The 51,479-nt window shown below is 74.9% G+C and carries 36 protein-coding genes, 1 tRNA gene and 1 pseudogene; 20 read left to right on the forward strand and 18 right to left on the reverse strand.

Features of this window, described 5'->3' with window-relative positions:
- Window positions 1-189 precede the first annotated feature (189 nt).
- Window positions 190-2,769 (forward strand): aminopeptidase N, encoded by a 2,580-nt coding sequence (pepN, locus tag ACIRS1_RS25705; RefSeq protein ID WP_402843884.1) that lies wholly within the window; start codon window positions 190-192, stop codon window positions 2,767-2,769.
- An 88-nt stretch (window positions 2,770-2,857) separates the two neighbouring features.
- Here pepN and ACIRS1_RS25710 read toward each other — a convergent pair whose 3' ends face one another.
- Both ACIRS1_RS25710 and malQ read right to left on the reverse strand, forming a co-directional pair.
- On the reverse strand, window positions 2,858-3,031 hold the full coding sequence (locus ACIRS1_RS25710; protein ID WP_360215841.1) for a hypothetical protein: 174 nt from the start codon (window positions 3,029-3,031) through the stop codon (window positions 2,858-2,860).
- 320 nt (window positions 3,032-3,351) lie between these two features.
- Entirely contained in the window at window positions 3,352-5,436 is a 2,085-nt protein-coding gene (malQ, locus tag ACIRS1_RS25715) for a 4-alpha-glucanotransferase (protein WP_402844007.1), read from the reverse strand.
- Between the two features lie 289 nt (window positions 5,437-5,725).
- On the opposite strand from malQ, the gene ACIRS1_RS25720 reads away from it, so the two are divergent.
- Window positions 5,726-9,715 (forward strand): beta-N-acetylglucosaminidase domain-containing protein, encoded by a 3,990-nt coding sequence (locus ACIRS1_RS25720; protein ID WP_402843887.1) that lies wholly within the window; start codon window positions 5,726-5,728, stop codon window positions 9,713-9,715.
- A gap of 167 nt (window positions 9,716-9,882) precedes the next feature.
- Here ACIRS1_RS25720 and ACIRS1_RS25725 read toward each other — a convergent pair whose 3' ends face one another.
- Window positions 9,883-10,527 (reverse strand): HNH endonuclease, encoded by a 645-nt coding sequence (locus tag ACIRS1_RS25725; RefSeq protein ID WP_360215847.1) that lies wholly within the window; start codon window positions 10,525-10,527, stop codon window positions 9,883-9,885.
- Window positions 10,528-10,963: 436 nt separating this feature from the next.
- On the opposite strand from ACIRS1_RS25725, the gene ACIRS1_RS25730 reads away from it, so the two are divergent.
- The 9 genes from ACIRS1_RS25730 to ACIRS1_RS25770 all read left to right on the forward strand — a co-directional run bounded on the left by ACIRS1_RS25730 (window position 10,964) and on the right by ACIRS1_RS25770 (window position 22,000).
- Window positions 10,964-12,136, forward strand: a complete 1,173-nt coding sequence (locus ACIRS1_RS25730) for a mechanosensitive ion channel family protein (RefSeq protein WP_402843891.1) — start codon at window positions 10,964-10,966, stop codon at window positions 12,134-12,136.
- 417 nt (window positions 12,137-12,553) lie between these two features.
- The gene (locus ACIRS1_RS25735; protein WP_360215853.1) at window positions 12,554-13,744 is read left to right on the forward strand and encodes an ROK family transcriptional regulator; all 1,191 of its coding nucleotides are present in this window, start codon (window positions 12,554-12,556) and stop codon (window positions 13,742-13,744) included.
- A 154-nt stretch (window positions 13,745-13,898) separates the two neighbouring features.
- Complete coding sequence (locus ACIRS1_RS25740; RefSeq protein ID WP_360215856.1) at window positions 13,899-15,254, forward strand: ABC transporter substrate-binding protein; 1,356 nt, start codon at window positions 13,899-13,901, stop codon at window positions 15,252-15,254.
- A gap of 22 nt (window positions 15,255-15,276) precedes the next feature.
- Window positions 15,277-16,275 (forward strand): carbohydrate ABC transporter permease, encoded by a 999-nt coding sequence (locus tag ACIRS1_RS25745; protein WP_387905946.1) that lies wholly within the window; start codon window positions 15,277-15,279, stop codon window positions 16,273-16,275.
- A 71-nt stretch (window positions 16,276-16,346) separates the two neighbouring features.
- Entirely contained in the window at window positions 16,347-17,258 is a 912-nt protein-coding gene (locus ACIRS1_RS25750; RefSeq protein WP_387905948.1) for a carbohydrate ABC transporter permease, read from the forward strand.
- Window positions 17,258-18,559, forward strand: a complete 1,302-nt coding sequence (locus ACIRS1_RS25755; protein WP_402843897.1) for a 6-phospho-beta-glucosidase — start codon at window positions 17,258-17,260, stop codon at window positions 18,557-18,559. The genes ACIRS1_RS25750 and ACIRS1_RS25755 overlap by 1 nt, the downstream gene beginning before the upstream one ends.
- 141 nt (window positions 18,560-18,700) lie before the next feature.
- Window positions 18,701-19,729, forward strand: a complete 1,029-nt coding sequence (locus ACIRS1_RS25760) for an N-acetylglucosamine kinase (protein ID WP_402843900.1) — start codon at window positions 18,701-18,703, stop codon at window positions 19,727-19,729.
- Window positions 19,730-19,937: 208 nt separating this feature from the next.
- A complete protein-coding gene (locus tag ACIRS1_RS25765) occupies window positions 19,938-20,516 on the forward strand; it encodes a hypothetical protein (protein ID WP_402843903.1) in 579 nt (192 codons plus the stop codon).
- A gap of 314 nt (window positions 20,517-20,830) precedes the next feature.
- Complete coding sequence (locus ACIRS1_RS25770; RefSeq protein ID WP_402843906.1) at window positions 20,831-22,000, forward strand: MFS transporter; 1,170 nt, start codon at window positions 20,831-20,833, stop codon at window positions 21,998-22,000.
- Between the two features lie 72 nt (window positions 22,001-22,072).
- Here ACIRS1_RS25770 and ACIRS1_RS25775 read toward each other — a convergent pair whose 3' ends face one another.
- Together ACIRS1_RS25775 and ACIRS1_RS25780 are read right to left on the reverse strand one after the other, a co-directional pair.
- A complete protein-coding gene (locus ACIRS1_RS25775) occupies window positions 22,073-22,636 on the reverse strand; it encodes a DUF4291 domain-containing protein (protein ID WP_402843908.1) in 564 nt (187 codons plus the stop codon).
- A gap of 219 nt (window positions 22,637-22,855) precedes the next feature.
- Window positions 22,856-23,614, reverse strand: coding sequence for a tyrosine-protein phosphatase (locus ACIRS1_RS25780; RefSeq protein WP_402843911.1), 759 nt, complete (start codon window positions 23,612-23,614; stop codon window positions 22,856-22,858).
- Between the two features lie 172 nt (window positions 23,615-23,786).
- On the opposite strand from ACIRS1_RS25780, the gene ACIRS1_RS25785 reads away from it, so the two are divergent.
- The 8 genes from ACIRS1_RS25785 (at window position 23,787) to ACIRS1_RS25820 (ending at window position 37,577) form a co-directional block, all read left to right on the forward strand.
- Window positions 23,787-24,545: a GntR family transcriptional regulator gene (locus ACIRS1_RS25785; protein WP_360215882.1), complete on the forward strand. Its 759-nt coding sequence runs from the start codon at window positions 23,787-23,789 to the stop codon at window positions 24,543-24,545.
- Window positions 24,546-24,841: 296 nt separating this feature from the next.
- Window positions 24,842-25,957 carry a PucR family transcriptional regulator gene (locus ACIRS1_RS25790; protein ID WP_402843914.1) on the forward strand — a complete coding sequence of 372 codons (1,116 nt, stop codon included), beginning with the start codon at window positions 24,842-24,844 and terminating at the stop codon, window positions 25,955-25,957.
- Between the two features lie 254 nt (window positions 25,958-26,211).
- Window positions 26,212-27,057: a hypothetical protein gene (locus ACIRS1_RS25795; RefSeq protein ID WP_402843917.1), complete on the forward strand. Its 846-nt coding sequence runs from the start codon at window positions 26,212-26,214 to the stop codon at window positions 27,055-27,057.
- Window positions 27,058-27,285: 228 nt separating this feature from the next.
- The gene (locus ACIRS1_RS25800; protein ID WP_360215891.1) at window positions 27,286-29,304 is read left to right on the forward strand and encodes a flotillin family protein; all 2,019 of its coding nucleotides are present in this window, start codon (window positions 27,286-27,288) and stop codon (window positions 29,302-29,304) included.
- A gap of 168 nt (window positions 29,305-29,472) precedes the next feature.
- Window positions 29,473-34,440, forward strand: coding sequence for a DNA repair ATPase (locus ACIRS1_RS25805; protein WP_402843920.1), 4,968 nt, complete (start codon window positions 29,473-29,475; stop codon window positions 34,438-34,440).
- A 1,049-nt stretch (window positions 34,441-35,489) separates the two neighbouring features.
- Window positions 35,490-36,431: a methyltransferase domain-containing protein gene (locus tag ACIRS1_RS25810; RefSeq protein WP_402843923.1), complete on the forward strand. Its 942-nt coding sequence runs from the start codon at window positions 35,490-35,492 to the stop codon at window positions 36,429-36,431.
- Window positions 36,432-36,479: 48 nt separating this feature from the next.
- Window positions 36,480-36,788, forward strand: coding sequence for a Rieske 2Fe-2S domain-containing protein (locus tag ACIRS1_RS25815; protein ID WP_402843926.1), 309 nt, complete (start codon window positions 36,480-36,482; stop codon window positions 36,786-36,788).
- 36 nt (window positions 36,789-36,824) lie between these two features.
- Window positions 36,825-37,577, forward strand: coding sequence for a hypothetical protein (locus ACIRS1_RS25820; RefSeq protein WP_402844010.1), 753 nt, complete (start codon window positions 36,825-36,827; stop codon window positions 37,575-37,577).
- Window positions 37,578-37,596: 19 nt separating this feature from the next.
- Here ACIRS1_RS25820 and ACIRS1_RS25825 read toward each other — a convergent pair whose 3' ends face one another.
- The 5 genes from ACIRS1_RS25825 to ACIRS1_RS25845 all read right to left on the reverse strand — a co-directional run bounded on the left by ACIRS1_RS25825 (window position 37,597) and on the right by ACIRS1_RS25845 (window position 44,490).
- Window positions 37,597-37,785 (reverse strand): hypothetical protein, encoded by a 189-nt coding sequence (locus ACIRS1_RS25825; RefSeq protein WP_402843929.1) that lies wholly within the window; start codon window positions 37,783-37,785, stop codon window positions 37,597-37,599.
- Window positions 37,786-38,338: 553 nt separating this feature from the next.
- Window positions 38,339-40,090 (reverse strand): FAD-dependent oxidoreductase, encoded by a 1,752-nt coding sequence (locus ACIRS1_RS25830; RefSeq protein WP_402843932.1) that lies wholly within the window; start codon window positions 40,088-40,090, stop codon window positions 38,339-38,341.
- Between the two features lie 70 nt (window positions 40,091-40,160).
- Entirely contained in the window at window positions 40,161-41,162 is a 1,002-nt protein-coding gene (locus ACIRS1_RS25835; RefSeq protein ID WP_402843934.1) for a diiron oxygenase, read from the reverse strand.
- Between the two features lie 295 nt (window positions 41,163-41,457).
- Window positions 41,458-42,519 carry an alpha/beta hydrolase gene (locus ACIRS1_RS25840; protein ID WP_387905977.1) on the reverse strand — a complete coding sequence of 354 codons (1,062 nt, stop codon included), beginning with the start codon at window positions 42,517-42,519 and terminating at the stop codon, window positions 41,458-41,460.
- A 1,149-nt stretch (window positions 42,520-43,668) separates the two neighbouring features.
- The gene (locus tag ACIRS1_RS25845) at window positions 43,669-44,490 is read right to left on the reverse strand and encodes an SDR family oxidoreductase (RefSeq protein ID WP_402843937.1); all 822 of its coding nucleotides are present in this window, start codon (window positions 44,488-44,490) and stop codon (window positions 43,669-43,671) included.
- Window positions 44,491-44,587: 97 nt separating this feature from the next.
- Between ACIRS1_RS25845 and ACIRS1_RS25850 the strand changes: the two genes are divergently transcribed.
- Window positions 44,588-45,199, forward strand: a complete 612-nt coding sequence (locus ACIRS1_RS25850; RefSeq protein WP_402843940.1) for a TetR/AcrR family transcriptional regulator — start codon at window positions 44,588-44,590, stop codon at window positions 45,197-45,199.
- Window positions 45,200-45,332: 133 nt separating this feature from the next.
- On the opposite strand, the gene ACIRS1_RS25855 is transcribed toward ACIRS1_RS25850, so the two are convergent.
- The 8 genes and pseudogenes from ACIRS1_RS25855 to ACIRS1_RS25890 all read right to left on the reverse strand — a co-directional run bounded on the left by ACIRS1_RS25855 (window position 45,333) and on the right by ACIRS1_RS25890 (window position 51,274).
- Window positions 45,333-45,503, reverse strand: coding sequence for a hypothetical protein (locus tag ACIRS1_RS25855; protein WP_402844018.1), 171 nt, complete (start codon window positions 45,501-45,503; stop codon window positions 45,333-45,335).
- 9 nt (window positions 45,504-45,512) lie between these two features.
- Window positions 45,513-45,740 (reverse strand): hypothetical protein, encoded by a 228-nt coding sequence (locus ACIRS1_RS25860; protein ID WP_402844021.1) that lies wholly within the window; start codon window positions 45,738-45,740, stop codon window positions 45,513-45,515.
- Window positions 45,741-45,838: 98 nt separating this feature from the next.
- Window positions 45,839-46,030, reverse strand: a pseudogene (locus ACIRS1_RS25865) (alpha/beta fold hydrolase); the annotation flags it as partial.
- A gap of 30 nt (window positions 46,031-46,060) precedes the next feature.
- On the reverse strand, window positions 46,061-47,365 hold the full coding sequence (locus ACIRS1_RS25870; protein WP_402843943.1) for an RNA polymerase sigma factor: 1,305 nt from the start codon (window positions 47,363-47,365) through the stop codon (window positions 46,061-46,063).
- Window positions 47,362-47,724, reverse strand: a complete 363-nt coding sequence (locus ACIRS1_RS25875) for a YciI family protein (RefSeq protein WP_402843945.1) — start codon at window positions 47,722-47,724, stop codon at window positions 47,362-47,364. Before ACIRS1_RS25875 ends, ACIRS1_RS25870 begins: the two co-directional genes overlap by 4 nt.
- A 442-nt stretch (window positions 47,725-48,166) precedes the next feature.
- Window positions 48,167-48,703 (reverse strand): hypothetical protein, encoded by a 537-nt coding sequence (locus ACIRS1_RS25880; protein ID WP_402843948.1) that lies wholly within the window; start codon window positions 48,701-48,703, stop codon window positions 48,167-48,169.
- Window positions 48,704-48,875: 172 nt separating this feature from the next.
- Window positions 48,876-51,035, reverse strand: coding sequence for a serine/threonine-protein kinase (locus tag ACIRS1_RS25885; RefSeq protein WP_402843950.1), 2,160 nt, complete (start codon window positions 51,033-51,035; stop codon window positions 48,876-48,878).
- 155 nt (window positions 51,036-51,190) lie between these two features.
- Window positions 51,191-51,274, reverse strand: a tRNA-Leu gene (locus ACIRS1_RS25890).
- Window positions 51,275-51,479: the final 205 nt, after the last annotated feature.

Consider the following 51,479-nt stretch of genomic DNA (forward strand, 5'->3'; position numbering starts at 1 on the left):
GGTGTATGTTGTCACTCCTGGCCGCCCGCCGCGGGGGCGGGGTGCCCCCGGGACCGGCCCCGGGGGACCCCGGGGGGGGGGGGGCCGGGGCCGGGCCCCCGGCCCCCCCCCCGCTCGCGCTTTTTCGGGGGCCCGCCCGCCGGGCCGTGGGAGGATTCGCACCATCAGCCTGACGAAGGAGTGCAGCGAGTGCCCGGCACCAACCTGACCCGCGAGGAGGCCCGCACCCGGGCCGACCTCCTCCACGTGGACGCGTACGACATCGAGCTCGACCTGAGCTCGGCCCGCGAAGGAGGCACCTTCCGGTCCACCACCGTGGTCCGGTTCTCCGCCACGACCCCCGGCGCGGACACGTTCATCGACCTCGTCGCCCCCGGCGTCGAGGAGATCACCCTCAACGGCGCGCAGCTCGACCCGGCGAGCTTCGCCGACAGCCGGATCCCGCTGCCCGACCTGGCGGCCGAGAACGAGCTGCGCGTCGTCGCCACCTGCGCCTACACCAACACCGGCGAGGGCCTGCACCGGTTCGTCGACCCGGTCGACGGCGAGACCTACCTGTACACCCAGTTCGAGGTGCCGGACGCCCGCCGCGTCTTCGCCAACTTCGAGCAGCCCGACCTGAAGGCCGCGTTCACCTTCACCGTGACCGCCCCCGCCGGCTGGGTCGTGGTCTCCAACTCGCCCACCCCCACCCCGGCCGGCGACGGCGACACCCGGGTCTGGAGCTTCGAGCCCACCGGCCGCATCTCCAGCTACATCACCGCGCTGATCGCGGGCCCGTACGTCGGCGTCTTCGACAGCTACGAGAACGGCGACCAGAAGGTGCCGCTCGGCGTCTACTGCCGCCCGTCGCTGCGCGAGTTCCTCGACGCCGACGCCATCTTCGCGGTCACCCGCCAGGGCTTCGACTACTTCCAGGAGAAGTTCGACTTCCCCTACCCGTTCGCGAAGTACGACCAGCTCTTCGTCCCGGAGTTCAACGCCGGCGCGATGGAGAACGCGGGCGCCGTCACCTTCCGCGACCAGTACGTGTTCCGGTCCAAGGTGACCGACGCCGCGTACGAGGCCCGCGCCGCGACGATCCTGCACGAGCTCGCCCACATGTGGTTCGGCAACCTCGTCACCATGGAGTGGTGGAACGACCTCTGGCTCAACGAGTCCTTCGCCACCTACGCCGAGGCCGTCTGCCAGGCCGAGGCGCCCGGCTCCCAGTGGCCGCACTCCTGGACCACCTTCGCCAACCAGATGAAGACCTGGGCGTACCGGCAGGACCAGCTGCCGTCCACCCACCCGATCATGGCCGACATCAACGACCTGGAGGACGTCCAGGTCAACTTCGACGGCATCACCTACGCCAAGGGCGCCTCGGTGCTCAAGCAGCTGGTCGCCTACGTCGGCCAGGACGCCTTCTTCCAGGGCGTCCAGGCGTACTTCAAGCGCCACGCCTGGGGCAACACCCGCCTCCCCGACCTGCTCGGCGCCCTCGAGGAGGCCAGCGGCCGCGACCTGCGGACCTGGTCCGCGGCCTGGCTGGAGACCGCCGGCATCAACGTGCTGCGGCCCTCGATCACGCTGAACACCGACGGCGAGATCGAGTCCTTCGCCGTCCTCCAGGAGGCGCCCGCGCTGCCCGCCGGCGCCAAGGGCGAGGCCGTGCTGCGGCCGCACCGCATCGCCATCGGCCTGTACGAGCTCGCCGACGGCGCGCTGGTGCGCACCGACCGCGTCGAGCTCGACGTCGACGGCCCGCGCACCGAGGTGCCCGAGCTCGTCGGGCGGCACCGCCCGGCCGTCGTCCTGCTGAACGACGACGACCTCTCCTACGCCAAGATCCGGCTCGACGAGGACTCCCTCGCCGTCGTCACGGAGCACCTCGGCGGCTTCACCGACTCCCTGCCGCGCGCGCTGTGCTGGGCCTCCGCCTGGGACATGACCCGCGACGGCGAGCTCGCCGCCCGCGACTACCTCGCGCTCGCCCTCTCCGGCATCGGCCGGGAGAGCGACATCGGCGTCGTGCAGTCCGTGCAGCGGCAGGTCAAGCTCGCCCTCGACGCGTACGCCGACCCGCAGTGGCGCGAGGAGGGCACCGCCCGCTGGGCCGCCGCCGCCGAGGAGCACCTGCGCGCCGCCGAGCCCGGCAGCGACCACCAGCTCGCCTGGGCCCGCACCCTCGCCTCCGTCGCCCGCACCGAGGGGCAGCTCGCCCTGCTCACCGGCCTCCTGGACGGCACCGTCGAGATCAAGGGCCTGGCCGTCGACACCGAGCTGCGGTGGACCCTGCTCACCCGACTCGCCGCCACCGGGCTCGCCGACGAGGCCCGGATCGCGGAGGAGCTGGAGCGCGACAACACCGCGGCCGGCCAGGAGCACGCCGCCACCTGCCGCGCCGCCCGTCCCACCGCCGAGGCCAAGGCCGAGGCCTGGGCCGCCGTCGTCGAGTCGGACACCCTCACCAACTACGTGCAGGAGGCCGTCATCGCCGGCTTCCACCAGGCCGACCAGCGCGAACTGGTCGCCCCGTACGCGGCCAAGTACTTCGCGGCCGTCAAGGAGGTCTGGGAGACCCGCAGTCACGAGATCTCGCAGCGGATCATCGGCGGGCTCTACCCGGCGCTGCAGGTCACCCAGGACACCCTGGACGCGACCGACGCGTGGCTGGCCTCGGCCGAGCCGGCGCCCGCCCTGCGGCGCCAGGTCGTCGAGGCCCGGGCCGGGATCGAGCGCGCGCTCAAGGCGCAGGCCGTCGACACGGCGGCCGGCGGGCGCTGATCCGCGGACGCACAGGAACGCCCGAGGGGGCGCCGGACGGTGTCCGGCGCCCCCTCGGGCGTCGTGCGGTCCTGGTGGACGCGGTGGGTTACTTCTTCTTGGCCTTGCCGTACGGCATGCCGGCGAGCGCGGCGATGATCACGAAGGCGGCGATCGGGAGCAGCACGTACAGACCGATGGTCTGGCCGATGCTCAGGCCGGCACCCGGGTCGTCACCGTCGTCCCGGGTGTAGGCCATGGCGGGCGACGACAGCAGCATCATGAGCGTGACCGTTGCGGAGACCGCGCCGGCTCGCAAAGCGTTCCTCTTGTCCACGTTTCCAACTTACCCGCCGCTTATGCGCCTCCGCGCGTCGGGGTCGGCCCTCCGGGGGGTGGGGGTGCGCGGGGGCGGCTGACGGCGGGGTGGCCCTGCGGGCGGCAAGGAGGCGGGCACGGGAGAGGACCGGACCCGACGAGGTCGGCCCTCCGGGGGCGGGGGGTGCGCGGGGGCGGCTGGCGGCGGGGGTGCGTAGGGGTGACGGGCGGGGGTGGGGCCGGGCGGGTGGGGGTCCCCGGGGTGGGGCCCGGGGGCGCAGGGGGTCAGACGGTGGGGTGGGGGCTGGGCGGGGCCAGCAGGTGGGCGAGCAGGCGGGCGGCGGGGGTGGCGGCCAGCCGGTCGAGGGTGACCGGGCCGCCCTCGCCGTCCGCGACCGGCAGGCGCCAGTTCGGGTACTGGTCCCAGGTGCCGGGCAGGTTCTGCGGGCGCGGGTCGCCGACGAGGTCCGGCAGCCAGACCCCGATCAGCTCCGCCGGGGTGGCGCGCAGGAAGCGGTACAGCGCCGGCATCGACAGCGGCTCGCCCGGTGCGAGCAGCCCCCGGCCGGTCAGCACCGCGCGCCAGTCCGCCAGCTCGGCGGCCGCCTCCTGCTGTTCCTCGCCGAGCGGGCGGGCCAGCAGGCCGAGCCGGTGGCGCAGCTCGACGTGCTCGCCGGAGAGCCGGGCCGCGGTGCTCGGCAGGTCGTGGGTGGTGAGGGTGGCCAGGCAGCCGGGGCGCCAGCGGTCCGGGGCGAGGACCTCGCCGGCCGCCTGCCAGTCCCGTTCGAACCAGAGCACCGACGTGCCGAGGATCCCGCGCGCCGCGAGCTCCTCGCGCACGCCCGGCTCCACCGTGCCGAGGTCCTCGCCGATCACCGCCGTCCCGGCCCGGTGCGCCTCCAGGGCCAGCACCCCGAGCATCGCCTCCGCGTCGTAGCGGACGTAGGCGCCCTCGGTCGGCGGGTGCCCGTCCGGCACCCACCAGAGCCGGAACAGGCCCATCACGTGGTCGATCCGGATCGCCCCGGCGTGCCGGGCCGCGGCGCGCAGCAGTTCCGCGTACGGGGCGTAGCCGGCGGCGGCCAGCGCGTCCGGGCGCCAGGGCGGCAGGCCCCAGTCCTGGCCGTGGGCGTTGAAGGCGTCCGGCGGGGCGCCGACCGAGATGCCGCCGGCCAGCACGTCCTGGAGCGCCCAGGCGTCGGCGCCGTCCGGGTGGACGCCGACGGCCAGGTCGTGGATCAGGCCCACCGGCATGCCGGCCTGCCGTGCGGCCCGCTGGGCGGTGTCGAGCTGCTGGTCGACCTGCCAGGCGAGCCAGCGGTGGAACTCGACGCGCTCGGCCAGCTCCTTGGCGGCCCGCTCGACCTGCGGGCCGTCCGGGTGCCGCAGCCCCTTCGGCCAGCCGTGCCAGTCGGCGCCGTGCTCCTCGGCGAGCGCGTTCCACAGCGCGTGCCGGCGCAGCCACTCGCCCTCGCGGCGCTGGTACGCCTCGTAGGCGGCCTGGCGGCCGGCACCGCGCGGCACCTCGTGCAGCAGTTCGAGGGCCTCGCGCTTGAGCGCCCAGACGGCGTCCCGGTCGATCAGGCCGTCGTGCACCAGCACCTCGTCGCGCAGCCGGGCGGCGCGGCGGCCGAGCTCCTCCGCCTCGGCGCGCTGGCCGGCCGTCAGGTACCCGTACTCGGGGAGCGCCTCGACGCGCAGGTGCACCGGGTCGGCGAAGCGGCGGGAGGAGGGCCGGTAGGGCGAGGGGTCGGCGGGGGCGGTGGGCAGGGCCTGGTGCAGCGGGTTGATCTGGACGAAGGCGGCGCCGAGGCCGGCGCCCGCCCACTGGGCGAGTTCGGCGAGGTCGCCGAGGTCGCCCATGCCCCAGGAGCGGTCGGAGAGGACGGAGTACAGCTGGGCGAGGAAGCCCCAGCCGCGGCCGGGGAGCGCGGGCAGCCGTTCGGGGGCGACGATCAGCGCGGCCTCGGCCTCGCCCTTGCCCGTCCGGGCCTTCAGGGTGTGCCGCCCGAGCGGGAGGTCGGCGGGCAGCCAGTGCGCGTGTCCGCGCGGCAGTTCCCAGACGCCGCCGTCCTCCAGTTCGACGTGCAGCCGGGCGTCGGCGGGCACGTCCAGGGCGGTGCGCCGGCCGGCCCGCACCACGACGCACGGCGGCAGCAACCGGGCCCGCTGGGCGGTGCGGTGACGCTCCAGCGCCTCGTGGACCTGCTCCGGAGTGCCGGCCGCCACCCCCAGGGCCGCCAGCACCGCGACCAGCGTCCGCGCCCCCACGGTCAACCCGCCCGGCCCCGGGTGCCGGGTGTCCACCCCGTACGCCTGCGCCAGTGCCACCAGTTCGGCCGGTGGTGGCGGCGCGTCCTGCGCCGGCACCTTCAGCCCGTCGGCTCCGTCACGGTCGAGATAAGCGGCCACTCGCGGCTCCTGCGATGTCTCGGCAACGCCTGGTCAGGACGACCACAGTCCTACCCGCGTGACGCCCCGACCACCCTGTGCGACACGAGTGGGGAGGCGGAACGGGCGACCGGCACGAGGTGCGCGCGAGGGCTTCACCGAATTCTCCAATCAGGACAAACCCGTCATAGCCGTCGGCGACGTTGACACCGGGTTGGCCAGCTGGTGGGGTTGCGGCGACGTGGTCCAGCCTGGCGAGGAGGCTCCTGTGCAAGCCCGAGTTTCCGTTGCGGCCGGGCGGCGGCTGCGGCAGCAGTTGGAGCAGGCCCCGGCACTGCGCGAGGTGCTCCACCACCCGGCGGCCCTGGCCGCGCGGCGGGCCACGGCCCGGACGTGCCGTCAACTGGCCCCGAAGACCGCGGACCGGCTGATCGCCGACCTCAAGGGCACCGAGCCGCTGCTGGCCTCGGTGCGGGCCGAACGGGCCGGGCGCGCGGCGGGCCGGCCGGGGCGCCGGACCATGCAGATCGCGGCGGGGGTCGCGGCCGCGGCGGTGTTCGGCGGGATGCTCGCCGGGCCGGTGCCGTCGGCGGCGTACGCGGCGGTGCCGGGGCCGGACGTGGTCAGCACCGCGCCGCAGACCCCGCTGGGGAGCATGACGAACCCGCAGGTGTTCCCTCGCCCGCAGGAGCAGACGGTGGCCGGCAAGGCCGTCGCCGTCCCCGACACGGTGGCGCTGGTGACCGCGCCCAAGGCGGACCGCGGCGCCGTCGACGCCGTCCGGGAGGTGCTGGGCGTCGCCGGCGCGACGACGGTGACCTCGCAGGCCGACGCCGGCACGCCGGCCGCCGGATCGCTGGTGGTGTACGTCGGCGGCGCCGCCGAGGACGCCGACGGCGCGGTGGACGGGGTGCTGCACGACCTGGCCGCCGCGGCCGGCACCGCCGTGCCCTCGACCACCGGGATGCCCACCGGCGGCTACGTGCTGTCGGCCGGTCAGCTGCCCGCCCAGGGCGGCGGCACCTACGGCGTGGTCGTGCTCGCCGGCGCCGACGCCACCGGCACCTTCTACGCGGCGCAGAGCCTGCGCCAGCTGCTCGCCGCCGTCCCGGCCGGGCAGGGGCAGGCGGCCGGCGCCGCCGGGCTCGGCCTGCCCGGGATCACGCTGCGGGACTGGCCGACCGGTGCGCCGGTGCGCGGCACCGCGGAAGCCTTCTACGGCAGCCCGTGGACGGCCCAGCAGCGCCTCGACCAGGTCGACTTCCTCGGCCGCTCCAAGCAGAACTTCTACCTCTACGCGCCCGGCGACGACCCGTTCCGGCTCTCCCGCTGGCGCGACCCCTACCCCGCCGCCCGCGCCGACGAGCTGCGCGAACTGGGCTTCCGGGCCCGCCAGAACCACGTCACCCTCGGCTACGCCATCGACCCGGGGCAGTCGCTCTGCTTCAGCTCCGGCAAGGACGTCGACGCGCTGGTCGCCAAGCTGGACGGGCTGCGCAAGCTCGGCTTCACCGCCTTCCAGCTGCAGTTCCTGGACGTCAGCTACGACGAGTGGCACTGCGACGACGACCGCTCCGCCTACGGCACCGGGCCGGCCGCGGCCGCCAAGGCCCAGGCCGCCCTGGTGGCCAAGGTGAACGACCGGCTGATCGCGCGGAACCCGGGGCTGGCCCCGCTGTCCGTGGTGCCCACCGAGTACCACAAGCAGGGCGCCACGCCGTACCGCAAGGCGCTGGCCGCGGCCCTGCCGGGCGGCGTGCAGGTGGCGTGGAGCGGCGTCGGCGTCATCCCGGAGAAGATCACCGGCGCCCAGGCCGCCGAGACCGGCGACCTGTACGGCCACCCGCTGGTCACCATGGACAACTACCCGGTCAACGACGCCAACCCGGACCGGCTCTTCCTCGGCGCCTACACCGGCCGCGAGCCGGAGGTGGCCACCCGCTCCGCGGTGATGCTGACCGGCGCGATGCAGCAGCCCGTCGCCTCCCGGATAGCCCTCGCCACCGCCGGGGACTTCGCCTGGAACCCGACCGGGTACAAGCCGGAGGAGTCCTGGCAGGCCGCGGTGCGCTCGCTGGCCGGGCCGAACGGCACCAGCGCCACGCCCGTCGGGACGGCGCTGTCCGCCGTCACCGCGCTGGCCGGCAACAGCTCCTCCTCGCCGCTGTCCAAGCAGGAGTCCGGCTACCTGACGCCGCTGCTCGACCGGTTCTGGGCCGCCGCCGAGCCCACCTCGGGCGCCGCCCCCGACCTCGCCAAGCTGATAGAGGCCGCCGCGCCGGTGCGGGACGCCTTCACCGCGATGGCCACCGCCCAGCAGACCCTCTCCGGCACCGAGGCCACCGCCCAGCTGGCCGCCGAGGCCGCGCCCTGGCTCGCCCCGCTGCACGACTACGGGCTGGCCGGACAGGCCGCCCTGGACATGCTGCTGGCCCAGCACGGCGGCGACGGGGCCGCCGCCTGGAAGGCCCGGGTCCAGCTCAACCAGCGGCGCGAACTGCTCGCGCAGAGCCCGGCGACGATCGGTGCGGGCGTGCTCGACCCGTTCCTGGACCGGGCCGTCCGGGCCGCCGACAACTGGGCCGGCGTGGTCGGCGGCGGGGTCACCCCCACCAGCACCATGGGCACCGCGCACGACCACCTGCCCGCGCTGATGACCGACGGCGTGGCCGACACCTTCTACTGGAGCTCCGCTCCCCCGCAGCCCGGCGACGCGGTCGGCGTCGACCTCGGCGGCGGCCGCCCGGTCGGCAGCGTCACCGTGCTGATGGGCTCCTGGGGCAGCGGGCAGGACGGCCGGACCGCCGTCGACGACTACATCCGCGACGGCGTGCTGGAGTACTCCACCGGCGAGGGCGGCTGGAAGCAGCTCGCCGTCGTCCGGAACCAGAAGACCGTCAGCGCCCAGCTGCCGGCCGGCGCCGTCGTCCGGGCCGTGCGGCTGCGCGCCACCGCGGCGCAGAAGACCGCCGTCGCCGTCCGCGAGTTCACCGTCACCGCGCCCGAGGACGCGCCCACCAGCGTGACCGGCGGCCCCGCCGCGCTGCCCGGGTCCTCCGCGGCCGCCGTCCTGGACGGCAACCCGGACACCGCGTACCGCGCGGCCAAGGCACCGACCGCGCAGGACGAGCCGCTCACCGTCGAACTGGGCTCGGCCCGGCCGCTCGACCGGCTCACCGTGCTCACCGACCCGAACGTGCACGCCACCGCCACCGTCGCGGTGCGCCGCCAGGACGGCACCTGGACCGACATCGGCACCGTGCAGCCCGGCTACAACGAGCTGCAGGCCGGCGGGCAGCTCGCCGACGCGTTCCGGCTCACCTGGAAGCCGGGCGGCGACCCACCGGTCGTCAACCAGGTCATCCCCTGGTACGCCGACGTCCCGGCGGCCCGGCTCAGCCTGACCGACCCGTCCGTGGACGTGGTGACCGGCGCGGCCGCCCCCGCCCAGGCCCGGGCCACCGTCGAGGCCGGCCGGCCCGAGGGCACCAGCGGCGAGCTGCGCACCGAGGTGCCGGCCGCCGCCAAGGGCCTCACCGTGGCCCCCGCGGGCGGGGTCACCGTGCCCCGCGGCGGCCGGGTGGGCGTGCCGCTGCTGGTCAGCGCCGCCCCGGGCACGCCGTCCGGGACGTACCAGGTGCCGGTGCAGTTCGTGGCCGGCACGACCACCGTCAAGCAGGTGCTCCAGGTGCACGTGGTGCCGCCCACCGGCGGTGCCGACCTGGCGCGCGGCGCCAAGGCCACCTCCTCGGGCGACGAGACGGCGGACTTCCCGGTCGCGTCGGTCGTCGACGGCGACCCGAAGACCCGCTGGTCCTCGCCGGCCAAGGACGACGCCTGGGTGCAGCTGGAGCTGCCGCAGGCGACCAGGCTGGGCGCGGCGGTGCTGCACTGGCAGTCCGCGTACGCCTCCTCGTACAAGATCCAGGTCTCGGCGGACGGCAGCACCTGGACGGACGCGGCGACGGTGGACAACGGCAAGGGCGGCGACGAGACCGTGCGGTTCGACGCGCCCGGCGCCCGGTTCGTGCGCATGCAGGGCGTCTCGCGTGCCACCAAGTACGGCTACTCGCTGTGGGGCGTCGAGCTGTACGCCGTCACCACGCCCGGGCAGCCGCAGCCGCCGGTCACACCGCCGGTCCAGCCGGGCGGCACCCCGGCCACCCCCGCGCCGACCCCGACCCCGACGACGACCCCCAGCGCCCCGGCCGCCCCGCCGGCGGCCACCCCGAGCGGTACGACGGCGCCGAAGCCGTAGGGTCGGGCCCCGCCGCCCGGCACCGCGCCCGGCCGCCCGGCCGCCCGGCCGCCCGGCACCGCGCCCGGCCGCCCGCAACGCGGCGGGCCGCCGCGCTCCCCGGTGGGGGGCGCGGCGGCCCATGAGGCGTACCGACGGTGTGACGGGCAGGCCCTTGTGGAACGGGATCAGGCGGAGAGCGGCTCGGGCTGCTCGCCGCGGCGGACCGGGGCGGGGTGGGCAGCGTGCGCCCGGCCGAGCGGGACGGTGTGGCCGGGCTCGGTATGGTCGAGGTGTTCGTACTCGCCCCACTGCGGGGCGCGCAGTTGGTCGGCTCCGCCGTACGGCTCCAGGTAGGGCCGCCAGCGCGGGTCCTTGATGCCCGTGCCGATGATCCGCCAGGCGAGTCCGCTGGGCGGGGCGGGCTGGCGTTTCATCCGCCAGCCGAGTTCGGTGAGGTGGCGGTCGGCCTTGGTGTGGTTGCAGCGGCGGCAGGCCGCCACCACGTTGTCCCACCGGTGCTGGCCGCCCCGGCTGCGCGGGATGACGTGGTCGACGCTGGTGGCGGCGGCCCCGCAGTAGACGCAGCGGCCGTGGTCGCGGGCGAACAGCGCCCGGCGGGTGAGCGGGACGGGCCCGCAGAACGGGACCCGGACGAAACGGGTCAGACGGACGACGGACGGCGCCGGGAGGGCGCTGGTGGCGCTGTGCAGAGTGACTCCCGTGTCCTCCAGGCTGACCGCCTTGTGGTTGAGGACCAGGATGAGTGCGCGGCGCATCGATACGACGCCGAGTGGCTCGTAGGACGCGTTGAGGACCAGGACATGCGGCACGGATGCCTCCTTGGACGCCTGCGGCGCGTGGCTCGCGCCGGGACGAGCGGTTGGATCGCACAACTGGTGTGTGATCTCCCCCAGTGTCGCCTTACGCCTTCGTACGGCGCCACCACTCCTGTGTAACGGACCTGACCGGAACTGCGGGTGTGGTCTCTGTCATAGCCGGTATGCCCTGGGGAGGGTCGGGTTGCACCCGGGTGCCGCCGGGGTGCCCCCGGGAACCCTCCCGGAGGACGACTCGGCCGGTCGGAGCAGCCCCGGGCCCCGGCGGCCGGGGGAGCGCACCGGGGCGTTGACGGGGCGTCCGGGCCGTCCGGTACGCCCTCCGGCGTGTCGGGGCGGGTGCCCGGTGGCGGCTAGGCTAAGCCGGACGGTCCGCGGGCCGCGTGCCGCGGCGCGGGCCCGCCACGCCCCCTGCAGGAAGGTCCCGCACGTGTTCCGCTCCGGCGCCACCGGCCCCGCCGACGCGTCCTCGACGCTCACCACCCCGACGCCGGCCCCCAGCCCGACCGCGCCGCAGCTGCCGCAGCTGGACCTGAGAATCCCGACCAGCGCGCAGGAGGTCAGCGACACCACCAAGCAGGCCGCCAGCTGGTTCGACACGCACTGGCAGGGCTGGCTGGCCGGCGGGGTGCGGATCGTCTTCATCGTGCTGCTGGCCCTGGTGCTGCGGGCCGTGGTGCGCAAGCTGATCACCCAGTTGATAGCCAGGATGGCGCGCTCCCACGAGCACCAGGAGGAGAGCCGGCTCGGCGGGCTGCTGGCGAACACCGGGGTGGTGAACCCGGAGCGGCGCCAGCAGCGCTCGGAGGCGATCGGCTCGGTGCTGCGCAGCGTGGCCTCGTTCACGATCCTGGGCACGGCCGCGCTGATGGTGCTGTCCGCGCTGGGCGTGAACCTGGCCCCGCTGCTGGCGAGCGCCGGTGTGGCCGGTGTGGCGATCGGTTTCGGCGCGCGCAACCTGGTGACGGACTTCCTCTCCGGGGTCTTCATGATCATGGAGGACCAGTACGGCGTCGGCGACGAGATCGACACCGGGGTGGCCACCGGCACGGTCCTGGAGGTCGGCCTGCGGGTGACCAAGCTGCGCGGCGCGAACGGCGAGATCTGGTACATCCGCAACGGCGAGGTCAAGCGGATCGCCAACATGAGCCAGGGCTGGTCGACGGCCTCGGTGGACGTCCAGGTCGGGTACAAGGAGGACCTGCTGCGGGTCGAGGACCTGATCCGGGAGGCAGCCGAGTCGCTGTCCAAGGAGGCGCCGTACGACGAGCTGATCTGGGCGCCGGTGTCGATCCTCGGCCTGGAGTCGGTCGCGGCGGACTCGGTGATGGTCCGGATCGAGGCCCGCACGGCGCCGGGCAAGTCGTCGGTGGTCTCCCGGGCGCTGCGCCAGCGCCTCAAGACCGCCTTCGACCAGGCCGGGATCAAGGTCAAGGAGGAGACCCCGGCGGCCGCCGCAGCGGCCGCCGCCGCGGCGCCCCCGGCCACCGGCGTGGTGATCGCGCCGGCCTCCGAGCCGGCCCCGCCGTCGGCGCTCAGCGATCCGAACTCGGCCCGGTTCAAGGCGGCCGAGGCGATACCGATGCCGAAGTCCGGCGACTAGGGCTTGTCTGACCATTCGCGTCGCATCGGCGCGCGGCGTTGGGCGCCCGGCTGGGCGTGCCGCCGGAGCGTCCTCGTACTGGACGTACTCGGACGATTCGGCGGTGCGTCCAGGCGGGATGCACGGCGTCGTGCGCGCGGCGGGAATGGTCAGACAAGCCCCAGCGGCACGCCCCCGGCCTCCGACGGCCGGACCCGGAGCCCCGTTCCACCGCACGCGTTCCCCGGCGGTGGGGCGGGGCTTCGTGCTGTCCGGTAACGCTTCGGCATCCTCCGGCCCGCGGGCCATTGACACCCCGCTGACGGGAACCGTACGGTCCTTCCCAAGCGACTGGAAAGTTTCCTAACAGTTCGCGCGAAGCCCCCGCGGGAGCCACCCGGGAGCGCGCCCGACCAGCCGGAAGAGGAGGATTCGCGGGTGACCAAGACCACGGCCAAGGCCCCCCTCGCCGGCACCCCCAGCCTGCTGCGCGCCATCAACGACCGCGCCGCCCTCGAACTGCTGCTGGCGAACGGCCCGCTCTCCCGCACCCAGATCGGCACCCTGACCGGCCTCTCCAAGCCCACCGCCTCCCAGCTGCTGGCCCGGCTGGAGGCCGCCGGGCTGGTCCTGCCGGTCGGCACCACCGCCGGCGGCCCCGGCCCCAACGCGCAGCTGTACCAGGTGAACCCGGCCGCCGCGCACGTCGCCGGCGTCGACGTCACCAACAGCGGGATCCGGGTCGCCGTCGCCGATATCACCGGCACCACGCTCGCCGAGCACACCGTGCCCACCAAGGGCGTGCCCGCCGCCGAGACCGTCGCCACCGTGGCCGCCGCCGTCGCCGCCGCCGTCCGGGCCGCCGGGCTCCCCGAGGACTGCCTGCGCACCGCCGCGATCGGCGTCGGCGGCGCCCCCGACCCCGTCACCGGCAAGCTGCGCTACGCCTCCCACCTGCCCGGCTGGCACTCGCCGCACCTGGTCGAGGAGCTCTCCGCGGCGATCGGCGCGCCGGTGTCGATCGAGAACGACGTGAACCTCGCCGCCGTCGCCGAACAGGCCTCCGGCGCGGCCCGGGGCTCCGAGGACTTCGTCCTGCTCTGGGCCGGCGCGGGCACCGGCGCCGCGATCGTCATCGCCGGCCGGCTGCACCGCGGCTTCACCGGCGGCGCCGGGGAGGTCGGCTACATGCCGGTGCCCGGCTCACCGGTCGAGTGGGACGCGCGCCGCCGCAAGTTCGGCGGGTTCCAGGCCCTGGTCGGCGCACCCGCCGTCCGCGCCCTCGCCCGCGAGCACGGACTCGGCGCACCCACTGCCGAGGAGTCGATCGCCAAGGCCCTGGAGACCCCGGGCGCCGGCGACGCGTTCCTCACCGAGCTGGCCGGCCGGCTCGCCGTCGGGCTGACCGTCATCGTCGCCGTCGTCGACCCCCAGCTGGTGGTCCTCTCCGGCGCGGTGCCCAGCGCGGGCGGGGAACGCCTGCGCGCGCTCGTCGAGGACGAGCTCGCCCGGCTCTCCATCGCCCGGCCCGAAGTCCGCAGCAGCGCCCTGCCCGACTCGCCCGTCCTGCTCGGCGCGCTGCAACGCGCTCTGGCCGACGCCCGCGAGGCGGTCTTCACCACCCACTGACACCGCCCACCGACGCCGCCCCCGGACGCCCACCCACCGACGCCTGCGCACCCGTTGCCCCCCGAACGCCCCCCTGCACCCACCTCTCCCCAACCCCCGAACGCGGGACCAGAGGCAATGACGCCTGCCCGCGCACCCCCAGGAGGACCTCGAAGTGCACCCCACCACCTCCCGCAGAGGCCGCCGCACGCTCGCCGCCGTCACCGGCGGTGCCGTCCTGGCCCTGCTCGCCACCGCCTGCACCGGCAGCAACGACGCGGGCGGCAACGACGACTCGGCCAGCGGCAAGGACGTCACCATCACCTTCTGGCACGGCTGGAGCCAGGACAACGAGGTGAAGGCGATCAACGACAACATCGCCGCCTTCGAGAAGGCCCACCCCAACATCCACGTCAAGGCCGTCGGCAACATCGCCGACGACAAGGTCAACCAGGCCCTGCGGGCCGGCGGCGACGACGCGCCCGACGTGGTCTCCTCCTTCACCACCAACAACGTCGGCATGTTCTGTTCGACCAAGGCCTTCGCCGACCTCAAGCCCCTCCTGGCCAAGAGCGGCATCGACGCCGCCAAGACCTTCCCGGCCGCGATGCTCGACTACACGCAGTTCCAGGGCAACCAGTGCTCCCTGCCGCTGCTCGGCGACGCCTTCGGCCTCTACTACAACAAGAAGGCCTTCGCCGCCGCCGGCATCACCGCCCCGCCGAAGACCTTCAGCGAGTTCGCCGACGCGGCCGCCAAGCTGACCGTCGCCGACGGCGACGGCTACAAGCAGCTCGGGTTCATGCCGCTCTACCACGGCTACGAGTCCACCACCGAGCACTTCCTCGGCCAGTACGGCCCGACGTACTTCGACGCCGCGGGCAAGTCCACCATCGCCTCCGACCCCAAGGTCGGCGCGATGCTCACCTGGCAGAAGGGCCTGGTCGACAAGCTCGGCGGCTACGACAAGCTGGAGAAGTACCGCTCCGCCTTCGGCGAGGAGTTCAGCGCCAAGAACCCCTTCCACACCGGCCAGGTCGCGATGGCCATCGACGGCGAGTGGCGCACCGCCTCGCTCGCCGAGAACAAGCCCGACTTCGACTGGGCCACCGCGCCGTTCCCCGTCCCGGACGACCAGGCCGCCACCTACGGCCGCGGCTACCAGACCGGCACCATCATCGGCATCGCCAGTGGCAGCAAGAAGCAGGCCGCAGCCTGGGAGCTGGTCAAGTACCTGACCACCGACACCGACGCGGTCGTCAACTTCGCCAACGCCATCCACAACGTGCCGAGCACCTTCGACGCACTCAACTCGCCGAAGCTGATCAGCGACCCGAACTTCAAGACCTTCCTGGACATCGCCAAGAACCCCGGCTCGGGCACCACCCCGGCGAGCGTCAACGGCGGCGGCTACATCGTCTCCCTGCAGAACCTCGGGTACGCCCACGAGTCCGGCAAGCAGGCCGACCTCCAGGCCGGCCTGGCCGCCACCGCCAAGGAGATCGACTCGGCCATCGCCCAGGCCAAGTAGCGGCACCGCCCACGGAGCTCCCATGTCACTCGCGCTCGGCACCCGCAAGGGCACCGGCCCCACCGACCCGGCGGCGCCCTCCACGCAGCACCTGCTGCGCCGGAAGCGCCGCCGGGAGGCGGCCCGCACCCTCGCCTTCCTCTCCCCCTGGCTGATCGGCTTCGCGGTCTTCTTCCTCTACCCGCTGATCTCCACCGTCTACTTCTCCTTCACCAAGTACAACGGCTTCGGCGCCCCCACCCCGAACGGCCTGCAGAACTGGGACTACGTCTTCAACGACCTCCCGGCGTTCTGGCAGGGCCTGCGCAACACCCTGTGGCTGGTCGTCGTCATGGTGGGCCTGCGGGTCGCCTTCGGCCTCGGCATCGGACTGCTGATCACCAAGGTCAAGACCGGTGTCGGCTTCTTCCGCACCGCCTTCTACCTGCCCTACCTGGCACCGCCGGTGGCCGCCACCGTCGCCTTCGCCTTCCTGCTCAACCCCGGCACCGGCCCGGTCAACCACTTCCTCGGGGAGCTGGGGCTGCCGCAGCCCGGGTGGTTCGCCGACCCGAACTGGTCCAAGCCCGCGCTCACCATGCTCGCCATGTGGGGCATCGGCGACCTGATGGTCATCTTCATGGCCTCCCTGCTCGACGTCCCCAGGGAGCAGTACGAGGCGGCCGAACTGGACGGTGCCGGCCCCGTCCAGCGGTTCCGGTACGTCACGCTGCCGAACATCTCCCCGATCATCATGTTCGCGGTGGTCACCGGGGTCATCCAGACCATGCAGTACTACACCCAGGCGATCGTCGCCGGGAAGGTCGCCGGCGGCATCGCGGGCAACTCGGGCCAGCAGTTCGAACCCGGGTTCCCGCAGGGCTCCACCTGGACCCTGCCGCAGATGGTCTACAACCTCGGCTTCCAGCGCTTCAACTACGGCGCGGCGTGCGTCGTCGCCCTGGTGCTGTTCGCCATCTCGATGGCCGTCACCTCGGTCCTGCTCCGCCGCAACTCCGGCTTCATGGCGAGCGATGACTAGGGATCGTCAGACAAGCCCCAGCGCTCGCCGGCAGCAATCGACGGACCCGGCGGACCAGTGAGGACCCGATCATGACTCTCAGCTCCACGCTCACCCAGGCGCCCTCCCCGGCCGGCACCCCCCGCGCCCCCGGCACGGCCGCCGCCCGGGCCGCCCGGCGCCGCGCCCTGCTCAACTGGGTCGCCGTGCACTCCCTGGCCATCGCCGCCGCCCTGTTCTTCCTGCTGCCGTTCGTCTTCGCCTTCCTCACCTCGGTGATGACCGACCAGCAGGCGCTCACCACCGACTACTGGCCCACCTCCTGGGAGTGGGGCAACTACGGCAAGGTCTGGGAGACGCCCGGCTTCCTCACCTGGTGGCGCAACACCCTGCTCTACGCCGGCCTCGGCACCCTGCTGACCGTCGTCTCCAGCCTGCCGGTCGCCTACGCGCTCGCCAAGTTCCGCTTCCGCGGCCGCAACCTCGCCCTGATGGCCGTCATCGCCATGATGATGCTCCCGCCGCAGGTCACCGTCATCCCGATGTACCTGTTCTGGGCCAAGCAGCTCGGCCTCGGCGGCTCGCTCTGGCCGCTGATCATCCCGATGGCCTTCGGCGACGCCTTCTCGATCTTCCTGCTGCGCCAGTTCCTGCTGACCATCCCCAAGGAGTACATCGAGGCCGCCCGGATCGACGGCTGCGGCGACCTGCGCACCCTGCTCAGGGTCGTCCTGCCGATGGCCAGACCGGCCATCGCCGCCGTCGCACTGTTCCAGTTCTTCTACTGCTGGAACGACTACTTCGGCCCGCAGATCTACGCCAGCAACAACCACGACGCCTGGACCCTCTCCTACGGCCTGGAGTCCTTCAAGGGCGCCCACCACACCAACTGGAACCTCACCATGGCCGCCACCCTGCTGGTGATGGCGCCGGTGATCGTCCTCTTCTTCTTCGCACAGAAGGCCTTCATCGAAGGCGTGACACTGACAGGGGTCAAGGGCTGATGTCCGCACGCAAGTCCGCGCTCAAGCTGGCCATCGTCGGCGGCGGTTCGACGTACACCCCGGAGCTGATCGACGGCTTCGCCCGGCTGCGCGACACCCTCCCGATCGGCGAACTCGTCCTGATCGACCCGGCCGCCGAACGGCTGGAGCTCATCGGCGGCCTCGCCCGGCGGATCTTCGCCAAGCAGGGCCACCAGGCCACCGTCACCACCACCACCGACGTCGGGACGGGCGTCGCCGACGCCGACGCGGTGCTGCTGCAGCTGCGCGTCGGCGGCCAGGCCGCCCGCGACCGGGACGAGACCTGGCCGCTGGAGTGCGGCTGCGTCGGGCAGGAGACCACCGGCGCGGGCGGGCTCGCCAAGGCCCTGCGCACCGTCCCGGTCGTCCTGGACATCGCCGAGGAGGTCCGCCGGACCAACCCGGACGCCTGGATCGTCGACTTCACCAACCCCGTCGGCATCGTCACCCGCGCCCTGCAGGGCGCCGGCCACAAGGCCGTCGGCCTGTGCAACGTCGCCATCGGCTTCCAGCGCAAGTTCGCGGCGCACCTGGGCGTCGCCCCGGAGCTGATCCGGCTGGACCACGTCGGGCTCAACCACCTGACCTGGGAGCGCGGAGTCACCCTGCTCGACGCGCCGGGCGCGGCCGGCGGGCGCGAGGTGCTGCCCGAACTGCTCCGCGGCTTCGGCAAGGAGATCGCCGCGGACCTCCACCTGCCGCAGCCCCTGGTCGAACGCCTCGGCGTCGTCCCCTCGTACTACCTGCGGTACTTCTACCAGCACGACGCGGTCGTCGAGGAACTGCGGGCCCAGGGCTCGCGGGCCGCCCAGGTCGCCGAGATCGAGCGCCGGCTGCTGGAGATGTACGCCGACCCGGCCCTCGACACCAAGCCCGAGCTGCTCGGCCAACGCGGCGGCGCCTTCTACTCCGAGGCCGCCGTCCAGCTCATCGCCGCCCTGCTGGGCACCGACGGCGGGACGTCCGTCCAGGTCGTCAACACCCGCAACGACGGCGTGCTGCCGTTCCTGCCCGACGACGCCGTCGTCGAGGTGCCCGCCGAGGTCGGCCCCGACGGCGTCCGCCCGATGCCCCAGCGCCCGCTCGAACCGCTCTACGCCGGCCTCGTCGCCGCCGTCACCGCCTACGAGCACCTCGCCCTCGACGCCGCCCTGCACGGCGGCCGCGACCGGGTCTTCGACGCCCTGCTCGCCCACCCGCTGGTCGGCCAGATCGAACTCGCCGACCGGCTCACCGATCGGCTGCTCGCCCACAACCGCGAGCACCTCGCCTGGGCCTGACGCCCCGGAGCCGGCCCGGCCCGCGAGACGAGGGTGTCGCGGGCCGGGCGGTGCGAGGAGACCGACCACCCCGGCCGGTACACGGCCGGGCACCCCCGGCCGACGACCACGGCCGGGCCACGTACGAGCCGCGGGGACCTGATGACCCACCAGCCCGAACCACTCCTGCCCGGCGTCCTCGCCATCGACGCCGGCAACTCGAAGACCGACGTCGCCCTGATCGGGCTCGACGGCACCGTCCGCGGCACCGCCCGCGGCGGCGGCTTCGCACCCCAGCGGATCGGCGGCGCCGCAGCCGTCGCGGGCCTCGCCCCGCTCGTGCGGGAGGCCGCCGCCGCGGCCGGCCACCCGTCCTGGAACGGCGTCCTCACCAGCCACGTCAGCGCCTGCCTCGCCAACGCCGACCTGCCGGTCGAGGAGGAGGGCCTGCGCAGGGCGCTGGAGGCCCACCCCTGGGGCGTCAGCAACACCGTCGTCAACGACACCTTCGGTCTGCTGCGGGCCGGCACCGACGGCCCGCGCGGCGTCGCCGTGGTCTGCGGCGCCGGCATCAACTGCGTCGGCCTGCTGCCCGACGGCCGCACCGCCCGCTTCCCCGCCCTCGGCGAGCTCACCGGCGACTGGGGCGGCGGCTCCGGCCTCGCCGCCACCAGCATGTGGCACGCCGTGCGCGCCGAGGACGGGCGCGGCGGGCCCACCGCGCTCGCCCCCGCCATCGCCGCGCACTTCGGGCTGCCCAGCGCCGGCGCCGTGGCCGAGGCCGTCCACCTCGGCCAGCTGCCGCCCGACCGGCTGCACGAGATCGTCCGGGTGCTGTTCGCGGTCGCCCGGGACGGGGACGCCGTCGCGCTGGAGCTGATCGACCGGCAGGCCGACGAGATCGTCCGGCTGGCCGTGGTGGCGCTCGGGCGGCTCGACCTGCTCGACAGCCCGGCCCCGGTGGTCCTCGGCGGCGGAGTGCTCGCCTCCCGGCAGCCGCTGCTGCTGGACAACCTGACGGCCCGGCTGGCGCGGGCGGCCCCGCTGGCCCGTCCGCGGGTCGTCGTCGCACCGCCGGTGCTGGGCGCCGCGCTGCTGGGGCTCGACCACCTCGGGGCCGGGGCCGGGGCGCAGGCCCGGGTGCGCGAGGCGTACGAGGTGCCGCGGCCGGTGGCCGAGCCGGTGCGCTGAGGCCGGCCGCGGGCCGGCCCGGGGCGGTGGCCGCGTCCCCGCCTCCTGAGGCGCCCGCCTCCCGAGACCCCGCCCCCGAGACCCCCACCCCCTGAGACCCCCGCCCCCGCCGGATCCGCACGTCCGGCGGGGGCGGGAACCACAGCCCGTGGACCGGGCGTGAGACCTGGGTGACGACGTCCGCCCGCCGCTCGGAGACACTAGTGCCATGGCCGTGCACCGAACCCTCCTCGCCGCCCTGTTGACCTGTTCCGCCGCAGCCGCGACCCTCTCCGCCTGCACCCCCGCCGACTCGGCGCCCACCGTGGCCGCCGCCTCGGCCGCCGCCGTCGCGGACGGCGCGTACGACGACGAGGACGACCAGGACGGGGACCTCGGCGGCCCCGAGCCCACCATGGACACCTCCCCCGCGCCGGTCGTCGAGTGCGCCACCCCGACCCCGACCGAACGCCCGGGCCACACCGTCCTGGTGGTCGTCGCCGCCGAGGGCACGGAGGTCGTCGCCCAGCCCGCGCGCTACCTCTGCGACGAGGCCCGCTACGAGGCCTCCGGCGAACCGGCCCGCTACGGCTTCGCGTCGGCGGGGGTCGAGGCCAGCCTGGTGGACCGGCCGAACGTCGACCCGACGAAGCCGGTGCGGCTGGAGGAGGTGCTCGGCCACCTGGAGGAGTGCCTGGGCGAGCGGGACCCGGGGAGCACGGAGGGCTGCTACGGGAACGCGTACGACGTGGTGCTGGACTCGCACGGCCGGATCATGCGGATCGGGGAGATCGCGGAGCAACCGTGACGGGGCGGTATGCGGTCTTGGTACGGCAGCGGCGTGCGGTCTGCGTCGCGGTATGCGTCGCGGTATGCGTCGCGGTATGCGTCGCGGTCCTGGTGCGGCAGCCGTGACGGGGCGGTATGCGGTCGGCGTGGCGGGTCTGCGTCGCGGTCCTGGTGCGGCAGCCCGGACGGGGCGCTGTGGAGCCGCCACGGTGGCTCGCCGAGCGGTCGGCGTGACGGGCGGAGCGGGGTGGCCGCCGGCGGGCCGGTCCGCCGCCCCGTCCAACTGGTAGACACCCCTGCCGGATCGCCCGTCCCTCTGATGAGCTGCGGCGCATGGGAGACGACCAGGACGGCCAGCAGCGGTGGATCGTGCTCGCCGTCGGCATGGTCGCGATGATCTCCGGCTGCGCGTTCCAGTTCGGCCTGCCCTATCTGATCCCCGCCCTGCGCGACGAGGGCCTGTCCCTGTCGCAGGCCGGGCTGCTGGCCGCCTGCCCGACCGCCGGGCTGGTCCTGACGCTCGCCGCCTGGGGCGCGGCCGCGGACCGGTGGGGCGAGCGGTGGGTCCTGGCCTCCGGCCTCGGCCTCGGCGGGCTGGTGCTGCTGGCCGCGACGACGGTACACGGGACGGTCGCCCTCGGCGCGTGCTTCCTGCTGGCGGGCGCGGCCGGGGCCTCCGCCCACGCGTCGAGCGGGCGGCTGATCCTCGGCTGGTTCCCGGCCCGGCAGCGCGGCCTCGCGATGGGCCTGCGGCAGACCTCGCTGCCGCTGGGCGTCGCGCTGGCCGCCCTGCTGCTGCCGCCGCTGGCCGCGCACGGACGGGCCACGGCGCTCGCGGTCCTGGGGGCGCTGAGCACGGCCTCGGCGCTGCTGGTCGCGGCGGTGGTCCGCGATCCCGCGCGGCCCGGACCGGGCGCGGGCGGCCGGGCGGCCAATCCGTACCGCACCCCGGTCCTGTGGCGGCTGCACGGGGCGGCCACGCTGCTGGTGGTGCCTCAGTTCACCGTGTCGGTCTTCGCCCTGGTCTTCCTGGTCGACGAACGCGGCTGGTCGCCGTCGACGGCCGGTCCGCTGCTGGCCGGCGTCCAGGTGGCCGGGGCGGGCGCACGGCTCGCGGCCGGGCGGTGGTCCGACCTGGCCGGCAGCCGCACCGGCCCGATGCGCCGGCTGGCGCTCACCGCGGCGGCCGTCCTGGCCGCACTCGCCGCCGGGGCGCTCGCGCACTCGGCGGCCGCCACGGCGGCGCTGATGGCCGCCGGGGTGCTGACGGTCTCGACCAACGGCCTGTCCTTCACCGCCGTCGCCGAGTACGCGGGCGGCGCCTGGGCGGGCCGGGCGCTCGGGCTGCACACCACCGTGCAGAACGCCGTCGCGGCCGGGGTGGCGCCGACGGCCGGCGCGCTGATCGGGGCCGCGGGGTACGGCTGGGCGTACGCGCTGGCGGCGGTGTTCCCGCTGCTCGCGGTGGCGGTGCTGCCCGGGGGCGGTGGGCGGGGCGGCTAGGCCGGCCGGGCGGGCCGGACTGCTGACGATCGGGTGGCCGGACGTCAGCCGTCCGCCGTCCGCCGTCAGCCGTCAGCCGAGGCCGATGCGGGCGGCGAGCGCGGCGGGTGCCGGGTACGGCCGCTCGGGCGGCAGCAGGCGCTGGGCCCTCGCCGACTGCCCGGTGCGGACCAGCGCGGCGATCCGGTGCACCCGCGGCGTGAGGTCGGTGATGCCGGTGACCCACTCCTCGGCGAAGGTGCGGATCAGCGAGCGGCCGACGCCCACCTGGATGCTGTAGTGGTTGAGCGCGGCCCCGCGCAGCGTCCGCTCCGGATCCCACTGCACGTGCACCTCGGCGCCCCCGAGTCCGGCCGGGTCCGCGGTGGTCGGCACCGCCCGGGCGAGCGCCTCCTCCCAGCCCTCGCGGGTGATCCGGACGGCCAGCACCCGGGTCTGGCCCGGCTTCTGCGCCCAGTTGCTGCGGTGCATCAGCCAGCGGAACGACGGCTTGATCCAGGTCATCCGCCCGAAGGAGAACGGCGGTACGAAGCGCCCGGCAGTCAGCGCCGGTTCGGCAACGGCGGGCGCGTACGCCTGGTACAGCACGATCGTCCGGTCGTCGAAGTCGGCGCGGATCTCGCGCAGCGCGGTCATCGGTCCCTGTCCCCCTCGCCCCCGTGCGGGTGGATCGCAGGCTGCCAGCGAGGCGGGCGCCGCCGCAACGGGATTTGCCGCCGCGGCGCCGGGGCCGGCGTCGGGCGTCCCTTCGCGGCGGCGGGGTCCGGGCCGCGGACGGGGGCGTACGCCAGGGTCGGGCACAGGCCCGGGACGGGGGCATCGCCGTGCGGCGTCCCCGGCCCCGGGCCGGCGTCGTCAGACGGTCACGACGGCCGCCTTGGCCCGGAAGGCGGCGAGGGTCGCGGTGGGCACGCCGCAGGCGGGGAGGAAGGCTTCGGCGCCCCCGTGACGGGTGCGGACGCGGTCGAGGAAGACGGCCATCGCCTCGGCCGGGGCCTCCAGCAGCGGTGCGGGGATGGCGAGTTCACGGCCGGCCGAGTCGGTGACGCGGGCCTTCCGGTCGTTGAGCGCGGTGCGGTGGCGTTCGGCGAGGCCGGCGAAGATCTGCGGGAGGGCGTCGGCGGTGCGGGCGTAGTCGGCCACGATCCGCTCGGCGGGCACGCCGAGGAGGTCCAGCAGCAGGGCGGTCAGCAGGCCGGTGCGGTCCTTGCCGGCGGCGCAGTGGAGCAGGACGGCGCCCGGGCGGGCGGCGGCCTCGACGGCGGCGGCGACGGCCCCGGGCGCGGACTCGGCGAGCAGCATGTACCAGTCGCCGAGGTCGGCGGCGGTGGCCATGGTGCGCATCCGCTCGGTGAGGCCGTCGGTGGCGGGGTTCACCGGGGCGGCGACGACGGCTATCCCGGCGGCCTCAGCGGCGGCCCAGTCGGCGGGGTCGGTCTCGCGGGTGTCGCGCAGGTCGACGACGGTGCGGATGTCGCAGCCGCGCAGCTGGGCGACGGTGGCCTCGTCGGCGGCCGGGAAGGGCTGCGCGGAGCGGAACAGCACCCCGGGGCGGATCCGCCGGCCGTCGGGGTCGCTGAGGACGGCGGGGTCGCGGAAGTTGACCAGGGACATGCGCGGGCCTTTCGGGTGGATCCGGACGAAGGAAGAGCAGGACATCTAGACGTCTAGATGTCTAGCCCCTCCCCGGGGTGCCGGGCAAGCCGACGCGGACCGCGACACCCCTCCATCCCACTCCCGCCCACGAGTCCCGTCGAACGGAGGGAGGCTTCGTAGGATCGGGCGTATGGCGACGAACCCTCCCGATACCCCGCTCTACCGCCGGCTGGCCCGGCGCCTCCAGGAGCGGATCGACGCCGGCACCTACCCGGCCGGCGCCCGGCTGCCGAGCGAGCCCGAGCTGAGCACCGAGTTCGGGGTGAACCGGCTGACCGTCCGGCAGGCGGTCGCGGAGCTGGAGCGCGCCGCCGTGGTCGAGATCCGGCGGGGCGTGGGCACCTTCGTCCGCCCGCCCGCCGTCCGCGTGTCGATCGCGGTCGACCCGCGCAGCCAGCGGTTCGACCTGGGCAGCGTGCACACCGCGCTGCCCGACGCGCCGGGCGGCGACGGCGAGTTCGTGCTGGGCGCCCCGCCGGTGGCCGGCTCGGCGGAGGACGAGGAGGCGGCCCGGCAGCTGGGGCGCGGCACGGCCGAACTGTCCCGGGTGGACACCGTCATCCGCCTCGGCGGGCGGCCCCGCGCCGCGTGCAGCTACTGGGTGCCGTTCGGCCCGCTCCCGGCTGACCTGGTCCGCCCCGGCCGGCCCGGGAACCTCGTGCTGGACCTGGCCCGGGCCGCCGGGGTGAAGCTGGAGTACGACTGGCGGGCCTTCGGGGCGGTCGGCGCGGACCTCACCGACGCCGAGCTGCTGGGCGTGCCGCCGGGCACCGCCCTGCTGGTCCGCGAGGGCGTCAGCTGCACCCCGGACGGTGCCCCGGCGCTCTACGTACGGCGGCGGATCGACGGCAGCAGCGCCCGTTTCGTGCTGCACTTCCGCGAGCCCTGACGGAGGCGGTGGCGGGAGCGGTGAGGCGGGGCCCCGAGCGGGGGTCGGGGCGGCGGGGTCCGCGGGAGCGGCGGGGTCGGGGTGGCGGGGTCCGCGGGAGCGACGGGTTCGGGGCGGCGGCGGGGTCGGGAACGGCAGCGCGTCCGCTCTCCGGCACGTCCGTCGGCCCTGGCCACGACTCCGGCGGCAGCAGACCGGGAGCCCACCCCGCAACGGTTCGGGCCGTATGGATCCTGCTAGGGTTCCGCGCCGGATCATGCCGGATCATCAGGTGTCACGGGGGGCGAAGCACGGCGATGTCCGAAGGGATGGCGCACGACGTACCGGCCGAACTGGCCGAGGTGTACCTCACACTGCTGGCCGACGTCTCCCGCACCGGGAGACTGCTGCGCCGCGACGAGTTGGACCGCCTGCGCACACTGGGCGAGCACAGCGCCGAGGCCGGGTACGGGCTGCGCGAGCTGGTCTCGCACTGCCTGTCGGCCACCCGGCGGGCCTGGCAGACGCTGCCGGGCATCACCGCCGCGAGCGCCGTCGGCGAGCTGCGGCGGATGGGCGACGCCGTGCTGACCGCCGCCGACGCCGCGCTCGCCGCACTCGGCGAGGGGCACGAGCGCGCGCAGCGCATGGCGGTCCGCCAGGAGGAGGCGGCCCGGCGGGAGTTCATCGACGACCTGCTGTACGGCCGGGCCGACCTCGGCCTGCTGGCCGAGCGCGCGGAGCGGTTCGGGCTGCGGCTCGCGGGCGCCTACACGGTGGCCGTCGCGGTGGGCGACCAGCCGTTCGCCGACGTCCACCCGCTCGTCAACCGGGTGGAACGGGAACTGGTGGGGCGGTTCGGCGAACGGGACGTCCTGCTGGCCAGCAAGGACGGCCGGCTGGTGTGCATCGCCCCGGACTCCGAGCGGGCCGTGCTGGAGGCGTTCGCGGACCTGACGCTGCGCCCCGGCCCCGGCTACCGCCCGGTGCTGCGGGTGGCGACCGGGCGTCGGCACTCGGGGGCGAGCGGGGTCCTGCGCAGCTACGAGGAGGCCCTGGACGCACTGGACTACGCGAGCCGGCTGGACCTCCCGGCACGCCAACTGAAGGCCGAGGAACTGCTGGTGTTCCCCGTGCTGATGCGCGACCGGGCCGCGATGGCCGACCTGGTGCGCAGCGTGCTGGGCCCGCTGAGCGAGGCACGGGGCGGCGCCCGTCCGCTGCTGGAGACCATCGCGGTGCAGGCGGAGGCGGCGTACGTGAACGCGGAGGCGGCCCGCCGGCTGGGACTGAGCGTGCGCACGCTCGGCTACCGGCTGGAACGGATCAAGGCGCTCACCGGGTACGACCCGTCGGACGCGCTGCAGCGGTTCACCCTGGAGACGGCGGCGATGGGGGCCCGGCTGCTCAACTGGCCGGAGGAGCCGCTGTAGCGGGGGGCGGCTCGGCGGGAACGCGGGGCCGGCGAGCCTCGGGGGCGTCCGCGGCGCGGGGCGGCCGGACCGGGTCGCTGTCGCGCTTCTGCAGCCGTCCTGTTGCCGGGTCGTTCCGGTGGCGGGCGGAACGCTCGTTCCAGGGTGTCAACAGGCCGTAAAGATTGCCGGGTCCTGGCAATGTGCGGACGGCCCGTCCGCTGTCACGATCTCCGTGGCGCCGAGGTGCGGCGCCGTCGGAGAGGTGGGGGAGCGTGGCCGGGACGGGGGACTTCTTCGCGGCCGCGCTGGCCTTCCCGACGGCGCTGTTCAGCTTCGCGCTGGTGGTGGTCGTCGGCTACTGGCTGCTGATGCTGCTCGGCGGGCTGGGCTTCCACGCCCCGCACGCGGGGCACGGCAGCGGACACCTCGACGCCGGACACCACCTGGGGGCCGGTCACCACCTCGGGGCCGGTCATGGCGGGCACCTCGGCGCCGGTCATGGCGGGCACGCGGGTCACGTCGGGCACGGTGGCGGGGGGCACGCCGCCCACGGGGGGAACGGGGGGCGTGCCGCGCCCGGGGGGAGCGCGGCGCACGGGGGGAACGGGGGCTCCGGCGAGCGGGGCGGACACGACGGGGAGGGTCGCGGCGCCCATCACCACGGGGGTGTGCTGGGCGCGCTGGGCCTCGGTGGGGTACCGGTGACGGTGGCGGTCTCGCTGCTGGTCGCGCTCGCCTGGTTCGTCAGCCTCGCCGGCACCGTCCTCACCTCGGGGGCGCCGGCCCGCGGCGGCGTGTTCGCCGTGGCGCTGGTCGCCTCGTGGGCGGGCACGCGGCTGCTCGTCCGGCCGCTGTCCCGGCTGTTCCCCGAGGACCGCCCGGTGACCCGGGGGGACTTCGTCGGCCGCGTCTGCGTGGTCCGGACCGGCCGGGTGACGACCGGCTTCGGACAGGCCGAGGTGACCGCCTGGGACGGCTCCACCGCGACCGTCCAGGTCCGGACGCTCGACGACGAGCCCGGGCTGACGGCCGGCCGCACCGCGCTGATCTTCGACTACGACACCGACGGCGAGCACTTCCTGGTGGCGCCGTTCGACCCGGACCTCCCCGACGGGTAGAGCTCACGGGCTCACGGGCCCCCGGGCTCCCGGCCTGCGCGGCCCCCGGGCTCCCGGCCTGCGCGGGCGGGCAGGCGGGCCGGTGCACCGCCCCCCGGCCCGGCCGCCCCCGGACCGCCCGTGCCCCCGTGCCGTTCCGGCCGGCGCCTCCCACCACCCGCACCGCCCGACCACACCGCCCCACCGACCACCTCTCACCTTCGCACCATCTCGTCAAAGGACTCCGTGATGGACACCATCGCCGTGGGTTTCGGCGTTCTCGTCGCCGTCGTCCTGCTCATCGTGCTCGCCCTGCTGCTGTTCGTGGGCCGCCTGTTCCAGAAGGTCGAGCAGGGCAAGGCACTGATCGTCTCCCGGACCAAGAAGGTGGACGTCACGTTCACCGGCGCGATCGTCCTGCCGATCCTGCACAAGGCCGAACTGATGGACATCACCGCCAAGACGGTCGAGATCCACCGGGCCGGCCGGGACGGGCTGATCTGCCGGGACAACATCCGGGCCGACATCCGGATCTCGTTCTTCGTGCGCGTCAACAAGACCGTCGAGGACGTCGTCAAGGTCGCGCAGTCGATCGGCACCGTCCGGGCGAGCGACCCGGCCGCCATCCAGGACTTCTTCGCCGCCAAGTTCGCCGAGGCCCTGAAGACCGTCGGCAAGCAGCTGGACTTCACCGACCTCTACACCCACCGGCACGAGTTCCGGGACCAGATCATCGCGGTCATCGGCACCGACCTCAACGGCTACACCCTCGAGGACGCGGCCATCGACCACCTCGAGCAGACCCCGATGAGCCAGCTGGACGCCGACAACATCCTGGACGCCCAGGGCATCCGCAAGATCACCGAGCTGACCGCGATCGAGCACGTGCGCACCAACGAGTACCAGCGCACCGAGGAGAAGGAGATCACCCGGCAGAACGTGGACGCCCGGGAGACCGTCCTGGAACTCGAACGCCGCCAGGCCGACGCCGAGATCCGCCAGCGCCGCGAGATCGAGACGCTGCGGGCCAAGGAGGACGCGGTGATCGCCCGGGTGCAGGAGGAGGAGCGGCTGAACGCCCAGACCGCGTTCCTGCGCACCGAGGAGCTGCTCGGCGTGCAGCGGGAGAACCAGGCCCGCGAGGTCGCGGTGGCGCAGAAGAACCGCGAGCGGGTGATCGCCGTGGAGAACGAGCGGATCGAGAAGGACCGCCTGCTGGAGGTCATCGGCCGCGACCGGGAGACCGAACTCGCCTCGATGGCCAAGCAGAAGGAGGTCGAGTCCCGCCGGCGGGAGGTCGCCGACGTGGTCCGCGAGCGGGTCGCGGTGGAGCGGACCGTCGCCGAGCAGGAGGAGGCCGTCAAGACGCTGCGCGCCACCGAGGAGGCGGAGCGCGTGCGCAAGGCCGTGGTCATCCAGGCCGAGGCGGAGGCGCAGGAGCGGCTCGTCAAGGACATCAAGGCCGCCGAGGCCGCCGAGCAGGCCGCCTCGCACAAGGCCCGCGAGGCCCTGGTGATGGCCGAGGCCCGTCAGCAGGCCGCCGAACTGGACGCGACCGCCAAGATCCGGATGGCCGAGGGCATCCGGGCGGAGGCCGCCGCCGAGGGCCTGGCCCAGGTGCAGGTGCGCGAGCAGGAGGCCGCCGCGGTGGAGAAGGTCGGCCGCGCCGAGGCCGTCGTCCAGACCGAGAAGGCGAAGGCCGCCGCCCTGGAGGTCGGCGCCAGGCTGAAGGCGGAGGCCGAGGGCCTGACCGAGAAGGCCGCGGCGATGGCCAAGCTCGACGAGGCCTCGCGCGGGCACGAGGAGTACCGGCTGCGGCTCGCGGCCGAGAAGGACGTCCGGCTGGCCGGGCTCGACGCCCAGCGGCAGATCGCCGAGGCTCAGGCGGCGCTGGTCGCGGCCGGCCTCGAGAAGGCCAAGATCGACATCGTGGGCGGGGACGGGGTGTTCTTCGACCGTCTGGTGCAGTCGGTGACGGCCGCCAAGAGCGTCGACGCCTTCGTCGGCCACTCGCAGACCGCCCAGGCGCTCGCCGCCCCCTGGCTGGACGGCAGCGCCAGCTTCACCGAGGACCTGACCAGGGTGCTCTCCTCGGTCTCCACCGCGGACGTGCAGAACCTGACGGTGTCCGCGCTGCTGATGCGCATGATCGGCTCGGGCGGCGGCGAGCAGGCCGGACAGCTGCGCCAGCTGCTGTCCTCCGCTCAGAAGCTCGGCCTCGCCGAGACCCCGGTCGGGTCGCTGGCGGCGGTCAACGGCAGCAGGTGAACCACCGGTGCGGGGGGTGCGGCCGGCGACGGACGGCCGCACCGCACCCCACCCGCGCCGGCACCGCTTCGCGCGGCACCCCGCACCCCGCACCCCCGCGCGGCACCGCACACACCGCACACACCGCACACACCGCACCATCGCGACGCACGAGACCGAGGAACTGACGTGGACCCCCTCGACGCCCGGCCGGACGCCGGCACCTACGAGGTCCTGCGCGGCCGACTCGCCCGGTCCGCCGCCGAACTCGCCGACCGGGCCCAGGCGTTGAACGCCCGCCGGGTGGCGGAGTTCGGCGGCGGCCTGCTCCGGCTCACCGGCACCGGCCGCCTCACCACCGCGCGGGAGCGCCTCCCGCAGGACCTCACCGCCGCCGGCGGGCTGCTGCTGCTCGGCACCCGGCCGGGCGGCGGCTCCCCGGACCCTGCGCCCGGCTCCCCGGTGTCCGCCGGGTCCCCGGTTTCCGCCGCACCGCCGTCCGACGCGGGGAGCCTCGCGGGCACCGGGGGGCCGGGCGGCACGGCCGGCGGCCTCGACGACGTCCTCAGCCTCCACCACCCCGACCTCACCCCCGCCCGCGTCGAGGGCACCCTGCTGGACGACCCGCGCCTGCGCCAGGACCTCGCCGACCTGCGGCGCTACTTCCGCGACGCCCGGCTGGAACGGCTCCGCCCGGTCGGCGGCCGGCTGCTCGCCGTCTTCCGCACCGGCCCCGCCGCGAGCGACGTCCGGGCCCTGCGCTGGCAGCTCGCCGACCACGGCCGGCCCGTCTACCAGGACGGCCGCGGCGAACGCGACCACACCCCCGCCGACGGACAACAGCTCGCCTGGACCGCCCTCACCCGCGACGACCAGCTGCCCGGCGCCCCCGGCAGCCCGCCCCGCGCCGACCTCGGCGGCGACCTGCGGATCGGCGTCGACGGCGGCCGGCTGACCCTCGGCACCCCCGACGGCCGGGACCTGCACCACGAGCCGCTGACCGAGACCCTGCAGACCCTCGCCGACGCGCAGATCGCCCACACCCGGCTCGGCCCCCTGCTGCTGGTGCGCGTGCGCCCCTACCAGGAGCACACCGTCCGGCACCTCGTCTGCCACCTGCCCACCGGCCGGATCACCCGCATCGACGCGCTCGGCCAGGCCTGCCTGCGGCTGCCCGCCGACCAGGGCGTCGCCTTCCCCGGCGGCCACCACCTCGCCGACGGCACCGTCCGCACCTTCGACCAGCCCGTCGACGGCCTGGCCTACGAACGCACCCTCGTCTCGCCCAACGGCGAGGACGTGCTGTACGAGTTCCGCTCCCCCGCCGACGGCCGCACCCTGCTCCAGCCGTACAATAGCGTCCGCCAGGACACCGCCGCCCCCCTGCCCTGCCAGGGGTACGCACTGCTCCCCGACGGCACCCTGATCGCGCTGCGACCGGCCGAGGGCGGCCCCACCCGGCTGCACCCCGTCCAGCTGTGGCAGACCCCGTTCACCAGCGAGCAGTACGCCGCCGCCCAGCCGCCCGGCACCGGGCCGCTCGCCCGCATCGGCAACGCCGACCTCGTCCGCGGCCTCGCCGACTGCCTCTCGCTGGCCCGGCTGGCCGCCGCCGGCGCCGACACCCCCGCCGGGCACCAGGCCGTCCTCGCCGCCTGCACCCGCACCGCCGACCGGCACCACTGGCTCGGCCAGCCCGGCCTCGGCGACCTCGCCGCGCCGCTCGCCGAGATCCGCGACACCGCCCGGCAGGTCATCGCCGAGTACGAGGCCGTCGCCGAACTCACCGCGCACGCCGCCCGGCAGACCGACGAGTGCGCCGACCACGTCGAGGGCCTGCTGCGCACCGCCCGCGGCGAGACCCTCGCCGACGCCACCGAATGGGTCGACCGGCTCGCCGGGCTGCGCCGTGCCCAGGGCCGGGTCGAGGCCCTGCGCGACCGGCCCCGCACCGACCCCGACCGGATCGACGCGCTCGCCGCCCACCTCGCCGAAGGCCTGGCCGAAGCCGCCGCCCGCGCCGTCGACCGGCTCGCCGAACCCGATGCCTTCGCCCCGCACCGGCGGCGCGCCGACGAACTCGCCGACCGGTGCGCCGCCATCGCCACCGCCGCCGAGGCCGACCCGCTGGCCGCGCGGCTCACGGAACAGGGCGAGACGCTGCAGACCGTCTCGGAACTCGTCGGCACCCTCGACCTGGCCGACGCCACCACCCGCACCGCCATCCTCGACCGGCTCGCCGACGTCCTCGGCCTGCTCAACCGCGCCCGCGCCACCCTCACCGTCCGCCGCCGCGAACTGCGCACCCGCGAGGCCGCCGCCGAGTTCGCCGCCGAAACCGCCCTGCTCGCCCAGGCCACCACCGCCGCGCTCGCCGCCGCCGACACCCCCGAGGACTGCGACGACCAGCTCGGCCGGCTCCTGCTGCGGATCGAGCAGCTGGAGACCCGCTTCGCCGACGCCGACCCCGCCCTGGGCGAACAGCTCACCGAGCGACGCACCGCCGTCCACGACGCCCTCACCGCCCGCCGCCAGCACCTGCTCGACGAACGGGCCCGCCGCGCCGACCGGCTCGCCGCCTCCGCCGAGCGCGTCCTCGACACCCTGCACCGCCGGCTGTCCGCCCTGGACGCCCCCGCCGAGATCGACGCGGCCCTCGCCGCCGACCCGACCGCCGTCAAACTCCGCGACCTCGCAGCCCAGTTGACCGCGCTCGGCGACCGCGTCCGGGCCGAGGAGCTGACCGGACGGCTGCGCGCCGCCCGCAGCCGCGCCCACCGCGCGCTGCGCGACCGGGCCGAACTCGCCGGCGACGGCCCCGGCACCCTGCGGCTGGGCCGCCACCTGTTCGCCGTCACCACCCACCGGCCCGAACTCACCCTCGTCCCCTGGCGCGGCCGCCCCGCCTTCACCCTCACCGGCACCGACTACCGCTCCCCCGTCACCGACCCCGCCTTCGCCGCCACCGAGCGGTACTGGGACCGGCCGCTGCCCTCCGAGACGCCCGCGCTCTACCGGGCCGAGTACCTCGCCGCGAGCCTGCTGCTGGCGGCCGAGGCGGGTAGGGCGGGTGAGGCCGGTGGCTCGGGCGGGCTCGGCGGCCCTGGTGCGCTGGGCGCGTTGGGCGGGTCCGGCGCGTCGGGCGGGTCCGGCGGGCCGAACGGGCTGGACGCGCTCCGGGCGGAGGGCGACCTGCTGGAGGTGGTCCGCCGCGCCGTCGAACGGCGTCCCGACGAGGGCTACCAGCGCGGCGTGCACGACCATGACGCGGCGCTGCTGCTGCGCACCCTGCTGGAACTCCACGCCGAGGCGGGCCTGTTGCGCCACCCGGCGGCCGCCCGGGCAGCCGCGCAGCTGTACTGGGCGCACGGAGCCGACCAGCGGCAGCGACTGGTGTGGCACACCCGGGCCCGGTCGCTCGGCCTCGCCCGCCAGGCCTTCGGCGCCGTCCCGGCCCTGGACGCGCTCGCCGCCGAACTCGACTCCGCCGTAGCCGACTTCGCGGCCGAGGTGCTGCCCGGGGCCCGCCCCGGCGGCCAGCCCGCGGGCGGCGCCGGCGACCCAGCCGGTGCCGGCCCCTATCTGGTGGCCGAACTCGCCTCCGCAGAAACGGCGTTCGCGCTATCGCCCGGGGCGTCCGCCCTGCTCGACAAGTTCCGCGCCGCACCCGAGTCGGCCGGCCTCACCGAGGCCCTCGCCGCCCTCCCCGACGAGCCCGGGCTCCTCCCTGCCCGTCGCCAACTCGCCCGGGCCTGGCTGGATTCCGGCAGCGCCGACGCCGACCCGGCCGACCTCGCCGAGGCCACCGCCGTCCTCCTCTGCCCCGACCTGCCGCGCCGCCCCGCCGACGGCGCCGTCACCGCCCGGCCCACCGGACTCCTCGGCGACCACCCCCGCGTCACCGCCGGCTCCCTCGACCTCCGTCTCGACGAACTCCTCGCCCGGGTGGCCGAGTTCGAGCGGGACGACGTCCCCGGGTACCGCGCCTACCAACGCCTGCGCGGCGATCTGCTCGCCACCGAGCACGCCCGGCTACGGCTCGACCAGTACCGCCCGGCCCCGCTCGACGGCTTCGTCCGCAACCGGCTCATCGACGAGGTCTACCTGCCGCTGGTCGGCGACAACCTCGCCAAGCAGCTCGGCACCGCGACCGCCGGGGGCCCCGTCGACCGCAGCGGCCTGCTCCTCCTGGTCTCTCCGCCCGGCTACGGCAAGACCACCCTCGTCGAGTACCTCGCCGAACGGCTCGGCCTGCTGCTGGTCACCGTCAGCGGCCCCGCACTCGGCCACCGGGTCACCTCCCTCGACCCCGCCGAGGCCCCCGACGCCACCTCCCGGCGCGAGCTCGAGAAGCTCAACTTCGCCCTCCACGCGGGCAGCAACGTCCTGCTCTACGTCGACGACGTCCAGCACACCTCGCCCGAGTTCCTGCAGCGCTTCATCCCGCTCTGCGACGCCCAGCGCAGGATCGACGGCGTCTGGGACGGCGAGGCCCGCGAGTGGGACCTGCGCGGCAAGCGCTTCGCCGTCGTCATGGCCGCCAACCCGTACACCGAGTCCGGCCGGCTCTTCCGGCTGCCCGACATGCTCGCCAACCGCGCCGACGTCTGGAACCTCGGCGACGTCATCGCCGGGCGCGACGACCTCTTCGCCCTCAGCTTCGTCGAGAACGCCCTCCCCGCCAACCCCCACCTCGCCCCGCTCGCCACCGCCGACCGCGCCGACCTCGACACCCTGCTCGCCCGCGCGGCCGGCACCCCCGGCGCCTCCCCCGGCACCCTCACCGGCTCCTGGCCCGCCGCCGAGGTCGAACGGATGACCGCCACCCTCGCCGGCCTGCTCCACCTGCGCGCCACCGTCCTCGACGTCAACCGCGCCTACCTCGCCTCCGCCGCCCAGGACGACCGCACCCGCACCGAGCCGCCGTTCCTCCTGCAGGGCTCCTACCGCACCATGACCGGACTCGCCCAGCGCCTCGACCCGGCCCTCACCCGCCCCGAACTCGACGCCCTGCTCACCGACCACTACCGCGCCGAGGCCCAGCCCCTCGGTGCCGACGCCGAGGCCCAGCTCCTCAAACTCGCCGCCCTCCGCGGCCGGCTCACCGAACCCCAGGCGGCCCGTTGGGAGGAGCTGCGGCGCCCCTGGCAGCAGTGACGGCGACGACCGGCCCAGGACGACGTCCGCCAGCTCCAGCCGCAGGTCGAGCTCGGGTGCCGCCGACTCGAACACGTGGTCCGACCCGCGCAGCCGCTCGTAGGAGGCGACCAGCAGGTGCGCGATCCGGTCGGTCTCCGCCGGCAGCCGGTCGTGGATGGGGTCCGTCCACCCGACCGGGTGCGGTCCGGCCAGGATGCCCCGCCGCGGATCGAAGTAGCCGCCCTCCTTCCGGGACTCCTCCCGCACGACGAGGAGGCGCGGACACCGCGCGAGGTCGTCCCGGGGTACGAGGGGGTCGAGTCGATGGGCGGCTTCGTCACACGGTTCGCGGATCCGGTCGCGATCTCTCTCTCCCCCCCCGCGACGATGGCGACCCGGAGGACCGCCTGGGCCGGCACCTCCGGCGGCAGCTCGCGGGCGAGGTGGGCGATCGTGACCAGCCGCTGGAATCCGTCGATGCACTGGACTCCCGCGAGGCCGAGTCGGCCCTCGCCGCCGCGGCGGCCCGGCTCCCGGCGGAGGCTCTCCACCCCGAGGACGACGGGCGGCCCGACCACGCCGGCCTCCTCGGGCCGCAGTCGGAGTGTGGTCGCGAAGTCCCGGTTCACCGCGCTCTCCGACCGGTGGCCCCGCCGGCTCCCCGACACGACCGCCGCATCGGGCATGTCGGCGAGCGCCACCAGTTCGGTCGCCTCGATCGGCGCGACCCGGTGACCGTCGATCGCCACGACATGGCACGCCTTGGTGATGTGGCGGTCGGGAGCCGCTCGGGTGTCCGCCGCCGGCGAGAGACCCGGCCGGGCGCCGAGCGGCACGTGGTTGTCGTTCATGGCCGGTTCACGGCCGGTTCGTTGCCGGTTCGTTGCCGGTTCGTGGCGGTTCAACGCCGCGTGGCCAGGCAGGTTGCGGCACACGGCCGGTCTCACCCCGGGCCGAACCGACCAGTCTCGTGATCAGCTGGTCCTACGACCGCACTATCGCGCCCCGCGAGGCCTCCGCGCGTGGCGCGACCGGGTGGAACCGCGGCCCGCGGCTAGCTTGACCGCATGGGCGCTCAGGAACTCGATCTCACCGGGCTGCGCCGGGTCTACGGGCGCACCGGCAGCCGGCTCTTCTACACCCGGGTGGCCAGGAACGCCCGCCACTGGGGGTGGACGGAACCGGGGCAGTCGAAGTGGCGGCTGTGGCGGGCCCAGCGGCAGCTGGAGGACGTGCTCGGCCGCAAGCTGGCACTGCCGACCGGCGCCTCGGTGCTCGACGCCGGGTGCGGGGCGGGGGTGGTGGCACGGGCCATGGCGGACCGGTTCGGGCTCGCCGTGACCGGCGTCGACGTCCTCGACATCCACCTCGCCGAGGCCCGCCGGCTCAGCGCCCGGGCCGCGGGTGGGGGCGGGGCCGGGGCCAGGACTGCTGCTCCGCCGTCGTTCTCCTGGGGCGACTACCACCGACTCCCCTTCGAGGACGACACCTTCGACGGCGCGTACTCGATGGAGACGCTCGTCCACTCCTACGACCCGCCACGCGCGCTGGCCGAGTTCCACCGAGTGCTGCGCCCGGGCGGGCGGCTGGTGCTGCTCGGCCCGATGAGCACCGTGCCGCTGGACGAACTCACCCCGCAGGCCCGCTCGGTGCTCGAACCGTACCTGGACGCCATGGTGTTCCCCGGCGCGAAGATCTACCACGCCCGCAACATGCCGCAGCTGCTCGCCGACGCCGGCTTCGAGGTCGAGGAGGCGCTGGACGCGACGCCATACTACGAGCCCACCTCGGAGGCGGTGTACGCGTACTTCCGCCTGCCGTGGGCGGTGCTGCGCCGGGTGGGCGATCCGGCGCGCTGGCTCAACCTCCGCTCCACGGTGGAGATGTACGCGGTCCGGGAGTACATCGCCTGGTACGTCCACACCGCCGTCAAACCGGCCGCCCGGCCGGCCACCGGGCCGCGGGCCGTACCGGCCGGACCAGTGGTCGGCCCGGATCCCGCCGGGTAGCCGGCCCGGGAGACGTGCCCGGCAGGACCCGAGCCGAAGAGGTGACCGATGGCCCAGCGCGCCGGCCGCCCCGCCCCGCTGCCGTACCCGAGCGGCTGGTTCTGCGTCGGCCGCGTACGGGACCTGCCGCCCGAGCGGGTGCGCACGGCCCGGCTGATGGGCGAGGACGTGGTGCTGTACCGGACCGGGCGGGGCGTGGTGCGCGCGATCGGGCCGCACTGCCCGCACCTGGGCGCGCACTTCGGGGCGGGCGGCACCGTCCGCGGCGAGGAACTGGTCTGCCCGTTCCACGGCTTCGCCTTCGGCCTGGACGGCTCCTGCACCGGCGCGCCGGACGGCGCCCTGCTGCGGGCCTGACTGACCGGACGCCACCTGTGCGAACGCGACGGCGCGCTGTTCGTCTGGAGCGGACCCGACGACGGGCCGCCCACCTGGCAGCTGCCGCCGCCGGTGGGGGTGCGGCCGCGCGCGTGGTGGAGCGGCGAAGTGCTCTCCCACCCGCAGGAGGTGATGGAGAACAGCGTGGACTTCCGGCACGTCGCCGTGCTGCACGGGCTGGACACCCGGGAGACGGCGCCGCCCGAGGTCGACGGACCGCTGTTCACCGTCCACCAGCGCACCACCACCCGGTTCCCCGGGCCGGGGGCGGTCGCCCTGGACCAGCCGGTGACGCCGGCGGGGCTCGGGATGATGCGGCTGGTCGCCGAACTGCCGGAGCTGGGGGCCGCGTTGCGGGTGTGGGTGCTGCCGACGCCGGTCGGGCCCTGGCGGACCAGGGTGCGGTTCGCGGTCGCGACCGGCTCCACCGGTGGCACGGCGGGCACGGTCGACCTCACCGGTGGGGCCTCCGGTCTGGTCTCCGGTCTGGTCTCCGGTCTGGTCTCCGGGGCTGCCGACCGACTGGCCTCCTGGGTGGCGCTGCAGGCCTCCGTACGGATCATCAAGCAGGACCGGCCGGTCCTGGCGCACAAGCGGTACCTGACACAGCCGCGGCTCGTCCCCGGGGAACGGTCGATCGGGCTGTTCCGTCGTTGGGCCCGGCAGTTCTACCCGGATCTCGACCCGGAAACCGGCCCGGAAGCCGAACCGGAAGCCGAACCGGAAGCCGGCCCGGAAGCCGGCCCGGAAGCAGAGCGCTCAGGCTGAGGGCCGCTCCTGCTGTCGGTCACCCGTACCCGCCCGGCTCGGTGAGCGCCTCCCACACCGGATCCGGCAACCCGGGGACCGTCCGCCCCTCGGCCCGCCACGCCCGTGCCAGTTCGGCGTAGATGGGCACGTCCGGCTCGAACTGCAGCGAGCTCTCAGCGTCCTGCAGGAACGTTTCTTCGACCGGCTCCCGTCGAGACGCCGGCATCACCCCAAAAGCACTCACACCCACCCAACGCACCCCACCCACACCGGGACACGGCGGTGTCAATCCCACGGCCCCGGCATCAACCCTGCCGCGGGCCCAAATTGCTACACGGGGGGGGATTATGTAGACCGGTCTACAGGAATGGGCCCGCAGCCGCGCGCAAGCGTAGGAAGTCGACCCAGCCGACTTCCTACGCGCTCTGGCCCATCTTCGACCCAGCAACAGCGACTATGTAGACCGACCGACATAATTCCTGAGAACTCCCCGGCGCGACTGCCGCGCGGCACTGTGCCCCATTGAGCAGGAAGTCGACCCAGCCGACTTCCTGCTCACCTTCCTACTCACCTTCACTCCCACAGCGAGGATGAAATCTGTAGACCGGCCTACATATTCGCTTTCGTCGCGCCCGGTCGCAGGCAAGAGCGCGAGAAGTCGACCGGCCCGACTTCTCGCGCCCGCCGTGCGACGCACGGGCTCAGCCCTCTACGCCATGAGCCATGAATCTGTAGACCGGCCTACATATTCGTTGAGGCCGCCCCACCCGCCCGGGCGGCTACTTCCGGCGAGAGGCTGCCAGGAGGTCCGGGACGGTGGCGAGCTTCACCCGGGGGCGGCCCTCGGCTGCTCCCCGGGCGCGTTCCGCACGGTCCACCGCGCGCAGCTCCCTGAGGCCGACGGCGTCGGGGCGGCGGCGGTGGACGAGGCGGTCGAGGTCCTTGCGGGTCCCCGCCGGGGCGGCCAGCACCCGGGCCGCGGCGTCGTCGAGGAGCGCGTCCACGGTCTCGCGGGCGCAGGCCCGGTTGGCGCCGATCCCGCCGGACGGTCCGCGCTTGGCCCAGCCGACCACGTACGTCCCCGGCACGGGCTGCCCCGTCGCCGGGTCGACGACCCGGCCGCCCAGGTGCGCGACGGTCGCCGTCCGCTCGTCGAAGGGCAGGCCCGGCACCGGCACGCCCCGGTGACCGATGGACCGCACGACCAGTCCGGCCCGGAGGACGTCCGTCTCCCCGGTGGGCTCGGCCCGGTCGCCGGCCGCCATGGTGGTCCGGACGACACTCACGGCCTCGACCCGCCCGCGCCCGACCGCCCCGGCAGCACCGACCGCACCGACCGCCCCGGAAGCGCCGGCACCGCCGGGCCGCACCGCTGTGACCGACCCGTCCACCTCCGCCGCCCCGCTCAGGGCGGTCGGCGCGGACAGGAAGCGCAGCACGATCCGCCGCCCCGGCCGCGGTGCATCGCCTCCGTCGAAGGGCACCAGCGGCAGTCCGGCCAGCAGTGCGGCCTGCGAGTCCGGCGCCGCCGTCTCGATCGCCGCCCGCACCTCCGGGTGGTCCTCGACCACCACCTCGACGCCATGCAGGCGCCGCAGCGCGAGGAACTCCGCCCTGGTCCACGCGGCCTGTCCGGGCCCGCGCCGGGCGAGCAGCACCACCTCCCGCACCCGGCTGCGGCGCAGCGCGGCGAGGGCGTGGTCGGCGATGTCGGTGGCGGCGAGCCGGTCCGGGTCGGTGAGCAGGATGCGGGCGATGTCGACGGCGACGTTCCCGTTGCCGACGACCACGGCCCGTTCGGCGGTCAGGTCGACGGCGTCGGCCGGCACCGTCGGCTCGGCGTTGTACCAGCCGACGAAGGTGGTCGCGGGCAGGCTTCCGGGCAGGTCCTCGCCGGGGATGCCGAGCCGCCGGTCGGCGGCCGCGCCGACCGCGTAGACGACGGCGTGGTGGTGGGCGGCGAGTTCCTCGTGGGTGAGGTCCGTGCCGACCTCCACGTTGAGGTGCATCCGCAGTCTGGGGTCGTGGAAGACGCTGGCGAAGCTCTCCGCGATCCGCTTGGTGGACTGGTGGTCGGGCGCGACGCCGTGGCGCAGCAGGCCGCCGGTGACGGGCAGCCGGTCGATCATGGTGATCTCGGCGCCGGTGCTGCGCAGCAGCTCCTGCGCGGTGTAGCCGGCGGAGGGCCCGGTGCCGACGATGGCGACGCGCAGGGTGCCGAGGCCGTCGGGGAGGCTGCGCGGGAAGGTCGGCGCGCCCCAGGCGTGGTCGTTGGGGTGGTCGCGGTACCAGTCGCGGTTGAGGTCGCCGAACACGGTGTCGGGGCCGCGCAGCCGGTCGACGGGGAACACCGCGTCGACCGGGCAGGCGTCCGCGCAGGCACCGCAGTCGATGCACGCGGCGGGGTCGATGAACAGCATGTCGGTGGTGCCGAACTCCGGTTCGTCCGGGGTCGGGTGGATGCAGTTGACCGGGCAGACGGAGACGCAGGAGGCGTCGTTGCAGCAGGTCTGGGTGATCGCGTAGGCCATGGCGCGGGTGGGGTCCTCGCTGCGCGGTGGTGGGGTGGGCGGGCGCCCGGGTCGACGGACTGACGGAACGTCAGAGCATGTTCACCCGGCGGTAGATGGCGGCCGACCGGGCGGTGATCAGGCCGGTCTCCGCGAGGAAGGCCATCAGGTGGCGGGAGCTGGTGCGCATCATCGCCTTGCGGTGTTCGTTGGCCCGCGCCTCGGCGAGCGCCCGTTCGACGTCGAGCCCGGCGGCCCGGTAGACCCCGGGGTGGACCATGCTGCTGACGATGACGTACGCGCCGACGGCGATCCCGGTGGCCGAGGCGCGCCGGCGGCCGGGGCCGGCGTGGCGCATGCGTTCGCGGATCTCCTGCCGGGCGAACTTCATGTGCCGTGACTCCTCGACCACGTGGATCCGGGAGGTGCCGCGGACGATCTCCAGGACGTTCTCGCCGCGCATCCAGTCGCGCTGCATGACGTCGAGCACCTCCTCCGCCACCAGGATTCCCCCGTAGGCGAGTTCGCCCTTCGCGAGCGCCTTGAAGGCGCGCCCGGCCTGGGCGATCAGCCTGTTGGGCCGGTAGGCGGGGACGCCCATCTTCTCGCAGGCGCGGGCGAACATGATCGAGTGCCGGCACTCGTCGGCGATCTCGGTGAGGGCGAACTGGAACTCGGCACTGGCCGGGTTCTTGAGGTACTGGTCGCGCAACACCATCTGCTGGAGGATCATCTCGAACCAGATCCCGGTGTTCATGATCGAGCAGACCTCGTGCCGGGTGAGGGTGACCCGCTGCTGCTCGGTCATCTCGTCCCACAACCTGGTGCCGTAGAGGGTGCTCCACTCCGGGTTGAGGCCGTAGTGGTCGTCCGGGAGGGGCGCGTTCCAGTCGATCTCGGTCGAGGGGTCGTAGGAGAGGGTGGCGGCGGACTCCAGCAGCCGCTTCGAGACGTCGTCGTCGGCCGCGGTGTGCGCGTGCGAGCGATCGGGACGACCGACCGGCGCGCCGGTCGTCGCGTCGACCGACGCTCCGGCCGTTGCTCCGGCGGTCCCGCCCGTGGTCGCTCCGGTCGTCGCGTCGGTGAGAGCCATGACTGCCTCCAGGGGCCTGCTCCTGCGGGTGCCCGCTCACCCGCTTATTAGACGGACAGTACAATAAGAGCCCGTTCCCGAGAACCCCCTGCGCAGCACCCGACAGGTGCACGCCCCTGCGGGCGCACGGCCACCGACGAGCGCCCTGGCACGACAGGCAGCCGAAACGCCGGACGGGGCCCGCCGAAACGCCGGACGGGGCCCGCCGAAACCTCCGACGAGCCCCGTCCGGGCGTCAGATCCGTACGCCACATCCGTGCGTCACATCCAGGCGCCGGATCCGTGCGCACACGCGCTACCCGGCACCCAACGCCTTTCGCAGCGCCTCCGCCGCCTCGGCCGTCGCCTCGCGGAACCGGTGGCCGACGCCGATGTAGTTGGCGTACCCGTGGATGAGGTCCGGCTGACGGCTCAGCCGCACCGCCACCCCCGCCGCCCGCAGCGCCTCCGCGTACGCCTCCCCCTCGTCCCGCAGCGGGTCGAAGCCCGCCGTGCCGACGTACGCGGGCGGCAGGCCGGCGAGGTCGCCCAGGTCCGCCGCGAGCAGCGGCGACAGGCGCGGATCGGTGCGGTCCGCGGGCTCGGGCGCGTACTGGTCCAGGAACCAGTCCATGTCCGCGTCGGTCAGGAAGAAGCCGTCACCGAAGAGTTCGCGCGAGGGCCGCCGCACCGAGGCGTCGGCGGCCGGGTACAGCAGGAGCTGGAACACCGGCGCCGGACCGCCGCGGCGCACCGCCGACTGCGCGGTGACGGCCGCCAGGTTCCCGCCCGCGCTGTCCCCGCCGATCGCGATCCGCTCCGGGTCCGCGCCCAGGTCGGCCGCCTTCGCGTACGCGTAGTCGAACGCGGCCAGCGCGTCGTCCACCGCCGCCGGGAACACCTGCTCGGGCGCCAGCCGGTACTCCACCGACAGCACCCGCACCCGCGCCCGCTGCGCCAGGAACCGCGCGACGTGGTCGTGGCTCGCCCGGCTTCCGACCACCCACCCGCCACCGTGCAGGTACACCAGCAGGCCCGAACCGGCCGCCAGACCACCGGGTGTGTACAGCGTGGCCGCCAACTCGCCCTGCTCCTGCGGGATCCCGATGCTCCGGACGGCCACCGGCTCGATCGTGGCACCGCCCACCAGGTGGCGCGCGTGCTCCATGGCGGTTCGCGAGGGCCCGACGCCGCCGGGCATCACCAGGGCGGCCTTCGACATCCGCTGCAGCTTGAGTATCAGCTGCGCGTCCAGCGCCAGCGTCTGCCCGTCCCGCACCACCGGCGGGCCGGCGATCGCCCGCCGCAGCCGCTCCGGCAGCGCGTACGCGGCCCGGACGACGGCGGACTGGATCCGGACGGGGGGTGGAATCGTCATCGCTTCTGCCTCCTGGGGCCGCTCCCGGAGCCCCTCGACCGGGGACCCTGACCGGGAGCCCATGATGGGGCCGACCCAGCGGCGTTGGAAGCCTCCTCGACGCTCCCTGTGCCGCTCCTCGATCCGACGGGCGGGTCCGGCGGGTGGTCCGACGGGCGGTCCGGCCGACCCTGTCGCCCCTGCTGCCCCGGTCGTCCGCGCCCGACCGGCCGAGGCAGGCGAGCACCCCCGTTTCGGTCGCCGCCGGGTAGCCCGCAGGGCGGCTGCACAGGAAGTCGACCGGTCCGACTTCCCGTGCAGGCATGCAGGCCCGCGCCTCGCCCATGCGTGGTGCGGGAGAATAATCAGTAGACCGACCTACATATTCACGCCCGGCACTCACAAGCCTCCGCCCCGAGCCAATAGTCGGCCAGGCCGACTTCCTGCGACGACGCGCAAGCACACGCAAGCATGGACGCGAGGGCGGAGGTCTGTAATCAGGAGACCGACCGACATATTCGCTCCCGCCAAGGGCCGCCGACCGCGCCAGAAGTCGATCAGGCCGACTTCTGGCTCCAGAGGCAGGGGTGACACGAGGCAGGACATCGGGCGGGACAACAGAAATAGGTAGACCGACCCACATATTTCTCTCGCTGCACGCACCGCTCCCGCGCCAGAAGTCGGCCTGATCGACTTCCTGCGGCGCGGCACGGGGCATGCAAGCCTGGATGAGCGATGGAATCAGTAGACCGGCCTACATATTCCTCTCGGCGCCAGCTCCCCCGCGCTCCGCCCGTCGCCCCCCTGCATCCCTGCATCCCTGCACAGGAAGTCGACCTGGCCGACTTCTGCTTCCGGACGCGGCGGGGGGGTCATGCGGGGTGGGACGCGGGGCGGGCAAGAGGAATAGGTAGACCGACCGACATATTTCTTCACGCGGATGCCTGTTCATCGGGGCCCGCCTGCCGATTCCCCGCGCAGGAAGTCGACCTGGTCGACTTCCTGCGCAGAGTGATCACCTGCCACCGTCCAGCCAGGGCGGCGGGGTGGGGTGAGGTGCGCCGGGGCGGAGTGGGGTCGGGTCGGGGTCGGGCTCACCACCCCGGCCCAGCGCTGTCCCAGCGCCGGGACAGCCCCGGGCCGGCGTCATCGCCGGCCCGCCCTCTCCCCTCAGCGGAACGCCGTCGCGTTGCGCTGGGCCCAGGCGGCGAAGGAGCCTGCCGGGCGGCCGAGGAGGCGTTCGACGTCGGGGCTGGGCCGCCGCTCCTCCGGGGTGGGCGCACCGAGGATGGCCAGGGTGCCCTCGATGACGGGCAGCGGCATCACGGCCGCCATCTGCGCCCGGGCCTCGTCCGGGGTCTGCTCCCGGAAGTCGACGGTCTCGCCGATCGCCTCGCCGATGGCCGCCGCCCGCTCGCGCGGGGTGACGGCCGCCGGCCCGGTGAGCACGTACGTGGCGCCGCGGTGCCCGTCCTCCCGCAGCACCACGGCCGCGACCGCCGCCACGTCGTCGGGGTCGACGAACGGGAGGCCGACGTCCCCGAAGGGCGCGGCGGCGACCAGGTGGTTGCGGATCGGCTCGGCCCAGGCGTAGGCGTTCGAGGCCAGGCCGCCGGCGCGCAGCACCGTCCACTCCAGTCCGCTCGCGGCGAGCGCCGACTCGAAGGCCGCGGGGTGACCGTAGGCGTCCGGCCGGGTGCCGACGCCCTGCGAGGAGAGGAGGACGACCCTGCGGACGCCGGCGTCGACGGCCTGCTTGAGCAGTCCGTCCGGGTCGGGGCCGGCGACCAGCAGGAACAGCGCGTCGGCGCCGTCCAGCGCGGGCCGCACGGCCGACGGGTCGGCGAGGTCGGCGGCGTGGTGCCGGACACCGGGCGGAAGGGCGACCTTCGGGGCGTGGCGCGAGACGGCCGTGACCTGCTCGCCCGCCGCCAGCAGGTACCGCACCAGGGCGCGGCCGACGTTTCCGGTGGCTCCGGTGACAACGATCATGACAGTTCCCCCACATTCATGAGTTAGTTGGCTGACTCAGTTCTGTTGCGGTCCCGACCGTAGCGCGCCGCGGGGAGCGCTGTCTATAGTGAGTTGGGTGACTGACTCGCTAGCGTCGAAGGGCTCCTCCCGAGCCGCCGCCGCGGCAGCCAAGCGCCGCCGCCTCACGGCCGCCGCCGCCCGGGTGCTGCACGAGAAGGGCGTCGAGCGCACCGCCATCGCCGACATCGCCCAGGCCGCCGGCGTCCCGGTCGGCAACGTGTACTACTACTTCAAGACCAAGGACGACCTGGTCGAGGCCGCTCTCGCCGAGCACACCGCCCACGTCACGACCCTCACCGACGACCTCGACCGGATCCCCGACCCCCGCGCCCGGCTCAAGGGCCTCGTCGACGCCTGGGTCGCCCAGCGCGAGACCGCCGCCCGCTACGGCTGCCCCACCGGCACCCTCGCCGTCGAGCTGGACAAGCGCGACCCGGAGCCCTCCGGCGGCCTCGACCGGGCCGCCGCGCAGGTCATCCGCCGTCTACTGGACTGGGCGGCCGAGCAGTTCCGCGAACTCGGCGTCCCGGACCCGGACGGCCACGCCGTCACCCTCGTCGCCGGCTACCAGGGCATGTCCCTGCTCGCCAACGCCCTGCGCGACCCCGACCTGATGACCCGCGAGGGCGACCGGCTGCTCGCCTGGCTCGACTCCGTCGGCGACTGACCCCCCGGGCGGCGCCTACCGGCGTAGCCCGGTAGGCGCCCACCAGCCGCGCGGACAACTCGGCCTTCTCCCGAACCGCACCGGAACCCACACCGTGGCCCACGCCGGACCCGCTCCGGGGCCCCGTCACCGGCTATCCGGCCAGGAAGTCGGCCAGCAGACGGAGGAGGACGTCCAGACGCTCGAGGTACAGGTCGTGTCCCGTCCCGGGGACCGTCGCGGCCGTGGGTTCCGGCCCGGGGCGCCCGGCCAGCATTCCCTCGACGTCCGGTGCGGGGATGATTCCGGACTGCGCGAGCACCACCAGCGTCGATCAGTCGATGCGTTCCCACTCGTCCCGGACGAGCGCCGGGCGCACTCCGCCGGCGAGGCGACGAGCACGTGCCGCTCGAAGCGCGGCGACCAGCCGTCGGCGCGCCCGTTCCAGGCCCGCCGCCCAGCCCTCCCTCGCCGGCCCGCCGCCGACGAAGTCCGCCGCCGACTCCGGCGAGGGGAACGGCAGCAGCCAGGAGTCCAGCGACTCACCGATCCGCTCCTGCACGCCGGCCCCCGAGCAGCCCGGCCTGCCTCGGCGACGTACGCGGCCCGCGACGCGTCCGCCGGGCGCCGTTCGCCGGCGCCGTGCCCGCACTGGTCGACGGCGATCACCCGGTGCCTGGCGGCCCGCAACCCCCTGGCCACGGTGGGCCATTCGCCCGCCCCCCCCGGCCAGCCGCGCAGCAGTACGACGGGTACGCCGTCGCCGCCCCAGTCCCGGCAGGGCAGCCGGACACCGCCCCCGCGACACCACGCGCCCCGCGCACCCAATGGCGTAACCCGGTCCGACCGCACCGCGACAGGCCGCAGGCGCCTCGCCCCGTATCACTGCCCGTCAGGCCCCGCGCCCGCCAACCCCTGCGCCCGCCCGAGGAGATAGCGGCGTTCGGGGCCGCTCGCCGTACGGGAGGCGGCCTCCCGGTACGCCTGCGCGGCGGCCGCCGGATCGTCGCCGCGCAGCTCCGACAGGTGGGCGCGGACGGCGAGCAGCCGGTGGTGCCTGGTCAGCCGCTTGTCGGCCGCCAGCTCCGCGAGCAGGTCCAGACCGGCGGCCGGTCCGCGGACCATCGCCACCGCCACCGCCCGGTTGAGCGCGACGACAGGGTTGGCGTCGAAGCGCAGCAGCAGGTCGTAGAGGGCGAGGATTTGCGGCCAGTCGGTGGCGTCGGCGCTCGCGGCCTCACTGTGCACGGCGGCGATCGCGGCCTGCACCTGGTACGGCCCGGGCCGGCCGCGCGGCAGCGTCGAGGAGATCAACTCCAGCCCCTCGGAAATGAGTTCGCCGTCCCACCGGTCGCGGTCCTGCTCCGCGAGCGGGACCAGCTCGCCGCACGGCCCGGTACGGGCGCCGCGACGGGCGTCGGTGAGCAGCATCAGGGCCAGCAGTCCGGCCGTCTCGGCGTCGTCGGGCACCAGGCGCAGCAGCAGCCTGGTCAGCCGGATCGCCTCGGCGGCGAGCGGCGGCGCGGTCAGCTCCTCGCCGCCGCTCGCCGTGTAGCCCTCGTTGAAGATCAGGTACAGCACGTGCCGGACCTCGCCCAGCCGCTCGCCGTCCGCCCCCGCCCCCGAACCCGCCCCAATCCCCGTCCCCGCCCCCGGCCCCGACCCGGACGGCAGGTCGCCACCGGCCGCCCTGATCCCCTGCTTCGCCCGGCTGATCCGCTGCGCCATCGTCGCCTCGGGCACCAGGAAGGCGGCGGCGATCTGCGCGGTGGCGAGGCCGCCGACGGCGCGCAGCGTGAGCGCGATCCGGCTCGGCGCGGAGAGCACCGGGTGGCAGCAGAGGAACAGGAGGGCGAGCGAGTCGTCCCGCTGGACGGCGTCGTCGTCGGCCGGGGGCGCGAGCAGCGCCGACTGCGGGGTGGCGAGCGCGAGCGCCTCCTCCCTCCGTCGGCGCGCCGAGTCACTGCGCACCTGGTCGACCAGCTTGCGGGTGGCCACGGTCAGCAGCCAGCCCCGCGGGTTGTCGGGCACCCCGTCCGCGGGCCACTGCAGCGCGGCGGCGAGCAGCGCCTCCTGGACGGCGTCCTCGCAGGCGTCGAACGCCCCGTGGCGCCGGACGAGCACGCCGAGGACCTGCGGCGCCAGCTCGCGCAGCAGGTCCTCGGCGTCGCGGCCGGTCGGGCTCACTCGTTCCCCGGGGACTCGTGCAGGATCGGCCACAGCTCCACCGGGTCGGTGTCCGCGAACGGCATGTCGGCGGCGATCTGATGGGCTCGCTCCAGGCTCTCGCAGTCCAGCAGGTAGAAGCTCGCCATGTACTCCTTGGTCTCCAGGTACGGCCCGTCGGTGACGGCGGGCACGCCCTCCGCCCGCCGGACCAGCTGGGCGGCGGCCGCGTCGGCCAGCCCGTAGGCGCCGAGCAGTTCGCCGGTCTCCCGGTACTTGGCGTTGTACGCCTCCTGCCTGGCGATCGCCTCCGGCCACTCCTCGGCCGGGAAGGACTCCCACTTGGCCTGGTTGCCGTAGATCATCGCGAGGTACTTCATGGCGGTGTCCCCTCTGCGTTCCGCGCACCCCGTCGGCGCGCCGTCACCCTCCGGTCGGAGCCGCGGGCGAGTCCTCGACATCGATCGGCGACTCCTCCCGAAGATCTTTCCAGCCGCTGCCCCGACACCCGGACCCCCTCCACCACCCCTGCGCGCCGCCCCGCCCACCGCTTCGCCTCAGGCCGGAGCCGAAAAGGGCGTGACTGCTGCGCAACTCCGCAGAGGGGTGGCGCGGCCCGTCGAGTACGGTCGACGGGCCGCCCCCGACCGTCGAACGACGCACCACTCACATCCGTCCGGCATTTCGGGACCTTGAATGCCGCGTTCCGCGCGTATGTGGATGTCCAGCCCCCATGGCCGAGCGATCGCGCCCCGGTCTCCTGGACGCCGCCGCTTCACCGGAGGGCGACGAATGACGGATGGCGGCGCCGGGCGGGCGGGGTCACTCGGTTGAGCGGGGGGTGGGGTTCACGGTGCAGAAGTAGACACGGCTGCTCCGGCGCTCGAAGTAGAAGCTCCCCGGGTACTGGTCGCGGGTCACCGTTCGGTCGAAGGCCTCGCTGTGCAACCACGTGGAGCCGCTGCCCACTTCGGCGGCCAGGGGCCCCGGCACGGGGCAGGCGATGACGCCCTCCTGCCACGTCCCGCTCGCGGTGATCGACGCGAGGGCCGCCGGCTCGACCCGGGCCACCCCGTCCAGCCCCACGTCGCTCGGCCCCGGCACGTCCAGCCGGGCGTTCGCCCCCGAGCCCCCGCCCGCGCCCAGGACGGTCCCCACCCATCTGGCCGCGGACAGCTCCCCCAGCTCCGGGAATCGGCGGTGCAGGGCTGCGACGTCCTGCCTGACCTCGGCCGAGGCCGAGGAGGAGGGCGGGGCGGACTCCGCGCCCCGCCCGGGATGGCCGGTGCTGCAGGCCGGAGTGAGTGCGAGCACGGCTCCGGCGAGCAGCAGGCGGGTTCGGAATCCTGAAGTGTGCATCGCCGCCGTCACGTTTCTTCCTCCACGGTCAACTCTCTTCCGGCCGGGCGAGTCGCCCGAATCACGCACGGATATGGCGGATCCGCACCCGCCTGGAGGGGCTGCGGCGGTGGCGGGACGAGGTGGGTGGGGTCGTCGGTCGCGGGCACGGGGTCGGGCCCGGTGGCGGACGCTACGGGGAGCGCAGGCCGAGGAGGGTGGCCTGTACCTGCTGGGCCATGGCCGGGGGCAGCGTGCCGTACGTGAGGCCCTCGCCCGTGGCCTGGGCCGGGCCGCTGACGGCGTAGGAGGCGAAGCTCGCCACGATGCCGGCGCCGCCGCCGCGTTCGCAGAAGTCGAGGTAGCCGAAGCCGACCACCGGGTAGCCGTACTTGACGGGCTTCCGGTGGTCGAGCTTGACGGAGAGCCTGGTGCCGTCGCTCTCGATCGTGCCCGCCGCGGCCGCCGCGTTGACGCTCAGGGCGGTGGGGGCCGCCACGAAGTCGCCGCCGTCGCCGCTGCGGACCTGGGCCTTCCGGAGGGTGCCGGCGTCCCGCAGCGGGACGAAGCCGATCGACCACTGGGTGCCGGCGACGGCCCCGGGCACGCCGGACGCGCTCGTGCCGGGTGTGGCCGGTAGCTCGGACGCCCAGGTGGTGCCCGGTTCGTACGGCCAGTCGGCGGGCGCCGCCTGGGCGAGGTACTGGGTGAGGACGAAGGTGGCCCACGAGGCCTCGGACGGGGCCCGCACGGCGATGGGCGAGTTCGGCAGCGTCGCACCGGGGTTGAGCGCCCTGATCGCCGGGTCGTTCCAGGTCTGGATCCTGCCCCGGAAGATCTTGGCGAGCGTCGGGGCGTCGAGGACGAGGTCGGCCATCCCGGGGACGTTGTAGACCACGGCGACCGGGAGCACCGTGACGGGGAGCTGGGCGATCCGGCCTCCCTCGCAGTGCCGCCCGTAGGCGACCTTCTGACCGTCGGTCATCGCGACGTCCACGGTGGCGGCGTCGAGGCCGCCGTTGGAGAACCGGTCCGCGGCGGTGCCGCCGGTGGACTTGTCGACGGTCAGCTGGCTGGTGGGGCAGGCCTTGCCGAAGTCGGTGACCCACTGCTGGACGAGGGGGCCCTCCAGCCCGTCCGATCCGATCGTGGCCTTGCCGGCCGGGCCGCAGGCGAGGCCACCGGTACCGGCCTGGCTGCTGCTCGGCTTGACGTCACCGGTCGTGACGTCGCCGGTCGCAGCGGCGCCGTTCCTGCCGTCGTCCGCACGCTGGGCCTGCCAGGCGAAGAAGCCCAGCGTGCCCGCGGTGGCGACGACCACGGCGGCCAGCGCCGAGCCGATCAGCAGGGCCTTGCGCCGGCCGGGTCGCGGCGCGACGACAACCGCCGCCACCGGGGAGGACGGCGGGGGCACCGGACCGCCGGGCACCACCGGGCCGGGGACCACGGTCGCGTGCGCGGTCGGCGTGGGCGGAGCAGGCAGCGGGATCGGCGGGGCCGGCGCGGGCACCGGGGCCGGAGCCGGGGCCACCGGACCCGTCCGCAGTTGGACCGTCCGTTCCCGCGCCCCCGCCGCGACGAGTGCCAACAGCCCGTCCACGGTGGGCCTCTGCTCCGGGTCCTTCGCCAGGCAGGCGAGGATCAGCGGGCGCAGCTCCGCCGCAGCCCCGGCGAGGTCCGGCTCCTCGTACACCACCCGGAAGCCCACCGCGTGCGAGGAGTCCGCGCCGAACGGGCCGCGCCCGGTGGCCGCGAACGCCAGCACCGAACCGAGCGCGAACACGTCCGTGGCCGCCGTCGCCGCGCCGCTGCGGAACTGCTCGGGCGCCATGAACGGCGGGGTCCCGACGGCGACACCGGTGCTGGTCAGTTGGGTCTGATCGGCCGCCCTGGCGATGCCGAAGTCGATGACGCGCGGGCCGTCCTCGGCGAGCAGCACGTTCCCGGGCTTGAGGTCGCGGTGCACCAGCCCGACCCGGTGGATCTCCCGCAACGCCTCGGCCAGCCCGGCCGCCAGCCGGCGCACCTCGGGCGGGGAGAGCGGGCCCCCGGCGGAGACCCGTTCGCCCAGGGACGGGCCGGGGACGAAGAGCGTGACCAGCCAGGGCGCCGGGGCGTCGGGGTCCGCGTCGAGCACGGGTGCGGTGAACGCGCCGCTGACCTTGCGCGCGGCCGTGACCTCCTGCCGGAACCGGGCCCGGAACTCGGCGTCCGCGGCCAGCTCGGGCCGGATCACCTTCACGGCCACCTGGCGCCCGGACACCGACCGGGCGCGGTAGACCACGCCCATCCCGCCCGCACCGAGCCGGCCCTCCAGGAGGTAGCCGCCGATCTCCCGCGGATCGTTCTCCACCAAGGTCACCTGCCGCACCCTCCCCCAAGGCGTGCACGGCCGACCGGCCGCGCGACCGGCCCAGCCTAGTCGGGCCCCCGTGCGGCCTGCCCGGCACCCGCCCCCGGAAAACAGAGCGGCCGGTCGACTGTTGGGTCGACCGGCCGTTCACTGTGTGCGCGAGGGGGGAGTTGAACCCCCACGCCCTTTCGGGCACTGGAACCTGAATCCAGCGCGTCTGCCTATTCCGCCACCCGCGCATCTGGGTGATGGGTTAACCATAGCCCATCCGGAGGGGTGCTTCCGACCACCCCCGGGCAACGGGCAGGGCCCGGACCTGGCGATCGGCGGGCGGGGACGCCTCCCCCACCGGCGAGGCAGCCGGTGGAAACGGCGCCGGGGGGGGGGGGGGCGGGGGGGGCCCCCCCCCCCCCCCCGACACGCCTCGGACGTAACCCACCAACT

This window comes from Kitasatospora sp. NPDC101176, from assembly GCF_044768035.1.
Taxonomy (GTDB): Bacteria; Actinomycetota; Actinomycetes; order Streptomycetales; family Streptomycetaceae; genus Kitasatospora.

What these genes read in the sequence shown, in the direction of transcription:
- ACIRS1_RS25710 (WP_360215841.1), bottom strand. Translation starts at nt 3,031, where the DNA reads ATGATGCTGCTGTCGTCGCCCGCCATGGCCTACACCCGGGACGACGGT.
- ACIRS1_RS25745 (WP_387905946.1), top strand. Translation starts at nt 15,277, where the DNA reads ATGTCACTCGCGCTCGGCACCCGCAAGGGCACCGGCCCCACCGACCCG.
- ACIRS1_RS25750 (WP_387905948.1), top strand. Translation starts at nt 16,347, where the DNA reads ATGACTCTCAGCTCCACGCTCACCCAGGCGCCCTCCCCGGCCGGCACC.
- ACIRS1_RS25755 (WP_402843897.1), top strand. Translation starts at nt 17,258, where the DNA reads ATGTCCGCACGCAAGTCCGCGCTCAAGCTGGCCATCGTCGGCGGCGGT.
- ACIRS1_RS25760 (WP_402843900.1), top strand. Translation starts at nt 18,701, where the DNA reads ATGACCCACCAGCCCGAACCACTCCTGCCCGGCGTCCTCGCCATCGAC.
- ACIRS1_RS25765 (WP_402843903.1), top strand. Translation starts at nt 19,938, where the DNA reads ATGGCCGTGCACCGAACCCTCCTCGCCGCCCTGTTGACCTGTTCCGCC.
- ACIRS1_RS25770 (WP_402843906.1), top strand. Translation starts at nt 20,831, where the DNA reads ATGGGAGACGACCAGGACGGCCAGCAGCGGTGGATCGTGCTCGCCGTC.
- ACIRS1_RS25775 (WP_402843908.1), bottom strand. Translation starts at nt 22,636, where the DNA reads ATGACCGCGCTGCGCGAGATCCGCGCCGACTTCGACGACCGGACGATC.
- ACIRS1_RS25780 (WP_402843911.1), bottom strand. Translation starts at nt 23,614, where the DNA reads ATGTCCCTGGTCAACTTCCGCGACCCCGCCGTCCTCAGCGACCCCGAC.
- ACIRS1_RS25785 (WP_360215882.1), top strand. Translation starts at nt 23,787, where the DNA reads ATGGCGACGAACCCTCCCGATACCCCGCTCTACCGCCGGCTGGCCCGG.
- ACIRS1_RS25790 (WP_402843914.1), top strand. Translation starts at nt 24,842, where the DNA reads ATGTCCGAAGGGATGGCGCACGACGTACCGGCCGAACTGGCCGAGGTG.
- ACIRS1_RS25800 (WP_360215891.1), top strand. Translation starts at nt 27,286, where the DNA reads ATGGACACCATCGCCGTGGGTTTCGGCGTTCTCGTCGCCGTCGTCCTG.
- ACIRS1_RS25810 (WP_402843923.1), top strand. Translation starts at nt 35,490, where the DNA reads ATGGGCGCTCAGGAACTCGATCTCACCGGGCTGCGCCGGGTCTACGGG.
- ACIRS1_RS25815 (WP_402843926.1), top strand. Translation starts at nt 36,480, where the DNA reads ATGGCCCAGCGCGCCGGCCGCCCCGCCCCGCTGCCGTACCCGAGCGGC.
- ACIRS1_RS25825 (WP_402843929.1), bottom strand. Translation starts at nt 37,785, where the DNA reads ATGCCGGCGTCTCGACGGGAGCCGGTCGAAGAAACGTTCCTGCAGGAC.
- ACIRS1_RS25830 (WP_402843932.1), bottom strand. Translation starts at nt 40,090, where the DNA reads ATGGCCTACGCGATCACCCAGACCTGCTGCAACGACGCCTCCTGCGTC.
- ACIRS1_RS25835 (WP_402843934.1), bottom strand. Translation starts at nt 41,162, where the DNA reads ATGGCTCTCACCGACGCGACGACCGGAGCGACCACGGGCGGGACCGCC.
- ACIRS1_RS25840 (WP_387905977.1), bottom strand. Translation starts at nt 42,519, where the DNA reads ATGACGATTCCACCCCCCGTCCGGATCCAGTCCGCCGTCGTCCGGGCC.
- ACIRS1_RS25845 (WP_402843937.1), bottom strand. Translation starts at nt 44,490, where the DNA reads ATGATCGTTGTCACCGGAGCCACCGGAAACGTCGGCCGCGCCCTGGTG.
- ACIRS1_RS25875 (WP_402843945.1), bottom strand. Translation starts at nt 47,724, where the DNA reads ATGAAGTACCTCGCGATGATCTACGGCAACCAGGCCAAGTGGGAGTCC.
- ACIRS1_RS25880 (WP_402843948.1), bottom strand. Translation starts at nt 48,703, where the DNA reads ATGCACACTTCAGGATTCCGAACCCGCCTGCTGCTCGCCGGAGCCGTG.